Annotated in this window: 54 protein-coding genes; 18 read left to right on the plus strand and 36 right to left on the minus strand. The window is 28.3% G+C overall.

From position 1 onward, the window contains the following. Positions 1 to 410: 410 nt before the first annotated feature. Positions 411 to 1,433 (plus strand): M56 family metallopeptidase, encoded by a 1,023-nt coding sequence (locus IC219_RS02190; protein ID WP_227483101.1) that lies wholly within the window; start codon positions 411 to 413, stop codon positions 1,431 to 1,433. Between the two features lie 198 nt (positions 1,434 to 1,631). Next, on the plus strand, positions 1,632 to 1,979 hold the full coding sequence (locus tag IC219_RS02195) for a cupin domain-containing protein (RefSeq protein ID WP_227436116.1): 348 nt from the start codon (positions 1,632 to 1,634) through the stop codon (positions 1,977 to 1,979). Between the two features lie 130 nt (positions 1,980 to 2,109). Here IC219_RS02195 and IC219_RS02200 read toward each other — a convergent pair whose 3' ends face one another. Beyond that, positions 2,110 to 3,159, minus strand: a complete 1,050-nt coding sequence (locus tag IC219_RS02200) for an ABC transporter substrate-binding protein (protein ID WP_227836236.1) — start codon at positions 3,157 to 3,159, stop codon at positions 2,110 to 2,112. A gap of 380 nt (positions 3,160 to 3,539) precedes the next feature. Here IC219_RS02200 and IC219_RS02205 point away from each other — a divergent pair, with 380 nt between their 5' ends. The 5 genes from IC219_RS02205 (at position 3,540) to IC219_RS02225 (ending at position 9,767) form a co-directional block, all read left to right on the plus strand. Then, positions 3,540 to 4,274 (plus strand): class I SAM-dependent methyltransferase, encoded by a 735-nt coding sequence (locus tag IC219_RS02205; protein WP_227437328.1) that lies wholly within the window; start codon positions 3,540 to 3,542, stop codon positions 4,272 to 4,274. 515 nt (positions 4,275 to 4,789) lie between these two features. Then, positions 4,790 to 5,476 (plus strand): response regulator transcription factor, encoded by a 687-nt coding sequence (locus tag IC219_RS02210; RefSeq protein WP_227830543.1) that lies wholly within the window; start codon positions 4,790 to 4,792, stop codon positions 5,474 to 5,476. After that, a complete protein-coding gene (locus IC219_RS02215; protein WP_227437332.1) occupies positions 5,463 to 6,452 on the plus strand; it encodes a sensor histidine kinase in 990 nt (329 codons plus the stop codon). The genes IC219_RS02210 and IC219_RS02215 overlap by 14 nt, the downstream gene beginning before the upstream one ends. An 82-nt stretch (positions 6,453 to 6,534) precedes the next feature. Continuing rightward, positions 6,535 to 7,212 carry an ABC transporter ATP-binding protein gene (locus IC219_RS02220; RefSeq protein WP_227437334.1) on the plus strand — a complete coding sequence of 226 codons (678 nt, stop codon included), beginning with the start codon at positions 6,535 to 6,537 and terminating at the stop codon, positions 7,210 to 7,212. A gap of 8 nt (positions 7,213 to 7,220) precedes the next feature. After that, complete coding sequence (locus IC219_RS02225; RefSeq protein ID WP_227830544.1) at positions 7,221 to 9,767, plus strand: FtsX-like permease family protein; 2,547 nt, start codon at positions 7,221 to 7,223, stop codon at positions 9,765 to 9,767. Positions 9,768 to 9,997: 230 nt separating this feature from the next. Here the strand turns inward: IC219_RS02225 and IC219_RS02230 are convergent, their stop codons facing one another. Then, a complete protein-coding gene (locus IC219_RS02230) occupies positions 9,998 to 10,486 on the minus strand; it encodes a prolyl-tRNA synthetase associated domain-containing protein (protein WP_255612871.1) in 489 nt (162 codons plus the stop codon). 438 nt (positions 10,487 to 10,924) lie between these two features. Here IC219_RS02230 and IC219_RS02235 point away from each other — a divergent pair, with 438 nt between their 5' ends. The 3 genes from IC219_RS02235 (at position 10,925) to IC219_RS02245 (ending at position 12,582) form a co-directional block, all read left to right on the plus strand. Further along, positions 10,925 to 11,308, plus strand: coding sequence for a PBECR2 nuclease fold domain-containing protein (locus IC219_RS02235; RefSeq protein ID WP_227830545.1), 384 nt, complete (start codon positions 10,925 to 10,927; stop codon positions 11,306 to 11,308). Positions 11,309 to 11,842: 534 nt separating this feature from the next. After that, the gene (locus IC219_RS02240) at positions 11,843 to 12,226 is read left to right on the plus strand and encodes a YtxH domain-containing protein (protein WP_227482660.1); all 384 of its coding nucleotides are present in this window, start codon (positions 11,843 to 11,845) and stop codon (positions 12,224 to 12,226) included. Between the two features lie 2 nt (positions 12,227 to 12,228). Then, complete coding sequence (locus IC219_RS02245; protein WP_227435212.1) at positions 12,229 to 12,582, plus strand: hypothetical protein; 354 nt, start codon at positions 12,229 to 12,231, stop codon at positions 12,580 to 12,582. A 160-nt stretch (positions 12,583 to 12,742) separates the two neighbouring features. Here the strand turns inward: IC219_RS02245 and IC219_RS02250 are convergent, their stop codons facing one another. The 6 genes from IC219_RS02250 to IC219_RS02270 all read right to left on the minus strand — a co-directional run bounded on the left by IC219_RS02250 (position 12,743) and on the right by IC219_RS02270 (position 17,600). Then, on the minus strand, positions 12,743 to 13,525 hold the full coding sequence (locus IC219_RS02250; RefSeq protein ID WP_227830546.1) for an N-acetylmuramoyl-L-alanine amidase: 783 nt from the start codon (positions 13,523 to 13,525) through the stop codon (positions 12,743 to 12,745). 132 nt (positions 13,526 to 13,657) lie between these two features. Continuing rightward, on the minus strand, positions 13,658 to 14,101 hold the full coding sequence (locus tag IC219_RS02255; RefSeq protein ID WP_227435208.1) for a deoxycytidylate deaminase: 444 nt from the start codon (positions 14,099 to 14,101) through the stop codon (positions 13,658 to 13,660). A 221-nt stretch (positions 14,102 to 14,322) separates the two neighbouring features. After that, on the minus strand, positions 14,323 to 14,457 hold the full coding sequence (locus tag IC219_RS21610) for a hypothetical protein (RefSeq protein ID WP_009889851.1): 135 nt from the start codon (positions 14,455 to 14,457) through the stop codon (positions 14,323 to 14,325). Between the two features lie 549 nt (positions 14,458 to 15,006). After that, positions 15,007 to 15,807 (minus strand): ABC transporter permease, encoded by an 801-nt coding sequence (locus tag IC219_RS02260; protein ID WP_227435206.1) that lies wholly within the window; start codon positions 15,805 to 15,807, stop codon positions 15,007 to 15,009. Next, complete coding sequence (locus IC219_RS02265) at positions 15,797 to 15,985, minus strand: sulfonate/nitrate/taurine transporter ATP-binding protein (protein ID WP_074014355.1); 189 nt, start codon at positions 15,983 to 15,985, stop codon at positions 15,797 to 15,799. Before IC219_RS02265 ends, IC219_RS02260 begins: the two co-directional genes overlap by 11 nt. Beyond that, positions 15,957 to 17,600, minus strand: coding sequence for a recombinase family protein (locus tag IC219_RS02270; RefSeq protein WP_227853309.1), 1,644 nt, complete (start codon positions 17,598 to 17,600; stop codon positions 15,957 to 15,959). The genes IC219_RS02265 and IC219_RS02270 overlap by 29 nt, the downstream gene beginning before the upstream one ends. Before the next feature lie 341 nt (positions 17,601 to 17,941). Here IC219_RS02270 and IC219_RS02275 point away from each other — a divergent pair, with 341 nt between their 5' ends. Beyond that, the gene (locus IC219_RS02275; protein WP_227437652.1) at positions 17,942 to 18,118 is read left to right on the plus strand and encodes a hypothetical protein; all 177 of its coding nucleotides are present in this window, start codon (positions 17,942 to 17,944) and stop codon (positions 18,116 to 18,118) included. A gap of 178 nt (positions 18,119 to 18,296) precedes the next feature. Here the strand turns inward: IC219_RS02275 and IC219_RS02280 are convergent, their stop codons facing one another. Together IC219_RS02280 and IC219_RS02285 are read right to left on the minus strand one after the other, a co-directional pair. Continuing rightward, entirely contained in the window at positions 18,297 to 19,895 is a 1,599-nt protein-coding gene (locus tag IC219_RS02280) for a peptide chain release factor 3 (protein ID WP_227437655.1), read from the minus strand. A gap of 345 nt (positions 19,896 to 20,240) precedes the next feature. Then, positions 20,241 to 21,926, minus strand: a complete 1,686-nt coding sequence (locus IC219_RS02285) for a recombinase family protein (protein ID WP_227830549.1) — start codon at positions 21,924 to 21,926, stop codon at positions 20,241 to 20,243. 341 nt (positions 21,927 to 22,267) lie between these two features. Between IC219_RS02285 and IC219_RS02290 the strand changes: the two genes are divergently transcribed. Next, positions 22,268 to 22,444, plus strand: coding sequence for a hypothetical protein (locus IC219_RS02290; protein WP_227437652.1), 177 nt, complete (start codon positions 22,268 to 22,270; stop codon positions 22,442 to 22,444). 178 nt (positions 22,445 to 22,622) lie between these two features. Here the strand turns inward: IC219_RS02290 and IC219_RS02295 are convergent, their stop codons facing one another. Both IC219_RS02295 and IC219_RS02300 read right to left on the minus strand, forming a co-directional pair. Next, positions 22,623 to 24,221: a peptide chain release factor 3 gene (locus IC219_RS02295; protein ID WP_227437655.1), complete on the minus strand. Its 1,599-nt coding sequence runs from the start codon at positions 24,219 to 24,221 to the stop codon at positions 22,623 to 22,625. A 380-nt stretch (positions 24,222 to 24,601) separates the two neighbouring features. Continuing rightward, entirely contained in the window at positions 24,602 to 25,201 is a 600-nt protein-coding gene (locus IC219_RS02300; RefSeq protein ID WP_227482658.1) for an ABC transporter ATP-binding protein, read from the minus strand. Positions 25,202 to 25,370: 169 nt separating this feature from the next. Between IC219_RS02300 and IC219_RS02305 the strand changes: the two genes are divergently transcribed. Both IC219_RS02305 and IC219_RS02310 read left to right on the plus strand, forming a co-directional pair. After that, on the plus strand, positions 25,371 to 26,729 hold the full coding sequence (locus tag IC219_RS02305; protein WP_227435203.1) for a hypothetical protein: 1,359 nt from the start codon (positions 25,371 to 25,373) through the stop codon (positions 26,727 to 26,729). After that, complete coding sequence (locus IC219_RS02310; RefSeq protein WP_227435201.1) at positions 26,722 to 27,354, plus strand: OmpA family protein; 633 nt, start codon at positions 26,722 to 26,724, stop codon at positions 27,352 to 27,354. The genes IC219_RS02305 and IC219_RS02310 overlap by 8 nt, the downstream gene beginning before the upstream one ends. A 361-nt stretch (positions 27,355 to 27,715) precedes the next feature. Here IC219_RS02310 and IC219_RS02315 read toward each other — a convergent pair whose 3' ends face one another. After that, a complete protein-coding gene (locus tag IC219_RS02315; protein ID WP_227830550.1) occupies positions 27,716 to 29,122 on the minus strand; it encodes a sensor domain-containing diguanylate cyclase in 1,407 nt (468 codons plus the stop codon). A gap of 449 nt (positions 29,123 to 29,571) precedes the next feature. On the opposite strand from IC219_RS02315, the gene IC219_RS02320 reads away from it, so the two are divergent. Next, entirely contained in the window at positions 29,572 to 30,735 is a 1,164-nt protein-coding gene (locus IC219_RS02320; protein ID WP_227823933.1) for a ComEC/Rec2 family competence protein, read from the plus strand. 164 nt (positions 30,736 to 30,899) lie between these two features. On the opposite strand, the gene lexA is transcribed toward IC219_RS02320, so the two are convergent. From lexA to IC219_RS02370, 10 genes are all read right to left on the minus strand, one after another. Continuing rightward, positions 30,900 to 31,535 (minus strand): transcriptional repressor LexA, encoded by a 636-nt coding sequence (lexA, locus tag IC219_RS02325; RefSeq protein ID WP_227435195.1) that lies wholly within the window; start codon positions 31,533 to 31,535, stop codon positions 30,900 to 30,902. Between the two features lie 102 nt (positions 31,536 to 31,637). Continuing rightward, complete coding sequence (locus tag IC219_RS02330; RefSeq protein WP_227482655.1) at positions 31,638 to 32,765, minus strand: tyrosine-type recombinase/integrase; 1,128 nt, start codon at positions 32,763 to 32,765, stop codon at positions 31,638 to 31,640. Positions 32,766 to 33,093: 328 nt separating this feature from the next. Beyond that, entirely contained in the window at positions 33,094 to 33,939 is an 846-nt protein-coding gene (locus IC219_RS02335) for a hypothetical protein (RefSeq protein WP_227830551.1), read from the minus strand. Positions 33,940 to 33,968: 29 nt separating this feature from the next. After that, positions 33,969 to 34,340 carry an ACT domain-containing protein gene (locus tag IC219_RS02340; protein ID WP_227435185.1) on the minus strand — a complete coding sequence of 124 codons (372 nt, stop codon included), beginning with the start codon at positions 34,338 to 34,340 and terminating at the stop codon, positions 33,969 to 33,971. 153 nt (positions 34,341 to 34,493) lie between these two features. Beyond that, complete coding sequence (locus IC219_RS02345; RefSeq protein ID WP_003424039.1) at positions 34,494 to 34,754, minus strand: stage V sporulation protein S; 261 nt, start codon at positions 34,752 to 34,754, stop codon at positions 34,494 to 34,496. Between the two features lie 188 nt (positions 34,755 to 34,942). Continuing rightward, entirely contained in the window at positions 34,943 to 35,887 is a 945-nt protein-coding gene (locus IC219_RS02350) for an acetyl-CoA carboxylase carboxyltransferase subunit alpha (RefSeq protein ID WP_227435182.1), read from the minus strand. 20 nt (positions 35,888 to 35,907) lie between these two features. Next, entirely contained in the window at positions 35,908 to 36,762 is an 855-nt protein-coding gene (gene accD / locus IC219_RS02355; protein WP_227435179.1) for an acetyl-CoA carboxylase, carboxyltransferase subunit beta, read from the minus strand. A gap of 14 nt (positions 36,763 to 36,776) precedes the next feature. After that, positions 36,777 to 38,138, minus strand: a complete 1,362-nt coding sequence (accC, locus tag IC219_RS02360; RefSeq protein ID WP_227435176.1) for an acetyl-CoA carboxylase biotin carboxylase subunit — start codon at positions 38,136 to 38,138, stop codon at positions 36,777 to 36,779. A gap of 15 nt (positions 38,139 to 38,153) precedes the next feature. Next, positions 38,154 to 38,606 carry an acetyl-CoA carboxylase biotin carboxyl carrier protein gene (accB, locus tag IC219_RS02365; protein ID WP_227435173.1) on the minus strand — a complete coding sequence of 151 codons (453 nt, stop codon included), beginning with the start codon at positions 38,604 to 38,606 and terminating at the stop codon, positions 38,154 to 38,156. A 268-nt stretch (positions 38,607 to 38,874) separates the two neighbouring features. Next, a complete protein-coding gene (locus tag IC219_RS02370) occupies positions 38,875 to 39,321 on the minus strand; it encodes a hypothetical protein (RefSeq protein WP_227435171.1) in 447 nt (148 codons plus the stop codon). Between the two features lie 270 nt (positions 39,322 to 39,591). Between IC219_RS02370 and IC219_RS02375 the strand changes: the two genes are divergently transcribed. Beyond that, positions 39,592 to 39,870 (plus strand): hypothetical protein, encoded by a 279-nt coding sequence (locus IC219_RS02375; protein WP_227435168.1) that lies wholly within the window; start codon positions 39,592 to 39,594, stop codon positions 39,868 to 39,870. A gap of 146 nt (positions 39,871 to 40,016) precedes the next feature. On the opposite strand, the gene IC219_RS02380 is transcribed toward IC219_RS02375, so the two are convergent. The 6 genes from IC219_RS02380 to IC219_RS02405 all read right to left on the minus strand — a co-directional run bounded on the left by IC219_RS02380 (position 40,017) and on the right by IC219_RS02405 (position 47,179). Next, positions 40,017 to 40,748 carry a hypothetical protein gene (locus IC219_RS02380; protein WP_227830552.1) on the minus strand — a complete coding sequence of 244 codons (732 nt, stop codon included), beginning with the start codon at positions 40,746 to 40,748 and terminating at the stop codon, positions 40,017 to 40,019. Between the two features lie 148 nt (positions 40,749 to 40,896). After that, positions 40,897 to 41,541 (minus strand): tRNA (guanosine(46)-N7)-methyltransferase TrmB, encoded by a 645-nt coding sequence (gene trmB, locus IC219_RS02385; RefSeq protein WP_227435163.1) that lies wholly within the window; start codon positions 41,539 to 41,541, stop codon positions 40,897 to 40,899. 139 nt (positions 41,542 to 41,680) lie between these two features. Next, on the minus strand, positions 41,681 to 42,001 hold the full coding sequence (locus IC219_RS02390; protein WP_227435162.1) for a Fe-S cluster assembly protein HesB: 321 nt from the start codon (positions 41,999 to 42,001) through the stop codon (positions 41,681 to 41,683). A gap of 343 nt (positions 42,002 to 42,344) precedes the next feature. Further along, the gene (locus tag IC219_RS02395) at positions 42,345 to 43,034 is read right to left on the minus strand and encodes an ABC transporter ATP-binding protein (RefSeq protein WP_227830553.1); all 690 of its coding nucleotides are present in this window, start codon (positions 43,032 to 43,034) and stop codon (positions 42,345 to 42,347) included. 16 nt (positions 43,035 to 43,050) lie between these two features. Further along, positions 43,051 to 45,531 (minus strand): FtsX-like permease family protein, encoded by a 2,481-nt coding sequence (locus IC219_RS02400; protein ID WP_227830554.1) that lies wholly within the window; start codon positions 45,529 to 45,531, stop codon positions 43,051 to 43,053. Between the two features lie 241 nt (positions 45,532 to 45,772). Continuing rightward, positions 45,773 to 47,179 carry a sensor histidine kinase gene (locus tag IC219_RS02405; protein WP_227830555.1) on the minus strand — a complete coding sequence of 469 codons (1,407 nt, stop codon included), beginning with the start codon at positions 47,177 to 47,179 and terminating at the stop codon, positions 45,773 to 45,775. Positions 47,180 to 47,682: 503 nt separating this feature from the next. Here IC219_RS02405 and IC219_RS02410 point away from each other — a divergent pair. Continuing rightward, positions 47,683 to 48,543: a YitT family protein gene (locus tag IC219_RS02410; protein ID WP_227830556.1), complete on the plus strand. Its 861-nt coding sequence runs from the start codon at positions 47,683 to 47,685 to the stop codon at positions 48,541 to 48,543. Between the two features lie 168 nt (positions 48,544 to 48,711). Here the strand turns inward: IC219_RS02410 and IC219_RS02415 are convergent, their stop codons facing one another. After that, complete coding sequence (locus IC219_RS02415; RefSeq protein WP_227435157.1) at positions 48,712 to 49,266, minus strand: GNAT family N-acetyltransferase; 555 nt, start codon at positions 49,264 to 49,266, stop codon at positions 48,712 to 48,714. A 254-nt stretch (positions 49,267 to 49,520) separates the two neighbouring features. Beyond that, on the minus strand, positions 49,521 to 50,408 hold the full coding sequence (locus IC219_RS02420; protein WP_227435156.1) for a LysR family transcriptional regulator: 888 nt from the start codon (positions 50,406 to 50,408) through the stop codon (positions 49,521 to 49,523). A gap of 118 nt (positions 50,409 to 50,526) precedes the next feature. Between IC219_RS02420 and IC219_RS02425 the strand changes: the two genes are divergently transcribed. Further along, positions 50,527 to 51,726: a coenzyme F420-0:L-glutamate ligase gene (locus IC219_RS02425; protein ID WP_227435155.1), complete on the plus strand. Its 1,200-nt coding sequence runs from the start codon at positions 50,527 to 50,529 to the stop codon at positions 51,724 to 51,726. A gap of 139 nt (positions 51,727 to 51,865) precedes the next feature. Here the strand turns inward: IC219_RS02425 and IC219_RS02430 are convergent, their stop codons facing one another. The 5 genes from IC219_RS02430 to IC219_RS02450 form a co-directional block, all read right to left on the minus strand. Beyond that, positions 51,866 to 54,421: an FtsX-like permease family protein gene (locus IC219_RS02430; protein ID WP_227823941.1), complete on the minus strand. Its 2,556-nt coding sequence runs from the start codon at positions 54,419 to 54,421 to the stop codon at positions 51,866 to 51,868. Further along, a complete protein-coding gene (locus IC219_RS02435) occupies positions 54,418 to 55,104 on the minus strand; it encodes an ABC transporter ATP-binding protein (protein ID WP_227435153.1) in 687 nt (228 codons plus the stop codon). The genes IC219_RS02430 and IC219_RS02435 overlap by 4 nt, the downstream gene beginning before the upstream one ends. Positions 55,105 to 55,187: 83 nt before the next feature. Further along, positions 55,188 to 56,096: a sensor histidine kinase gene (locus IC219_RS02440; protein ID WP_227435152.1), complete on the minus strand. Its 909-nt coding sequence runs from the start codon at positions 56,094 to 56,096 to the stop codon at positions 55,188 to 55,190. Between the two features lie 2 nt (positions 56,097 to 56,098). After that, a complete protein-coding gene (locus IC219_RS02445) occupies positions 56,099 to 56,770 on the minus strand; it encodes a response regulator transcription factor (protein ID WP_227435151.1) in 672 nt (223 codons plus the stop codon). Positions 56,771 to 56,915: 145 nt separating this feature from the next. Further along, positions 56,916 to 57,560 carry a TetR/AcrR family transcriptional regulator gene (locus IC219_RS02450; protein ID WP_227830557.1) on the minus strand — a complete coding sequence of 215 codons (645 nt, stop codon included), beginning with the start codon at positions 57,558 to 57,560 and terminating at the stop codon, positions 56,916 to 56,918. Positions 57,561 to 57,671: the final 111 nt, after the last annotated feature.

A 57,671-nucleotide genomic window follows, 5' to 3' on the forward strand; every position in this document is an offset into this window, starting at 1 on the left:
TAAAAAGATGAAAAAATAATAAAAAAAACAAAAAAAATTACTGACATTTCACTGACAAATAAACGATTTATGTTTATACAAGCATTGAAAAAACTATATTATTAAAAAAAGGCATAAAATAATATATTTTATGCCTTTTTTTAATAATATAGTTTTAAGTATAAATTATATTTAATATAATAAATTTTAATTAGCCTAAATAGCTTCGTGATAAACCTGATTTGGTAAGGAGAGAATTAAATAAGTTTATTGGTAAGTATAAGTAACAAAATAATACTGGTAAATTTTACTAATGACAATTATAATTACTTTATACATAAAATTAAATACAAAATACTAATATTGAACTGATTTTTAAAAATTGTTAAATAAACATATTGAAGAATAGATATAATAGGAGAGAAGAGTCTATGAGTTTGATTCTAAGTGATATTTTTAGAACGGTTTTAGTAAGTAATTTATTCCTAATTCTTTTATTAGTATTTAGAATAAGTGTATTTAAAAGATTTAGTAAAAGATTTAATTATTATATCTGGTTTATTGTAGTTATTAAACTCTTGCTACCATTTACATATTATACTTTTACATTTAATACATTGAAATATCAAGATAGTATTAAAAAGATAAACTTAGAAAACTTTAATAATATTTCTATTTCTAAAAGTGGTATTTTAATATTTATTTGGATTATTGGTGCAATAGTATATTTAATTTACAATATTTTGAAATATATAAAACTCAAAAATTTAATTAATGATTTATCTTATGAGATAGATGATAAAGATATAATCAAGCTTTATGAAAATTTATTAAAGGAACTAAAAATAAGTAAAGATATAAAACTTAAATACACTTATGAAGTTGAAACACCTGCATTTTTTGATTCATGTGTTCTTTTGCCACCATGTGAATATACATTAAAAGAACTTGAATGGATATTTAGACATGAACTTATACATTTTAAGAATAAAGACCTTTATATTAAATATTTAGTGTTATTTTTAAAATGTGTTTATTGGTTTAATCCTTTTATGTATATTATGGATAAGATTATAGATTTAGATTGTGAACTTTATTGTGATGAAAGAGTTTTAAAAAATTGTAATATAGAAGAGAAAAAAGAGTATGCTTTAATTATCATAAATATGATGAGAAAAAAATTAAATTATTCAAATAAATTTGTAGCTGGTTTACATCAAAAATCAGATATTCAAAAACGTGTTTATTATATGTTTAGTGAAAAATATAAAGGAAGCACTGTTGTAGTATTGTTTTTATGTTTATTTTCATCAATAATGTATTTAAAATTAGAATTTATCTCTACAAACTTTTTGAATAACTCTATTTCAAATTCAACATATATTGAAAATAGAATCAAAAGTAAACCAACCTATGAAAAAAACATTAGAATAGAAAATCAAGATAATCATTAAATATATGTAATGAAATAATTTCTGTGTTAAAAGGTTAAGATGTAAGTTTAATAAAAACATTAAAAAATTTAATTTATATTAAGGAGTCATAGTTACAAGTAAAAGAATTTTATTCCTATTATGTATAAGGAGAATACTATTTTTTTATATTGGAATAATAATAGTAAATCTATAATATAGAAAAGAGGTATTTATAGTATGCATGAAAATAAAAAGAATCTATTAGATGGAAGCTTAGCTCAATATAATGATGCAGCAGTACCAAAAATACCAGTATTTGCTGGTAATGATATAACTTCAGAAGTTTATTATTTTAAACCTAATCAAGTTCTTAATGCCCATAGACATCCTAATGGTGAACAAATATTTGTGTTCTTAAAAGGAGAAGGGAAAATGAAACTTGGAGAACATGAGTGTGATGTAAAACAAGGTGATACTGTTTTTGTACCAACAGGAGAATGGCATGAAATTACTAATGGAAGCAATGAGGAAATGGTTGCTGTTCAAATTACAAAAATCAATGCTGGAGCAGAATACAGAGGATAGATATATAGGTATCTTTACGATACTTTAATTTCTATTTTTTAATATAAACTTTAATCTCAATTATAAAAAGAGTCTTTTAAAAGACTCTTTTTATAATTTTTGTAAGTTTTTAGTTAAAACTGATGCATATTTATTTTATATTTTTTATTGCATTATTTGCAAATTCAGTATTTACTATGTCTTTGTAAGGGGCTTCTTTGTCTAATTCCTTAGCTTCTTTCATAACATCCATTAGTTTATTTAAACCTTCCTCTTTTAATACAGGGTTTTGAGACCATGCATCTATTGACTTATATCTATCTACAACTGTTACTAAATCTTCTAGAGATATATCTTCAAAGAAAGGTTGCATAGCTTCGGCGATTTCTTTACTAGGAGCTTTTTGAACCCATAATTGACCTCTATAAACAGCATTTGTAAATCTTTGAATTAAATCTTTATTATTTTTCATGTAAGATCTAGTAGTAGAGTAAGCTGTAAATGGTATTTCTCCAGAATCTTTTCCTATAGATGTTACTATATATCCGCTGCCTTCTTTTTCCATGGCAGTTGCTGTAGGTTCAAACGCTGTTGTAAAGTCACCTTCACCACCTGCAAAAGCCCCAGCCATTACTCCAAATTGTACATCAGTTCTTACGTTGACATTGCCTGCTTTTAAATTTTCTCCAATAGTAAGCCCTTTGTCTTTTAGAACATATTCAAAAGTCATTAGTGGAACGCCACCTTTTCTACCACCTAATATTTCTTTTCCTTTTAAATCATTATAGGAGAAATTAGGCATCTTTTCTCTGGCAACTAAAAAACTACCATCTCTTTTAGTTAATTGTGCAAAGTTTACAGCATAATCGTTTTTGTTTTGATTATATACATATATGGAAGCTTCAGGACCCATTAAGCCTACATTTGCTTCACCTGAAATTAAAGCTGCCATAGTTTTATCCGCACCTTGAGTATTTATAAGGTCAACCTTTATTCCTTCATCCTCGAAGAATCCTTTTGTAATAGCAGCATATTGTGGGGCATAAAAAACAGAATGAGTAACTTCTGCAATAGTTACTTTATCTAAGTCTTTAGATGAAGCAGACTTATCATTTTCATCATTAGAGTTAAAATCACATCCAGTTAAGCATATTGTGCTCATAACAATAGAACTTGCAATTGCGATTATTTTTTTAAACATAATAAATACCTCCCATAAGACATCCGAATAATATATAATATTAAATATTTGTTGTAGTTGTTACAAAAATATATACCTATAGAATTTATTTCTACAATAATTTAAAAATAATTTTTATATTTGAATTTTTCAAGTAATCGATTATATTAAATAGATTGTATTGATTATTTGTAAATTAAGATATAAAATTAAAACAGTAATGTTTTTATATAAATTATATAGGCACAAAATTTATTAATAATAGATATTAAATTAATTCATATAAATAATAATTTAATTTTATAAATTTAAAAAATGTTATTGTGTAAAGTAGTGAAGATTTGCATTTTATATTTTGGCAAATATAGTTAAACAAGTACAGTTAAAATGGAGGAAATTAAATGAAACAAAATAAATATGATAATGATGAATTTTTTTGTAAATACAGTGATATGGAACGCTCTAAAAAAGGTCTTGAAGGTGCTGGAGAATGGCATACTCTAAAAAAAATGTTACCTGATTTTGAGGGGAAACGAGTATTAGATTTAGGGTGCGGTTTTGGATGGCACTGTCAATATGCAGTTGAAAATGGTGCAGAGTCTGCTATTGGAATTGATATTTCAGAAAAGATGCTAAAAGAAGCAAGAAATAAAACCAAATTTGATAATATAAAATACATATGTATGCCTATTGAAGATATAGACTTCCCAAAAGATTGCTTTGATGTAGTAATTAGTTCTTTGGCTTTTCATTATATTCAATCATTTGAAGATATATGTAAAAATATAAGCAATTGTCTTTCAAGCGGAGGAGATTTTGTATTTTCAGTTGAACATCCTATATTCACTGCATATGGAGCTCAAGAATGGTACTGTGATAAAGATGGAAACAATTTACACTGGCCAGTAGATAACTATTTTATAGAGGGACTTCGAAAATCAAATTTTTTAGGGGAAGAAGTTATAAAATATCATAAAACATTAACTACTTATCTAAATACTTTAGTTAAAACTGGATTTGAGATATTAGAAATAATCGAACCTCAACCAGAAGAGAAATTATTAAATACGATTCCTGAAATGAAAGATGAATTACGTAGACCTATGATGTTACTTGTTTCTGCAAGGAAAAAGTAATAAAAAATAGTGGAATTTTGATTGCAAGTGATTATGGGATTCTATTGGGTGACACAAGCTATATATTCAAAGAGGGTGAAAGCACTTGTTGCTTTCACCCTCTTTATTACACTATAAACATGTACATTTGACACTGTAAATATAGGTAAGGCATTTATCAAACCTGTATTTACAGGAATATGGTTACTTTCCATAACAATGCAAAATGAGAACTTTCGAAAATTGATTTCATTATGGAGAACTATTTTCAAATGTAAAGATGCTTGTTAAAGCAGTTTTACCCAGACCTCAACTTGTGTATTTCCATCAAAAGAAATATAATATAGCAATGGAGGTGTTACGCGTGAGCTATATAACAACAAAAGAATCCTTGAAAAATTGGGAAATTGCATACATAATAGTGATATGAAATTACTCTGCTGAGCGGGTTAAGTAAACAAAAAAATGAAGAATATGTGATTTGTTTCAGCTGATGGACGATATAGAAATAGTAAAGTAAAGGATGGTGAAAACAAATGAAACGAATATTTTTGGTTGAGGACGATAAAGCAATCGCTAAAAATCTTATGCTTTTGCTGCACTCAGAAGGATTTGAAGTCACTCACGCTCCTACACGAGGTGAAGCTATTGCCATGCTTTCCAGTAATAAATTTGACTTGGCGTTAATTGATATTTCCTTACCTGACGGAAATGGTTTTACAGTTTGCACAGAAATCAAAGAAATGCAAGATGTTCCTGTTATCTTTCTGACAGCTTCAGGCGATGAGGCGAGTGTTGTTACTGGGCTGAATATAGGCGCAGATGACTATATAACAAAGCCTTTTCGTCCACGTGAATTGATTGCGCGAATTGGAACTGCCCTACGAAAAAACGGACGTTCAGAAGCGGCTTTTGAAATCTGTGGGCTTCATGTCGATATGACAAGTGGCGTTGTGAAAAAAAACAGCAATGAGGTTTTTCTTTCAGCTTTAGAGTACCGCTTGTTGTTGGTGTTTATTAATAACCCAAAAAGTATTATCACGAGGAGCAGGCTCCTTGATGAATTATGGGACGCGGCGGGTGAGTTTGTCAATGATAATACATTAACTGTGTACATAAAGCGCTTGAGGGAGAAGATAGAGAGCGACCCAGCAAGCCCACAAATAATTCTGACTGTTCGTGGGACAGGGTATAGATTGGGGGACGATTATGCTTCGAAATAGAGAGTTTAAGCAGTTTGCTATTTTATTCTCTTTAATGGCTGTCACCACTGTAACGCTTGGATTTACAATAAATATGGTGGCTGGAATCCTTTCTATTATTTCTGTTACTGCCTTTGGTTTAGCGTTTTTCTCTTTTACCAAAGCTCGATATAAAAATATTGCACAGATTTCTAATCAAATTGATCTTGTGCTTCATAATGCTGACCATCTGTATATTGGTGAATCGGACGAGGGCGAACTTTCCATTCTGCACAGCGAGATAACAAAAATGACACTATGTATTCGGGAACAAAACGATGCGCTGAAAAAAGAAAAAGAACATCTTGCTGATTCGTTGGCTGACATAGCCCACCAACTCCGCACACCTCTTACATCCGCGAATATTATTCTGTCATTGCTATCAAATAGCTCTGATGAAAATCAACGAAAGGCATTGGTGAGGGAAACAGAGGAATTATTTGTAAAGATGGATTGGTTGATTACTTCCCTATTGAAGTTATCTCGCTTAGACGCAGGTATTGTAGTTTTCCAAAGCGAGCAGATAGATGTGAACAACTTGATATACAACTCACTTCGACCATTTCTAATTCCAATTGAACTGCATAACATTGCTTTACAAATAGATGTGCCTAAAGGAATGATTATTCAGGGTGATTCGGGTTGGCTTTCAGAAGCAATTCAGAATATCCTCAAAAATTGTATGGAAAGTGCAGGCGATAATGGGAAGATTGAGATTGTTTGTGAGGATAATCCGCTATTTACTGAGATTACTATCCATGACAGTGGCACAGGATTTGAAAAAGAAGATTTACCTTATTTGTTTGATAGATTTTATCGTGGTAAAAACGCAGAAGCCACAGGATATGGGATTGGATTGGCACTCTGTAAAATAATTATAACACGACAGGGAGGGACGATTACTGCAAAAAATCACCAAAAAGGTGGCGCGATATTTGTAATTCGTTTCCCAAAGTGACTAATCTCTCACCTGAAAGTCACACAGATGTAAGTTGAAAGTTATATTATATGGTTAAACCATAAGAAAGGAGACTTACATAATGGAGTTCTTAAAAATTGAAAATCTATGCAAGGTCTACGGCAAGGGCGAGAACAAAGTTACCGCACTTGATAATGTTTCGCTTACAATAGAAAAGGGGGAGTTTACTGCAATCATTGGTTCATCTGGCTCAGGAAAATCCACATTACTTCATATCATCGGTGGAGTGGACGTACCAACAAGCGGAAAGGTGTATTTGGACGGTCAGGATGTATATGCCCAAAGCAATGAAAAGCTGGCCATTTTCCGTAGGCGACAAGTCGGACTGATTTACCAATTTCATAACCTTATTCCAACTCTGAATGTTGTGGAAAACATCACTTTACCTATACTGATGGACAAGCGAAAGGTCAATGAGGAACGCTTAAATGACTTGATGGACCTACTTGGGCTAAAAGACCGCAAAACGCATTTACCAAATCAGCTTTCTGGCGGTCAGCAACAGCGTGTTTCCATAGGACGTGCTTTAATGAATGCCCCAGCGGTAATGCTTGCTGATGAACCCACAGGTAGTTTAGACAGCCGAAATGGACATGAAATTATCAATCTATTGAAATTAAGCAATAAAAAATATCGTCAAACCCTTATCATTGTAACGCATGACGAAAATATAGCCCTGCAAGCAGACCGCATTATCTGCATATCAGATGGCAAAGTGACGCGAGATGAAAGGAGGTAGGTATATCCATGAACATTTTCAACAAAGTTGCACTGCAAAACATGAAAAAGAGACGCACACGAACGATTGTAACAGTTATCGGAGTTGTTCTGTCTGCTGCTATGATTACAGCAGTCGCTACACTTGCCATTTCCCTGCAAAACTATATGGTAAATGGTTCGATTGAGAAATATGGTGGTTGGCATGTTGAGTTTTTGGATGTTAATTCCTCTTTCGTACAGAAACAGATAGGAAATGATAAAGTTGCAAATACCGCAACATTTGAAAATATTGGCTATGCAAAGCTTGATGGCAACAAAAACCCAAACAAACCGTATCTTTTTATAGCTGGATTCAGCGAAAAAGCCTTTGATACTTTGCCTATAACTTTGATTTCTGGCAGATTACCTGAAAACAGTGGAGAGATTCTTGTTTCGGGTAAAGTTGCAACAGATGGTGGTGTCAAATTCGCAGTGGGCGACACTATTTCTTTGCCTGTGGGAAACCGTATGAATGGAAATGAGAAGCTTAGTCAGAGTGACCAATATACTGCTGGAAATGAAACTCTTGTTCCACAAGGCGAGAGAAGCTACACAGTTGTTGGTACCTGCCAAAGGCCTGTCTTTGAGGAATCTTCCGCACCAGGATACACATTGATAACCAAAGCGGATGCACAAATCAAGGCTGACAGCCTTAGCCTGTTTGTCACGTTGAAAAATCCACGTAAGGTTCATTCATATACAAACAGTACTGGAGACCATGCTTACGTTTTAAATGATAATGTGTTGCGTTTCATGGGTATTTCCGACAATAACTTGTTCAATATGCTTTTGTACTCAGTTGGTGGTATTGTGGTCGCCATAATCATGCTCGGCTCGATTTTTCTGATATATAATTCGTTTAACATGTCGTTGAACGAACGCACACAGCAGTTTGGAATCCTTTCATCTGTTGGAGCTACAGCAAAGCAGCTACGTAATTCAGTTTTATTTGAAGGTCTTTGCATTGGTGCTGTTGGCATACCAATTGGTGTTGCGGTTGGTATAGTTAGTATTGGACTTGTTATTTCTGTTATCTCCAAAAATTTCGCAAATGTTCTCTACACCAATGTACCTTTGACCTTGACGTTGTCCATCCCAGCAATCGTTGTTGCGGCAGTGGTCAGCATGGTTACCATCTTGATATCGGCTTATATTCCAGCTAGAAAGGCTTCCAGCAAACCAGTGATGGAGTGTATTCGCCAGACGAACGAGGTGAAAATTGAATCCAAAGCAGTAAGGATATCAAAGCTTGCACAGCGTATTTACGGTCTGGAGGGAACTCTGGCGCTGAAGAATTTTAAAAGAAACAAGAAACGCTATCGTAGTATTGTGCTATCGCTTGTTTTAAGTATAGTGCTGTTCATATCGACTAGTGCTTTGGTAGCTGATTTGAAACAGGTTTCAAATCAGGCGTCAGAGGTTACTGACCAGGACATCATTTTTTCCACGCAGGACATGAATGACAGTAAAATGCTACAGCTATACGATAAGCTGAAGACTGCCAATGGTGTGTATGAAGGCTTGTATCAAGAACTTATGACCTATTCATGTGTTGTTAAAGTAAGTGAACTTACAGATGATTACTTGAACTATGAGGGTTCACATTCGCCATCTGAAACGGTTGATATGCCAGTAGATATGCAGTTTCTTGATGACAGTACTTATCTGAATATTATCAAAAGTCTGGGGTTGCCAACAGAAGAGTACACTGGGCAAAATGCAAAAATGATTGCCGTTTCCATGATGGTGGAGGATGACCATACTATTGATATCTTCACAAATTCTTCCATAAATCTTAAACTTACTTCTGAAGCTGATAGCAAGTCGAACACAGTCGATAGGCAAAATGTAAACATTTCATTTGTAAAAGTCGTGCCACCTGATTCTCCACCAGGTGTCAGAAACTCAAAGATGAGGAAAGCCTGCTTCAGGGTGTTGGCACCTTATTCGGTCAAAGATTCGTTTGAGACTCCAAGTATTTCTAAAGGAATTAAAAGCTTGAGTTTTAAATCAAAGAATCCCAATCAGTCAGTTGCAGAAATGGAGAAAATCATCGAGAGCGAAGGGATTACGGCTGAGTATAACCTGTACAATATGTATGGAATGATGGACGAAAACCGTAATTACATCTTTATTGCCAACGTGTTCGCATATACTTTTATAATTATGATCTCGCTGATTGCAGTAGCCAATGTATTCAACACAATTTCCACAAATATCAAGCTACGCCGTCGTGAACTTGCCATGCTTCGCTCTGTGGGAATGTCTGAACGCGATTTTCAGAAGATGATGAATTTTGAGTGTGCCTTTTATGGCATGAGGTCGCTGCTCTTTGGACTTCCTATAGCTGTAATTTCTTCCTGGCTAATTCATAAAGGAATGGTCAAAGATGATATAGATTTTGTACTTCCATGGACCAGTATCGGAATCAGCGTGTTTGTCGTTCTCTTTATAGTGTTCATTACAATGTTGTATGCCATTAGTAAAATAAAAAGAGAAAATATTATTGATGCGCTTAGGGATGATATGACTTAATAGAAAATAAAAGAGATACCTGCGTGATTGAGTTCAAATGATTCACAATTGTCCCAAAAGGCGATTTAAACATTGAAAATACAGAGTTCATCCTATGAAAGTAGTGTGAATTATACTAGGGGTTCTTATGAACCCCCCTTTCTATTTTTTGTATAAAAAAGTGGATGACTCAAATTTTTATTTTGAGGTACCCACTTTATCTATCATTTATTATATGTAAAATAATAAACCTATACTTCTACATAGTATATTTCATTTCCATTTTTTTCTATAATCCTTTTTAAATCTTCAAACTTTAAAAATACAGTGGCAGTATTGTCATTTGGATGTATACCTATTTTATCCATTTTCAATAAATCTTTATCAAATACAATTTTTACAATAGCATCAGTATCATTTAGTATACCAAAAGGTGTTACAGCTCCCTTAGTAAGTTTTAGATATTTTTCAAGTCTTTCTTCAGAAGCGAAACTAAGAGGTTTACTATCAATTTTTTGGCGTATATCCTTTAAATCTGCTTTTTTATCTTTACCTAAGACAACTAAAAAGTGCTCTTTGCCCTTAGAATCACGAAGGAATAAATTTTTTACAACAAACTCCATTTGTAGTGTTTTTAATTGTTCCATTTCATCAATTGTATAGACTGCAGGATGATTTACAATTTCATAAGATATATTTAGTTCATCCAATTTTTTATATATTTCTTGTTGAGCGTTCATAATTTCCTCCTGTTGGTAATTTATTTGATATATAAAAATAATATTATCATAGAACACTTTAAAATAAAACATGCATTATTATTCTATATAAACAAAAGTCTACTATACTTTCTCCATATCTAATCATAAAATCTTTCAACAGCCTTACCTAATTTCATTTCAATTCTTACTATTATAATAATTCAGAATATATATATTTTCAAGTAAAAAATGATATATATAATATAAGCTTAAAAAACTAAAAATTTTCCAAAAATAATTTGAAAATAGAGCCTTAGTTACCATTTATAAATCATATAAAAAGAGGTTATGTAAGGTCAGATATGAAAAAACTATATTATACTATCTTTTCTTTTTCGAATAAACTATACTTTAAATATAGATATTTAATTTTAATAATTTTAGCAATAAATTATCTTAGAAAGGAATGTGCTTTATATGTCTACAGACAAAGTTGTTGGAATCATAGATGAAGAATTAGCTGAACTCGCTGGAATTAAATATACTGGTAAAATTTATGCTTCTTCTGGTGTTATAAAACATATAAAGAAAAAACATAGAGGTCAATTGAGTAAAGACATTTTTAATGATATACTAGAAACTATAAAAACAGTGCTAAAATCTCCTGAGTATATAGGAAGTCATCCTAAAAAACCTGGTAAAAGTGTAGAATTTGTAAAAAAACTTGATGATTATATATTAGTTGCTACAGAACTAGATACAAAAAAGGGATATCTATATGTCTCTTCATTATATGCCATAAAAGAAGCAAAATTAGAAAGTAGAATTAGTAGTGGAAGAGTATTACAATATGATGGTTAACATAATATTATTAATTTTTCCTAAAGCATTGAAAAATATTATCAAATAAGTTATAATATAAATATATATGTAAATATTTATTTATTAGATTTGAGGTTGGAAAAGGCACCCAATACGCTGCTTATAGGGTAGTTAATAGAGATGCAGGATACGCCGCCCTGCCAAATCTAATTAAATTTAAAAGAGAGGATTAATTCCTCTCTTATTGTTTTTAATTAATTTATTTAAAAGGGTTAAAAAATATGGATATATTTAGCACAAAAGAAATAAGATGTTTAAACGCTAATGAAGAATTGTATTTAGAAACTGCATCAAAATTTTTGATATACAGTGAAAGAGTAGGAGACTTATATTAAAGAGTTTTCAGATACTTATATTATAGAATTTTTGGAATGTAGTTTAGAATTCTTATTATATATATAAATACTAGAAAGAACTTTTTATTAGTTTTTAAAAATTTAGTTAGAAACTATATCATTATGGAAAAAAATGTATTATAATATTTAGAAATATTATAATAAGGAGCGATTGGATATGAGCTTATCAAAAAAAATAGAAGATAAAAGAAAAGCTAAACAAAGAGCTGAAAAAGCCAAACAAGCTAAAATTGCAACGGCTGGTGTCGTATTAGGAGCTGTTACTGGTGCAGTTGGAGGAGTATTACTAGCACCTAAATCAGGAAAAGAAACAAGAGAAGATATAAAAGATGCATCTCAACAAATTGCGGATAAAATAAACATGAAAACAGTGGATGTAAAAGGTAAGATGTCTGAGAAATTAGAAGACAGAAAAGGAAATTTCATTGAATCAAAGCAAAAGATAAGAAATTATATAGATAATAAAAAACGTGTTGAAGATTCTAGCGAGGAAGATAAAGTAATAGACATTGTTGAACCAGTAAGTGTCACTGAGGAATAACAATGAATAACACAATAACAATTAATATTAGTATAATATATGTATTATTAGCTATACTTGGGTGTATCGCTTTAATTTATTTAATTATTGTACTTGCTAAATTACATAAGATTTTAAATACTGTTGGAAATGTATTAAATGAAAATACTCAAAATATAAATACAACTTTAAATAATCTTCCTAGTGTTGTAGATAGTTTTGGAGAAGTAGGCGAGAATATGAAAGATGTAACAGAGGCTGTTACTGAAGTTACAGCAGACTTTCTTGTTACTAAAGACAGCGTTAAATCAAATATGGATGTCATAGTTGATATATTAACTATAATTAAAAATATTTTTTCGGATAAAAAATATTAATACGATAAGCTTTAGTATTTCTGTGAATTTAAAACTTTACTAAACTAATTTTACAGAAAATACTTTATAAAGTACAAATAAATAAAGATGTATCTATTGATGAATAAACATAATAAGTAGATACATCTTTTTATTATATATTTATAAAATAATATCTATTTTATAACTTACCTACTTGTCTTAATGCTAATTTTACAGTTTCATATCTATCAGCACCATTTATTATTACATCACCTTTTACAAGATTATTAGCTTCTCCACCTACAACATAAACTTTTTTGCCTAAACCTTGCTTATAGCTAGATGCTTCTACTACTAAAGCATCTTTCAATTGCCAGTATAAAATTTGAGCAGCAACTTTATCAGCATCCCCCTTATAAACTATTACATTTTCATACACTTTATCTCCCCCTTGAGAATTTGATATAGATTTATTTAATATTCCTTCTGCTATTAACTTAGCAACTTTATCTTTATTATTAACATAGTAATCTGTATCTGCTTTGCTATCTACAAAGCATACTTCTATTAGTATAGCTGTTGCGTTAGTGTGATTAAGCCAATAAAGATCTCTAACATCAGATTTTGCACCTCTATTTTTAAATACTGTAGCTAGTTTAGCATTTACCTTTTCTGCATATGCTTTTCCATTATTAGATTTATATATAGTTTCTGTACCTTCTGGGGCTGAAGTTGTAACATTTGCATTAAAATGAATCTGAACAGCTAAATCAGCTTCTTGTTTATTTGCTATAGCACATTGGTCAGCTAAATGATTATTTGATGCATCAACTTTTCCTGTATAAACAGTAGCCCCTCCTAATTTAAGCCATTTAACTATTAAGTCATTCATTATTCTTGTTTCTTTACTTTCGTTTATATATCCTACAGCTCCTGTACCTTTCCCAGTTAAAGTGTGCCCTGGTATTACTACTACTTTCAAATTATACATCTCCTTTATGATTAAATTTAACTTCTATTTAATATATGCACAATTTAAAATTTTGTTTCTTTTTATACTTTAATTATCTAATATAAAATATTTTGTAAAATTATAGAATAATATGTGTAAGTATTAAAATTGCAATTTTGTATATAACACATTGCTTGATTGTAATAATCTCAAGGCATATTCATCCATCCTATATCCAGTTTTATAGTAGATATGTTTAATTCCAGATTGAATTATGGCCTTAGTACAATTTAAACAAGGAAAATGGGTTACATAAATAGAACAATCTTTAACTGATATGCCTTCTTTAGCACAATAGTAAAGGGCATTTTGTTCGGCATGAATGGTTCTAATACAATGACCATCTCTCATCTCATGACCAACTTCACTACAGTGATTATCTCCAGATATACTACCATTGTATCCAGTAGATACGATTCTGTTTTCTGAGTTAACAATTATAGCTCCAACATAAGCTCTGTCACAAGTACCTCTTTCAGCTACTGTCTCACATAATCTCATAAAATACTCTTGCCATGAACATCTATTTTCAAGTTTACTTTCCAAACTAAATACCTCCAAATCTTATCTTTAATATATAAGATTTATACCTCAAAAACAGTATTAAAAACAAATTTGTTTTATAGCTAAAAGTATAAAAGATAAAATAAATTTTAAATTGTTTTTTTAATAATTAAATCTTATTTCATTAAACTTTTTATAAAATTTTCATCATAAAATATGAAAACTGTCTTAATAAAATCAAGACAGTTTTTTATAATCAAAACTTATAACACAAGTTCATATTTTTCTTTAAACTCTTTTACAGCTTCAGGCCATGCCTTTTGTTCTGTAATACCTTTTTCTTTGGCTATTTTAATTGCAATTTCTCTTATCATTGCAGCTCCTTCTAATATTCCCATTTTCAATCTCCCTTCAAGTATCTTTTTGTACAGAATATAAATAGTGCTGAAATTTCTTACATATTACATCTACTACAATATCTATACAACATATAACTTATGAATTCCTTTTATTTTTATGCGCCTTTAACCGACATATAATTATATGCATTAAGCCTTAAAATTATGAATTTGATGATAATTATTTTTTATCTTTTATATACAATTGTGTAAGTTGCAAAATAGGGTAATCAGTATTTTAATTGTTCTATTACTTTATAATATACTCAATAAAAAATAAGATTGTATGATACATCTCCAGATATTATGGAAAGATGAATTGTACTATTGGATTTATGTAATAAAATCAGTAAAAATCTAACTTATTTTACTGATTTTATACACTAAAAACTGTAGGTAAATTTGCTTTATGTTTCTCACAAATATTCCTACAGTTTCACATATTAAAGTTATATAGTTATAATTTTTTAATTGTACAATTCTAGTATTTCTAGAAAACTATCCTATAAATACTAGAATGATTAAAATTTACTAAATAATATTTTTTATTTATCTAGAATTATATATTTTTTCAATAATGTTAACTATAGCATACATTGCCCATGCACAAACAGCTAACACGAATACACCCATCATTACTAAATCTAACTTAAATACTTGACTGCCATAAACTATCAAGTATCCTATTCCATATCTTGATACTAAAAATTCTCCTACTATAACACCTACCCAAGCCATACCAATATTAATCTTAGTTAAGTTTATTAAATTTCCTGTATTTGCGGGTAATATAAGTTTAAATAGGATTTGTGATTTGCTAGCTCCAAAACTCTTTAACATCTTAATTTTTTCTTCATCTATATTCATAAAGTAATTATAGGCTGAAAGTATGGTAACAACAACGGAAATAGTTACAGCTGTTACTACAATTCCTTCTATTCCAGCACCAACCCAAACTATAATTATAGGAGCCAAAGCAGTCTTAGGAAGAGCATTTAAAACTACCAAAAATGGGTCTAATATTTTTGATAATTTTTCTGACCACCAAAGAGCAATAGCTACTAAAATACCTAAAACAGTTCCTATAACAAGACCAAGAACTGTTTCATATACAGATACTCCAATGTGTTTAAATAGTTGGCCACTAGATGCATATTGAATAAACAAATTGTAAATATCACTTGGTTTGCTGAATAGAAAAGTATTTATAACATTTAAATCAGCTAAAATCTCCCAAATTATAATAAAGCCAATTAAAATTAATAGTTGATAAAATAATACATTTCTTTTTTCTCTTTTTACACCTTTAATATAGTTTATATATCCTTCAGATCTTTTATTAAGCCTCATGTGTATCTAGCTCCTTCCATAAGATGTCGAAATACTTTTGAAAATCGGGAACTTTACGTGTTTTGAGAGGCGTTTTTGTTCCATCCATATTAAGTTCAATATCATAAATATTTTTTATAGTAGCTGGTCTTTTAGATAGTATTGCAACTTTATCTGATATGCTTATTGCTTCTGCCATCGCTACAAAAGTGCGACCTATCAGACAACGAAACTAAGTCATCTATGTCAACACCCATATAAACAATGCTAAGAGTGTTGCTAGAACTATCCCAAACTATAGAATCAATAATAGTAGACAACAATAACTTCTTATTATCCAAATTAGCATCATCAACCATATTGTTAAACTTTTCTAAATTACTAACAACAATATCTAAATTAGCACTGGCATTTTTAATATCAGCATTGTTATCTTCTAAGTTTCTAACCTTAACTTTTAATTCTTCAATTTCACTATTTAAACTTTCAATCTGAGAGATAATATAATTAGAAGCAACACTACCAGTATTTTTAGCAAGTTCTATAACTAAATTACTGATGATTTTTTCTTTATCCTTAATAAAATTCCTAAATAAATTAATCTCACTATTAATACTATTTGATGCATTATCAACTTTAATCTTATTTTCATGAAAAGCATCTATAATAGATTCTACATTACAATTTTTAATTCTTTCAATAACAATAGCTTCAACTAAAGGTCCTTTAAGATTTTTACAATTACAAGCATCAACACCAAGATTCTTTTTAGTACCACATACATAATAATACTTTAATTCTTTATCAGTTCGTTTGCCTTTATAAGTAATTCTCATATTAGAACCACACTTAGAACATTTTAAAATTCCTGATAATAAAGCAACTTTACCAGTAGCAATTCTTGGACTCTTATCACGATTAGCATCAAGTAAACCTTGAACTTCAAGCCAAGTAGTAGAATCTATAATTCCTTTATGTTTAGCAATAGCTGCGATAGGTGTAGATGTATTTTTAGCATAAGTAAGTATTCCACATTCATTATCAGGAGTACCGATAACTTCCATATTATTATTTCTAAGATATTCTACAACAACATCATTAGCTTTTACATAAACAGGACTTCTAAGTATACCAGATAATGAACTAGGGTCAAATTTACCACCACGAGGACCTTTTATTCCATTGTGATAAACATATTTGTATAATTGAGATAAAGATCTAAGTTCTAGATACTTAGCATAAACTATTTTAACAACTTCCATCTCATCATCACTAACTTCTAACTGATACATACTTCTTTCTTTTAGGTTTTCATCTAAGTATTTGATTTTTTTACTGCTAAATCCATGAGGTGTTTTACCACCTAGCCATCTCCCAGTACGAGCAAGTTCATACATATTATCTTTTATACGTTCAGCTATTGTTTCTCTTTCAAGCTGTGCAAATACACTAGATATAAACATCATAGCTCTTCCCATTGGAGTAGAAGTGTCAAATTGCTCTTTGATAGATATAAAAGATATATCTAGTTTATTTAATTTTTCTATTAGAGTAGAGAAGTCAGATACATTTCTTGATATTCTATCCAATCTATAACACACAAGATAATCAAATTTGTTTGCTTTTGCATCTTGCATCATTTTTTTAAACTGAGGTCTATCTATATTACCACCACTAAAGCCTTCATCTTCATATATTAAAAAATCTTTTATACCAACAGATTTAGCATAGTCCATACATAGTTGTATTTGATTTTCTATAGATTCACCTTTGCCCGTAAATTTTGATTTTCTTGAATAAATTGCAGCCTTCATAAGTTTAACCCCCTTAAACTTTGGTATAAATTGACTTGAATAAGTAATATTCTGGTATTCAATTTCATATCACAAAAGAGTAGATGTATTTATCAGTTCACCCCTTATAGTAGTATTTTCAATACGTATAGGTATTAATAGTGTTTTATTATTTACTTATATATAAATATATGATGTAAAGAATACATTAAATGTTAATAATACATTTTTATTGCATCATATGAAAAAATATTGATTTCGTTTTCATAGAGAAAATTTGAGACTTAATTAGTTGTGTCAAGACAAGTCTATAACCTCATAGATTAATATAATAACTCAATTAAGGCATAGGGGGGTTATATATGGATATAAAAGTTGTGGAGATTTTTCCTACAAATCCACTGGAACTAAAAAAAATAGAATCAGCTAAAGCTATATGGTTTGTAAATGCATTAAGAAAAAAGTATCCTGAGGAAGTTTTAGATAAAGCCTTTAAGATACTAGAAGAAGATTTAGAAAAAAGTGAAGCTAAAGCTTAAAATTTTGATAAGGTATACATATGATATAAGAGAGGAAAAACAAATGAGAAAATATTTGGATTCACATATATTTTATGAGACTAATGGCATTAAAAGAGAAGAGTGGTTAGAAAAAAGAAAATCGGAAATCTCCCCCCTACGTTTAAAAATAGACGTAGGGGGCATTAATATTTATTTTTTATAAAGAAGTTTCTCTTAAAACTAAATTTTCATTTCTTTCAATTAGATGTCTAATAGACCATTCATTTTGAAATAACAATACTGGATTGCTATTTTTATCTTCAACTAGTATTGTATCCATTGGTATTGAAAGCTTATCCGATTTGAAAGTATCAGGTTCAATCCAACGTATGTGACGATAAGGTAGTGTATTCATTATCATATCAACACCATATTCTTGTTTTAGACGATATTCTAAAACTTCAAATTGAAGAACTCCAACGACTCCTACAATAAGTTCTTCCATACCAAAATTAGGTTGTTTGTATATCTGTATAGTACCTTCTTCTGATAATTGTGTAAGACCTTTTAAGAACTGTTTTCTTTTAAGAGCATTCTTTGTAGATACTCTTACAAAATGTTCAGGAGCAAATTGTGGTATACCAGTGTATTGTAAATTTGATTTTTTTTCACTTAATGTATCACCAATATTAAATATTCCTGGATCATGTATCCCTATAATGTCCCCTGGATAAGCTGAATCTATTATAACACGGTCTTGGGCTACAAACTGTTGAGGTTGTGAAAGTTTAACCTTTTTATTTCTTTGTACATGAGTTACTGTCATACCTTTTTCAAATTTACCAGAGCAAATTCTTAAAAATGCAATTCTATCTCTATGAGATTTATCCATATTAGCTTGAATTTTAAATATAAATCCTGAGAAGCTATTAGAATTAGGGTCAATATCACCTAAATTACTGCTACGAGGATTTGGTGGAGGTGTTATTTCTAAGAACGATTCTAAAAATGGTTCTACACCAAAGTTGGTAAGGGCACTTCCGAAGAACACAGGCGTCAATTCACCATTTAATACTCCGTCTAAATTAAAATTATCTCCAGCAATATCTAAAAGTTCAATATCCTCTAGTAGTTTTTCATGAAGAGCATCACCTAATAAAGTATTAAATTTTTCATCAGATATATCTCCAGTTGTAGATTTAGCAATAGATTGTCCATGGTTACCATCATCAAATAGTTCAACTTGATTTTTATGACGGTTAAACACACCTTTGAACTCTTTACCAGAACCAATTGGCCAGTTTACTGGACAAGAGCGAATTCCTAGAACATTTTCAATATCTTCAAGTAGTTCAAAGGGATCCTTTCCTTGACGGTCCATTTTATTTATAAAAGTGAAAATTGGTATTCCTCTCATTTTACAAACTTGGAATAATTTCTTTGTCTGATCCTCGACACCTTTAGCAGAGTCAATAACCATTACTGCACAGTCTGCTGCCATAAGAGTCCTATAAGTGTCCTCACTAAAATCTTGATGCCCTGGAGTATCAAGAATATTTATACAAAAGTTGTTATATTCAAATTGAAGAACACTTGATGCAACAGATATACCTCTTTGTTTTTCAATTTCCATCCAGTCAGATACTGCATGTTTTTGAGATCTTCTTGATTTAACTGATCCTGCTTCACGAATGGCACCACCATATAATAGAAACTTTTCAGTTAATGTAGTTTTTCCTGCATCGGGATGGGAAATGATTGCAAAGGTTCTTCTTCTTTTAACTTCATCAATCAAGCTTAAATTTTGTTCTGTCATTTTTTATCATCCTTTATTTTAATTTTACGATTATCCAAATATAAAAAATTATATTTATTAATAGTTTTAAAATGAACATAATTTTCCATATGCTATAAAAAACTACAATCCTATTAATATTATAACTTTATTGCAAAACTGTCAATATGAAAACCTTATGAAAATAGCTTTACTATCTTACTGTATAGCACAAACCCCTTTTTAAGATTAAAAGGACTTTTTTATAATTCCTAGCTCGTTAGAAGCAATAGCACCCTCAACTATTCTACATTTCATACATATTAAGATTGACTATAACAACTTCATATTTATGAGTATTATCATGAAAAATATCTGAGTTAGAATCTAAATGGATGGATTTAAATAAAATAGATTAATTCCTAAAGTTGCACTTTTATAGAAAGTGCATCTGCCATCGCTACAAAAGTGCGACCTATCAGACAACGAAACTAAGTCATCTATGTCAACACCCATATAAACAATGCTAAGAGTGTTGCTAGAACTATCCCAAACTATAGAATCAATAATAGTAGACAACAATAACTTCTTATTATCCAAATTAGCATCATCAACCATATTGTTAAACTTTTCTAAATTACTAACAACAATATCTAAATTAGCACTGGCATTTTTAATATCAGCATTGTTATCTTCTAAGTTTCTAACCTTAACTTTTAATTCTTCAATTTCACTATTTAAACTTTCAATCTGAGAGATAATATAATTAGAAGCAACACTACCAGTATTTTTAGCAAGTTCTATAACTAAATTACTGATGATTTTTTCTTTATCCTTAATAAAATTCCTAAATAAATTAATCTCACTATTAATACTATTTGATGCATTATCAACTTTAATCTTATTTTCATGAAAAGCATCTATAATAGATTCTACATTACAATTTTTAATTCTTTCAATAACAATAGCTTCAACTAAAGGTCCTTTAAGATTTTTACAATTACAAGCATCAACACCAAGATTCTTTTTAGTACCACATACATAATAATACTTTAATTCTTTATCAGTTCGTTTGCCTTTATAAGTAATTCTCATATTAGAACCACACTTAGAACATTTTAAAATTCCTGATAATAAAGCAACTTTACCAGTAGCAATTCTTGGACTCTTATCACGATTAGCATCAAGTAAACCTTGAACTTCAAGCCAAGTAGTAGAATCTATAATTCCTTTATGTTTAGCAATAGCTGCGATAGGTGTAGATGTATTTTTAGCATAAGTAAGTATTCCACATTCATTATCAGGAGTACCGATAACTTCCATATTATTATTTCTAAGATATTCTACAACAACATCATTAGCTTTTACATAAACAGGACTTCTAAGTATACCAGATAATGAACTAGGGTCAAATTTACCACCACGAGGACCTTTTATTCCATTGTGATAAACATATTTGTATAATTGAGATAAAGATCTAAGTTCTAGATACTTAGCATAAACTATTTTAACAACTTCCATCTCATCATCACTAACTTCTAACTGATACATACTTCTTTCTTTTAGGTTTTCATCTAAGTATTTGATTTTTTTACTGCTAAATCCATGAGGTGTTTTACCACCTAGCCATCTCCCAGTACGAGCAAGTTCATACATATTATCTTTTATACGTTCAGCTATTGTTTCTCTTTCAAGCTGTGCAAATACACTAGATATAAACATCATAGCTCTTCCCATTGGAGTAGAAGTGTCAAATTGCTCTTTGATAGATATAAAAGATATATCTAGTTTATTTAATTTTTCTATTAGAGTAGAGAAGTCAGATACATTTCTTGATATTCTATCCAATCTATAACACACAAGATAATCAAATTTGTTTGCTTTTGCATCTTGCATCATTTTTTTAAACTGAGGTCTATCTATATTACCACCACTAAAGCCTTCATCTTCATATATTAAAAAATCTTTTATACCAACAGATTTAGCATAGTCCATACATAGTTGTATTTGATTTTCTATAGATTCACCTTTGCCCGTAAATTTTGATTTTCTTGAATAAATTGCAGCCTTCATAAGTTTAACCCCCTTAAACTTTGGTATAAATTGACTTGAATAAGTAATATTCTGGTATTCAATTTCATATCACAAAAGAGTAGATGTATTTATCAGTTCACCCCTTATAGTAGTATTTTCAATACGTATAGGTATTAATAGTGTTTTATTATTTACTTATATATAAATATATGATGTAAAGAATACATTAAATGTTAATAATACATTTTTATTGCATCATATGAAAAAATATTGATTTCGTTTTCATAGAGAAAATTTGAGACTTAATTAGTTGTGTCAAGACAAGTCTATAACCTCATAGATTAATATAATAACTCAATTAAGGCATAGGGGGGTTATATATGGATATAAAAGTTGTGGAGATTTTTCCTACAAATCCACTGGAACTAAAAAAAATAGAATCAGCTAAAGCTATATGGTTTGTAAATGCATTAAGAAAAAAGTATCCTGAGGAAGTTTTAGATAAAGCCTTTAAGATACTAGAAGAAGATTTAGAAAAAAGTGAAGCTAAAGCTTAAAATTTTGATAAGGTATACATATGATATAAGAGAGGAAAAACAAATGAGAAAATATTTGGATTCACATATATTTTATGAGACTAATGGCATTAAAAGAGAAGAGTGGTTAGAAAAAAGAAAATCGGAAATCTCCCCCCTACGTTTAAAAATAGACGTAGGGGGCATTAATATTTATTTTTTATAAAGAAGTTTCTCTTAAAACTAAATTTTCATTTCTTTCAATTAGATGTCTAATAGACCATTCATTTTGAAATAACAATACTGGATTGCTATTTTTATCTTCAACTAGTATTGTATCCATTGGTATTGAAAGCTTATCCGATTTGAAAGTATCAGGTTCAATCCAACGTATGTGACGATAAGGTAGTGTATTCATTATCATATCAACACCATATTCTTGTTTTAGACGATATTCTAAAACTTCAAATTGAAGAACTCCAACGACTCCTACAATAAGTTCTTCCATACCAAAATTAGGTTGTTTGTATATCTGTATAGTACCTTCTTCTGATAATTGTGTAAGACCTTTTAAGAACTGTTTTCTTTTAAGAGCATTCTTTGTAGATACTCTTACAAAATGTTCAGGAGCAAATTGTGGTATACCAGTGTATTGTAAATTTGATTTTTTTTCACTTAATGTATCACCAATATTAAATATTCCTGGATCATGTATCCCTATAATGTCCCCTGGATAAGCTGAATCTATTATAACACGGTCTTGGGCTACAAACTGTTGAGGTTGTGAAAGTTTAACCTTTTTATTTCTTTGTACATGAGTTACTGTCATACCTTTTTCAAATTTACCAGAGCAAATTCTTAAAAATGCAATTCTATCTCTATGAGATTTATCCATATTAGCTTGAATTTTAAATATAAATCCTGAGAAGCTATTAGAATTAGGGTCAATATCACCTAAATTACTGCTACGAGGATTTGGTGGAGGTGTTATTTCTAAGAACGATTCTAAAAATGGTTCTACACCAAAGTTGGTAAGGGCACTTCCGAAGAACACAGGCGTCAATTCACCATTTAATACTCCGTCTAAATTAAAATTATCTCCAGCAATATCTAAAAGTTCAATATCCTCTAGTAGTTTTTCATGAAGAGCATCACCTAATAAAGTATTAAATTTTTCATCAGATATATCTCCAGTTGTAGATTTAGCAATAGATTGTCCATGGTTACCATCATCAAATAGTTCAACTTGATTTTTATGACGGTTAAACACACCTTTGAACTCTTTACCAGAACCAATTGGCCAGTTTACTGGACAAGAGCGAATTCCTAGAACATTTTCAATATCTTCAAGTAGTTCAAAGGGATCCTTTCCTTGACGGTCCATTTTATTTATAAAAGTGAAAATTGGTATTCCTCTCATTTTACAAACTTGGAATAATTTCTTTGTCTGATCCTCGACACCTTTAGCAGAGTCAATAACCATTACTGCACAGTCTGCTGCCATAAGAGTCCTATAAGTGTCCTCACTAAAATCTTGATGCCCTGGAGTATCAAGAATATTTATACAAAAGTTGTTATATTCAAATTGAAGAACACTTGATGCAACAGATATACCTCTTTGTTTTTCAATTTCCATCCAGTCAGATACTGCATGTTTTTGAGATCTTCTTGATTTAACTGATCCTGCTTCACGAATGGCACCACCATATAATAGAAACTTTTCAGTTAATGTAGTTTTTCCTGCATCGGGATGGGAAATGATTGCAAAGGTTCTTCTTCTTTTAACTTCATCAATCAAGCTTAAATTTTGTTCTGTCATTTTTTATCATCCTTTATTTTAATTTTACGATTATCCAAATATAAAAAATTATATTTATTAATAGTTTTAAAATGAACATAATTTTCCATATGCTATAAAAAACTACAATCCTATTAATATTATAACTTTATTGCAAAACTGTCAATATGAAAACCTTATGAAAATAGCTTTACTATCTTACTGTATAGCACAAACCCCTTTTTAAGATTAAAAGGACTTTTTTATAATTCCTAGCTCGTTAGAAGCAATAGCACCCTCAACTATTCTACATTTCATACATATTAAGATTGACTATAACAACTTCATATTTATGAGTATTATCATGAAAAATATCTGAGTTAGAATCTAAATGGATGGATTTAAATAAAATAGATTAATTCCTAAAGTTGCACTTTTATAGAAAGTGCATCACCAATATCATGTGTAACTAAAATAGTAGACTTATTTTCATTTTTAATAATACTATAAACATCATCACAAACCAACAGTCTAGTTTGATAGTCAAGAGCTGAAAAAGGTTCATCTAAAAGTAAAACATCTGGATTTACAGAAAGTGTTCTAATAAGAGCAACTCTTTGTCTCATACCACCAGATAATTCTTTAGGATACATACTTCTGAAATCCCATAGTCCATAAGTCTTTAAAAGCTCTTCAACTCTATCTAAAGATTTTTTATCTTTTTTACCTTGAATTTCCAAACCAATAGTTATATTATCCATTATATTTCTCCATTCAAGCAGATTGTCTTTTTGAAACATATATCCAATATTTCCAGTAATCTTTACATCACCACTAGTTGGTTTTAAAAGATTAGTAAGAATATTTAAAATTGTAGATTTTCCGCTTCCAGAAGGACCGAGTAATGTTAGTATTTCACCTTCTTTTAAATTAAAATTGACATCCTTTAATACTTCAAGCTCGCCTTCCTTAGTGTAGAAGTTCATATTGATATTTTTAACTTCTACTATGTTGTCATTCATTATGCCACCCCCTATAACTTTTAGCTCGTATATATTATGTTATTAACATTACAACCTATTTGTACCATTTTTCATAAATATAATATAAATATTTTGTTTATTTACGTATTTTCTTAGTAACTTGTACGTATAAATTATAGATAAATAAATTATAAGGTAGGGGATAAAATTGAGTAACATAATAACTAATTTGATAGAGTCAATATTTACTAATCCAATAACTATATTATTTTTACTTGCAATAACTGTGTATTCTATTTTTAAAATTATGGAAAACAACAAGTTGTATTTGTTTGTAAGTTCAAAACTAGAAGAAATCAACCAAGACTATAAAACGAGTGTATTTTATAGCAAAATAAGGAATGATTACTATACATATAGTAAAGAAAATCCTTATGCTGATGTAAATATAACTTCGTTTGTAGAAGAAGTTGTATCAGATTTAAAATATAATAACTTACCGATATTAGAAAAAATTAGGAGCATAAAAAATTCATCTTCAATAAGTATATTACTTGGAGTTTTAGGTACATTTGTTGGGCTTTCTACAATGCTTTTATGTGTTGATACTAAAGATATTATAAATTCACTTCCTTCGACTATTAGTAGCATGCAAACTGCATTTACAACTAGTATATTTGGAGTGGTGTTTTCTCTAATTATAGGCTATTTTACAAAGATAAAAGACTGTGAACATGTTTTGATACAAATAATGTTAAAAGCTGAGAATCTACTGACTTCTGAGGTAACTCATATTAAATCAGAAAGAATGGATTTAAAAGTAGAGGAGGTAAAAAATACAATAAAACAAATAAGCAAGTCTATAGAAGCTATTGAAAAATTTGATAAAATATCTAAAGACTTAAATGATTTTAATGACGAATTTATTAGTGGAATAGAAGCTTTAAAAAGTCTTTTAGAAGGCTCTCAAAGTTCTATTAAGACATTTGACCAAAGTGTAAGAAAATTAGATAAACAGTTTAATATTTTAAATGTAAAATTTGTAAAACTGTTTGATAAGTATGATAATCAAGATAATATAAATAAGGAAATTTTATTTGATATAAAAGAATCCTCAAAAAATATATATAATTCCACTGAAAGCCAACATAAAATTAAAGATTATATAAGAAATATAAATGCAGGATTTGCTTTATATGAAAGAAGTGCTCAAGATTTGTTAACTAAATTAATGACTCATGAAAACAAAATATCTCAAAATCAAAAAATTCTTTTAGACGAAAAATATACTCTAGACGATTCAATTAAGAATCTTTCAAGTATTATTGAGAACTTTTCTAATGACTTACAAGCCAAACTAGATATAATGTTTGAGAACTCTTTAGACATTCAAGATAAGCTAGATGTTATGTTTAATAACTCCTTCATGCAAGACGAAGTTCCTCTTGATAGTGAAGACTTATTTGAAAGTAATATTGATAGTATATTTAATCCTTTAAGTGAAGAAATTTATGAGATAGAAAAGAAAGAAATAAAGGTCATAGGTGAGGATGAGTTAAATGAATAATAAATATAGAAGAACTGTTAACAGAGAATTTGAAAAGAGTAGTTTCTGGCCAACATTTACAGATTTATTATCCACTGTGTTGATGGTTGTAATTCTTATATTATTTAGTTCAGAAAGTATCTCAGGTTCAGTTGAACAGGATTTAGCTAAAAATGTGAATGCTTCTGTTGAAGATACCTTTAAAAAAAGTGGTATACCTGTGAAAGTGGATAAGGCTAATGGTCAAGTAACTTTTGGTGAAAGGACAATGTTTGATGTAGATAGTGATGTCTTGAAACCAGAGGCTAAAGAGATGTTAAAAATGTTTGTTCCAAAGTACATAGAAACTATTTATAAAGATTATGGCGACTATATATCTAAAATAGTTATAGAAGGCCATACAGACGATGTAGGAAGCTATATCTATAACTTAGATTTATCACAAAGAAGGGCATATAGCGTTGCTAAATTTATAGTAGGAGATGAAATAGGTAATTATAAATATAAAGATAAGGTAACTAAACATATTATTGCAATAGGTAGGTCAAAAGCTGAACTCTTAAAAAACGGAGATAATAGTGTAAATAGAGATGCATCTAGAAGAGTAGAGCTAAAATATGAAATAAATATTAATCAAAATAAATAGTTAAAAAATTATAAAAAAAAAGAAGGCAGTTGGTGTGAGCTTTAAGCCTTCTTTAAGGAAAAAGTTTATTTATTTTTGTTGATATTTAATATATTATAGTTTTTGGAAGAATTTTGCAATATTTTAAACATAAATGGGCGTTTAAAATGCATAACTGGGTACTACTGATGTAAAATAATTCATTTTATATAATATAAAACTTATAAGGTATCAATTTTCTATGTTATTGCTTTATAAATTATTATTTAAATATTATGTAAAAAAACATCGTAAAAACTCATATCATGTTACAATTAATTAGTAAAAGGGTAATAACTAGAATTAGTTATTACCCTTTTACTGCTGATTAAAAAATTTAGATTTAATCATTTTTTATTAACTGGTAGCCAAAACATATTCCTGAACCGCCAGCTTTTTTAATTTGATACATTGCCTGATCTGCTTTATTAATTAATTCTTCAGCATTATTTCCATCTTCTGGATAGCAAGCTATACCAACACTAGTATTACAATATATAGAACCATTTTTTAAATTCCATGGGTTTTTAAACCTTTCATGTATAAAACTTACTAAATTACGTATGTTATTTTTTGTAATGTCACCACCAATTACAGCAACAAATTCATCTCCACCATTTCTATAAACTGAATTTTTAAGAAGTGGAATTGATGAGAAGAATTCCCCCAATTTTATAAGAAACTCGTCACCAGCATCATGCCCATAATTATCATTAATTACTTTAAAACCATCAATATCGAAAAAGATTACATACCCTTGCTCATCTTCTTTAGCATTGTCAATTCTATTTTTACATTCTTCAATAAGCATTCTTCGGTTTGGAAGACCTGTTAATACATCATAATTTGCCATATATTCAATTAATTCTTCATTCTTTTTATTATCAGTTATATCTGCACTACTAACAAGATGAGCAAGACGACCATCAATCCATCTGAAAGCTGTACTAAATACTCTAAACCATGCTCCATCAAAAGGTCTTTGATAATTCCAGGTATGTACTCCTGTAATGTTGCCGTTTTCATCAATAAGATTTTCTTGTGGGCAAAACTCACAATGAGATGTCTGCCCAGGGAAAAGAACCTGCCAGCATTTCTGACCCAAAAATTGAGATATCCCACCATAAGGTTCAGCCATTGACTTGTTTACATATATAATATCATATGTATAAAAATCAATGACATAAATATCTATGCCTGTATTATTTATTATGCTTTCAAGTGCAGTCTGTGTGAAGAAAACTTTATTTCTATGTATTCTTACACTTAAATACTTTTCAAGTAGTGAAAGGACAATACATAGTGTATTAAGTTCAGAATCAGAAAAATCTATTTTCCTAGATGTAGTATTTAAAAATAAAATAAAGCCATAATTATTAAAATTCTCATCTATCACAGATATTCCAATCAAAGATTCTGCATGAAAAATATTCATAAAATCAATCTCACATGGTTTATAATTTTTATTTTTATTTAAATAAATTATTTTCTGATGAGCTAATTGCTTTTGAAAATCCGATTCAATTTCATATGCATTGAAACTATTACATAATTTTATGTCACTCAAACTGTAATTCTCAATTAAATTAAAATGATTATATTGGTCTACTTCATATACTAGAGCACATTCAAACGAAAAACTATTACATATAAGTTCAAGCGATTTAGTGACTTTTTTTGTATCTATTTGTTTTCCAATAATTATATCAGCTAATGCTAGAATGAGTGTATAATGTGAATTATCTTTCATTTTTACCTCCTGAGTAAAAATTCTGTCAATAACTCATCCTTTAGCTAGGTTTGAAATGGGAATTTCTTTCCTCAAATATAGGTTATGATAGTTAAACTGACAGTTATCAAAATCTAGAAATATATTTTTATATTACTAAGAATAGCTTATTTAGCTATTTTCTCTTGGTTAATACATATATTATAGTATATTTTTCCAATGGATTAAAGCTTAAAAATCCTTTATTTTGTAATTTATCATCATTACTATTATATTAAATATTATTACTTAAAAATATATAAAAAGTTAATAAATTATATTATTAAAATAAAAAAAGTTGAGATATTATTGTTTTATTATTAATACAAGATAAATTAACTGTATAGGATAAATATTGATATCAAATGGCTAATTATGATAGAATAAGTCGGTAGATGACATAAAGTATTGTGAAAATGGAGGAGTAAGTTATGATAGAAGGTAATATAAAAAACAAAAGAAATTGTAAAATTAAAGCTTTGGTATTTTTATTGATAATTTCTATATCTATTTATTTAACTGGATGTAGTAGTGCAACAGACAGTGAAAATAATCAATCAAATAACCAAGAAACTTTATCTAGTAGTATATCAAATGATAAAAATATAAAAATTCATTTTATTAATACTGGAAATAGTGATGCAATATTAATTCAAGAGGGCAAAACTTTTACGTTGATAGATGGGGGAGATAACGATGATGAGAATTTAATGGTAGACTACCTAAATAATCAAGGGGTAAAAGATATTAAGTATCTTATAGCTACTCATTCTCATGCAGACCATCTAGGGGGACTTGATTCTGTTGTAAAAAATTTCAATATAGAAAATGTTTTTGTATCAAATGGTTCAGCAGAAACAAAGAGTTACAGAGATTTTATAAATGCTTTAGCAAATAAGGATTTATCTCCAAGTGTACCTCTTGAAAATAAAAAGTTTTATCTTGAAGACTCCTATTTTGAAGTTCTAAATACAAATGGAGGAGATACTACTAATGAACAATCACTAGTACTTGCATATACTAATGGTAACGATAAAGCCTTATTTACAGGTGATGCTGAGGAAGGTACAGAAAAAGAAATACTATCAAAACTTGGAGAAGTAGACCTTTTAAAAGTAGCTCATCATGGTTCTCGTAGTAGTTCATCTCAGGCTTTTTTAAATAAAGTAAACCCTGAATATGCAGTAATTTTAGTTGGGAAAGGTAATTCATATGGTCATCCACATGAGGAAACAATGAACAAATTAAAAAAGATGGGTGTAAAAGTACATAGAAGTGACGAATGTTCAGATATAGTATTTGAATCTACAGGTGATGGAGTTTTTACAAGCTGTAAAGATGGAAGTTACAAAAAGGGTGTTAGAGAAGATGGAAACTACGAAAATTTAAATAACAATACAGACAAAAATGAATCCTTAAATAAGGAACAAAATGTATCAAATTCGTCAAAAACAGTGTATTTTACTCCAAAAGGGAAGAGTTATCACTCAACTAAAAATTGTAGTGGGCTTTCAAGAAGTAAAAAAATATTATCAGGTACAATTGCAGAAAGTAAGAAAAATGACCCATGTGATATATGTTATGGAAAGCAATAGTTAAAATATCAATAGCTAAAGTATGAGAAATAATAAATAAAAAGCATTAAATATTATAAAAAAGTAAATGCATATAAAAATAAGCTATTCCAAACAGATAAAATAAAGAAATTAAGATATATTTTATCTATTAAATAGCTTATTTTTTTGATATTCTTTAATAGTTATTTTATAACTCTAAATACACCAGTTACAATACCTACAATTTCAACTTCTGAGTCTTTAAGCATAATTGGTTCCATAAAATCATTTTCTGGTTGAAGTCTTATAGAGTTTCCTTCTTTAAAGAATCTCTTGACCGTCGCAGATTCACCATTTATAAGTGCAACCACTATCTGAGAATTTAAGGCTGTATTTTTTTTGTCTACTACAACGTAATCTTCATCTAAAATTCCTGCATTAATCATACTTTCGCCTTTTACTTTTAATACAAAATTATTACTGCCCTTTACTAAACTGGCAGGGAATGGAATATATTCCTCTATGTTTTGTTGAGCTAAAATGGGTTCTCCAGCTGTTATTTGACCTACTAAAGGAAGTTCTATTATTTCCTGGTTAGCTCCAGAAACATCATTGACTTTACTACGCTCTAAAACTTCAATAGCTCTTGGTTTAGTAGGGTCTTTTCTTATGTATCCCAGTTTTTCAAGTTTATTTAGATGAGAGTGCACAGTTGAAGTAGATCGTAACCCTACAGCAGTACATATTTCTCTTACAGCAGGTGGATAGCCTTTTAATATGATTTGAGATTTTATAAATTCCAGTATTAAAACTTGCTTTTCAGTTAGATCTAAATACATAACATCACTCATTTCCAAACATATTTTGTTTTTATTTCCATACATTTATATTTTTAATTATAACATAATCCATTTATATCTGCAAACATTTGTTCCTGATTTTTAATCATCTTCAATCCATTCAAAATTCTTAACTATATCACGTTTTACATTTTTTTTATGTGCGGCATAAAGTTGAGTAGTCGTGACATTATCATGGTCGAGTAAATTTTGAACATCATATATAGAAAATCCTGTTTGAATCAGAGAAGTTGCAGCAGTTGCTCTTAATTTATGAGGGCTATATCCATTATCTCTAGTTGTATCTAATGGAATAGAGGTATATTTTTTTACAAGTGTTCTTATAGCTTTTGCTGTAATCCTCTTATTTTGAAGAGATAAGAACAATGCATCTTTAACTTCATCATCTAGTAAGTCATCTCTTGTTCTCTCATTTTGTAAATAATCTTTTATTACATGTTCACAAGTATGATTTATAGGCATTAAGACTTCTTTTCCACGTTTTCTATATATTTTAAATTCACCTCTTGAAAAATTAAAAGAGGAGATATTAAGTTCTCTGAGTTCATTTAATCTAAGCCCATATGTAACAAATAGAGCTAATATAGCCTTATCACGTAATCTAGTTTTTTTCCAATAAACTTTTTCTTTTTCAGTAAGACCTTCACCTGTTTCTACTGACTCTAACATTTTTGCAACTTCATCTATTTCAAGACGCTTGATAGCATCTGGTTGTGGTTTAGGTAGCTTTATTGGATTAAATCCATCAGTTATGTTACTATCTATTTGAGAATTTCTATATAAAAATTTAAATAGAGTAGAGATGGATGATTTTTTTCTTGCCAGAGCTCTATTGTTATTTTCAAAAATCAATGTATTTTTCTCTGTATTTTTATAATATCTACTGCAATAATCACCTAAAAATAAGTTTATATCTCTTGATTTTATCATGTTAAAATCACTTTCTGTAATGTCCTTTATACAATCTGCACTTGTTAATTCCTTTGTCTCAATCATGTATAAACAGAAAAACTTTATATCTTCTAAATAAGCAAGTCGTGTAGAGACAGCAACAGAACCTTTTAGATATATAAAATAATCTTTCATAAATGCAGGAAGTTTATTTTCCAAAAGTAGACATTTTTCTATAAGTTCGTTTTCTTTGATGACAATATTATCAGGTTTATCAGATTTATTATGTACTTTTATAATTTTCTTATCATTATTCAAATTTAAACCTCCTAAAATTAAAATATGAATATTTGTAAGTTATTTTTATTAATAACAATGTAGCTATGTTAGCATAAATATTTAATTTAATCAATTAATGTATTTTTTAAGAGATTAGTAGTGCTCTAATTGGTTTTTGCACTAACTATTCCCTAAATCCACATTTAAAGACTAGTTGAATTCAAATGCTCTTTTTAAATTTCTCAATATATACTTAATAAGTATTTACTAAAATATATTGAGAAATTTTATGTTTTATTAAACTCTCTTTCAATTTTGAATTTTACTATCTTTTCAATGAAAGTAAAATAGTATAAGATTTAATATCTTAATTAAAATTTTTAAATGGACTTACCAAACTAAAAATATAAGATATTATGAGAGTTACTATTGAAAAAATAACACCTATTGTCATAAAAAAACTTATAAATATATTGTACTTCACTATTAAATTAGAAATATTTAAGCTATTAAGCCCAAATAAGTATATAATTAAACTAATTGCAAATATAATTATAACTATAAAACTCAAACCCTTTAAACTGCTTTTTAAATCGGCACTACTAAGTGACATATGAGTGGAAATTGAATACATTAAAAACATAAATATAAAATATCTTAATGAATATATATCAGGCGTTAACAATATTATTTTTACAAAATTAAAAATATCATCTAAAATAATCTGTGTAAAACCTGCTATATTAAAGTTATTAATCATACTTACATATAACCTTAAATCTATGCTTTGTATTATTTTAATATAGCTATCTGGTAATAGTATTCTAAAAAGTAAAATAATTATCATTGTTCCACCTATAATTGGAGCGATTCCTATAAAGAAATTTCCTATACTCTGATAAATATTATCTTTTTTATAGCTATGATTTACATATCCTAATACTCCATCATTTTTACTTTCAATTGGTCTAAAGAATTTTACTGAATTTATTTTATGCATAAAAATCAAACACATTATTAAATGACTCAATTCATGTACAAAAGTTCCTATAGCTCCAGTTACAATGACACCAGTTTTTCCAAAAGATAAAAAGATATATTTATTATTTAAATTTTCTATAATACTAAAAATCAATCCAAATACAATAAATATTCCTATAAAACAAAAGATATTTATTATACTTATTTTAAAAATCTCAACTATATGAATCATAAACTATGACCTCGCATTTAAGTATTCAACTACTCTATCTCATATCCATTACAGTTTAAAATTTTACAAGCATTTTTTATATCTTTTTCTTTGATTAAAATATAATCTGTATCATATGTAGAAATTGCAAATATACTTATTTTATTATCAGCTAATAACCCACTTATCTTAGATAAAATTCCTATAAGTGAAAAATCTAAAGGGCCTAAGATTTTAAGTATTCTCCATTCTTTTTCTGACTTAATATCAGAAGGAATATTGTTATTTGAACATACAATGCTCAATTCATCATCAGTTTTAGTTATAGAGTAAAATTTTTCTGTATCTATCCATGTTGGTATTTTACTGTTATTATTTAATCTACATACTGCATACTCTTCTAAAAATAGTTTTAATTTCATAATATACATCTCCTTCAAACTTATTTGTTTAATTAAGATTATACATTAAAATTTATATAAAATAAAATATATCGAAGTAAAAAAGGTTCACTACAGGACATCATTTCCATAGTCAACCTTTAAAACTTGATTAAATTCTAACAAAAAGATATATTATCTAGGTTCAATTATAAGTTTGATGGCAGTTTTCTTATCACCTTCGATTTCTATATCAGTAAATGCGGGAATACACACTAAGTCCATTCCACTAGGTGCAACAAATCCTCTTGCTATTGCAATTGATTTTATTGCTTGATTTAGAGCTCCAGCTCCTATAGCTTGTATTTCTGCAATACCTCGCTCTCTCAGTACTCCAGCCAAAGCTCCAGCTACAGAATTAGGATTAGATTTTGATGAAACTTTTAGTACTTCCATTTCAACATCTCCTTGTTAATTTGTTAAAGTATCCATTACCTAAAGTACTAAATCACAATTGCCATTTACTAATTACAATCATCATTTAAAGTATACTTTTATAAAAATATACTTCTATAATAGATTTAAGAAAACCTTTATTTTTTAAAACCATTTTATAATGAAAAATCTACAAATTTCTTTATATTCTATAAGCATTTTCCAATATTTCTAAATTTATTATACCTTTGAGACATTATTTCTTCTTTAGGCATATCTTTATAATGATTTAATCTTTCTAAAATATAAGACTTCATTTCCTTTGAAACAGCTTCTACATCTTTTTGTGCACCACCAAGAGGTTCTTTTATAATCTTATCTATTATTTTTAAATCATATAAATCATTACTTGTAAGTTTCATAACATCACAAGCTTCCTTTGCTTTAGATGAATCTTTAAATAAGATACTCGAAAGACCTTCAGGTGAAATTACAGAATAAACCGAGTGTTCTAACATACACACATCATTGCCTACTCCAATTCCTAAAGCTCCTCCACTACCACCTTCACCAATTACAAAGGTAATTACTGGAACAGAAAGTTTACTCATTTCAAGTAAGTTTCTTGCAATAGCTTCTCCTTGTCCTCTTTCTTCTGCCTCTAGGCCACAAAATGCTCCTGATGTATCAATAAATGTCACTATCGGTCTGTCAAATTTTTCAGCTTGCTTCATAAGTCTTAACGCTTTTCTATATCCTTCTGGATGAGGCATACCAAAGTTTCTTTTTATATTTTCTTTAGTATCTCTTCCCTTTTGGTGACCAACTATAGTAACATTGAATTTTCCTATTTGCCCTATTCCTCCAACTATAGAAGGGTCATCTTTATAAAGCCTATCTCCATGAAGCTCTAAAAAATTAGAACAAATATGTTCTATGTATTCCAAAGTTGTAGGTCTTTTTATATCTCTACTTAACACTACCTTTTCATATGGTGATAGATGTGAAAAGGCATCTTCTCTAAGCTTTGCTAATTTTTCATTAAGGGAATTTATTTTATCACTTAAATCTATGTTATTTGCCTCAGAAATAGCTATTAATTGTTTGATATCATTTTCCAAGACTTTTATTTTATCATTATTATTTTCAATCAAAACAGTTCCTCCTTTATGCCCTATTTCTTGTGCATAGCAAGAATTTGATACAATACTTCCTTCATTTTTCTTCTATCTACTATCATGTCAATAAAACCTTTTTCAAGTAAAAACTCAGAAGTTTGAAATCCTTCAGGAAGTTTTTGATTTATTGTTTGTTCTATTACTCTTGGTCCTGCAAAACCGATTAATGTATTTGGTTCAGAAATTATAATATCTCCAAGCATAGCAAAACTAGCAGTTACGCCTCCAGTAGTAGGGTCAGTTAAAACTGATATATATGGTAATGACTTTTCTTCAAGCTTAGCAAGTGCCTGAGAAGTCTTTGCCATTTGCATAAGAGATACCATACCTTCTTGCATTCTAGCTCCTCCTGAAGCAGAACAAATAATTATAGGTAAATTGTTTTTGGCAGCATATTCTATTGAGTAAGTTATTTTTTCTCCAACAATAGAACCCATGCTTCCCATCATAAAATCAGGATTCATTACACAAATAACTGTTTTAATTCCATTTAATCTTCCATAACCTGTGACAACAGCTTCTGACTCATTCGTTTTTTCCTTATAAGAGTCTACTTTTTCTTTATATTTAGGAAAGTTTAATGGATTTTGAAATTCTATATCAGAATTAAATTCCATAAAAGTCCCTTTATCAATCAATAAATTTATTCTATTTCGAACTCTTAAACCATAATGTCTTGAGCATTTTGGACATACAAATGAATTTTCTTCTATGTCTTTTCTAAATACATGACTATTACATCCTTTGCAATAAGTCCAAAATTTATCATCTACACTATTCTTTTTAAAGTTGTCATCTAAAGAAATCGTAACATACTTAGATTCTTTTGATGATAAAAATTTTTTTATCATAATCTATTTACTCCTTATAATGTAGCAAATTCTTTCTTCATAAAGACATCTTCTATAAATTTGGTATGATGAGTATCTTTTCTAAACTCTTCACTTGTTACAAGTGCCTTTTGGAATTCTACATTTGTATTAATACCTTCTACAATAATTTCATCTAGAGCTCTATAAATTCTATTTATACATTCTTCTCTAGTCTCAGCCCAACATATTAATTTACCTATCATAGAATCATATAAAGGTGGTATAGTATATCCTGTATATACAAAAGTATCAAATCTAACGCCAAAACCTCCAGGTAAATTTAATGACTCTATTTTACCTGGTGATGGAGCAAAATTATTTGATGAATCTTCAGCATTTATTCTACACTCAATAGCATGACCTCTAAAAACAACATCTTCTTGTTTAAAAGGTATTTCTTCTCCATTAGCTATAGATATTTGAAGTTTTATAAGGTCAAGATTTGTTACCATCTCTGTGACTGGATGTTCAACTTGTATTCTTGTATTCATCTCTATAAAATAAAAGTTTTTATCTTTATCAACTATAAATTCAATAGTACCAGCACCAATATAACCTACACCTTTTACTATATCCACTGCAATTTTATGAAGATTTATTCTTTCTTCATCTGAAAGGTATGGACTTAAAGACTCTTCTATTACTTTTTGATTTCTTCTTTGCATAGAACAATCTCTATCACCTAAATGTATTGCATTTGAATGTTTATCACCAAATACTTGTACTTCTATATGTCTAGGATTTTCTATGAATTTTTCCATATATAAATCGCTATTAGAAAATGCTGCTAAAGCTTCTGAACTTGCCATATCAAAATTTGAAAAAAGCTCTTCTTCCTTTCTAACGATTCTCATACCTTTTCCACCGCCTCCACTTGAGGCTTTTATCATAACAGGATAGCCAATTTCTCTTGCAACTTCTAAAGCTTCTTCCTTAGTTTTTAAAACAGACTCTGAACCAGGAACAACAGGGATATTTAATTCCATCATAGTTTCTCTCGCTCTAGATTTATCTCCCATCAAAATCATTTGTTCTCTTGTTGGACCTATAAAAATAATATTATTCTCTTCACATTGTTTTGCAAATTCAGGGTTTTCTGATAAAAAGCCAAAACCTGGATGAATAGCATCACATTTTAATTTAAGAGCAAGGTATATAATATTTTCTATGTTATTATAACTCTTGCTTATATTGTTTGGCCCTATGCAAATAGATTCATCAGCTATATATCTATGAAAACAATCTTTATCTATTTCAGAATAGATAGCGACAGTTTTTATGCCTAGTTCTTTACACGTTCTGATGATTCTAACTGCTATATCACCTCTATTTGCAACTAGTATTTTTTTTATCAACTTAAATACCTCCTACTACAATGGTTTTATCTTAAATAAAGGTTGATTATATTCTACTAGTTCTTCATTATCAACTAATACTTCAATTATTTCACCTTTAATTTCACTTGTTATTTCATTCATTAGCTTCATTGCTTCTAATATACATAAAGTGTCACCTTCTTCAACTACATCGCCAACCTTGACAAAACCTTCTGCATCTGGACTTGGAGAATCATAGAATGTCCCCATCAAAGGAGCTACTACTATTGATAAATTCTCATTAGATACTACAGGTTCCTCGTTTACAAATGGCTTTTCTAAAGAAAGATCTACTACCGATTCTTGTTGTACACTTAAAACAGGTGAGCTTGTAACTTCAGTTTTTTTAGATGCTTCTAATTTAAAATCACTACTTTCAAGCTTTACATATTCTAAGTTAGTTGAGTCTATGACCTTTAATAATTCCTTAATTTCATTGATGTTCATGTTGTTACCCCCTTGTATTATTACCTGGTGCTAATATTATATCACAAAAAGCAAATTTATAAAAGAAAAAGTGCTGACTATAGAATCAACACATTCAGATATATTTTAATTTTAAATTAACAACCAGTAAATTCTTTTGTTTTAATTTTCCATTATTAATATAAATTATAAGTATAAAATGAATAAAATTCAATATATTTTGCAAAATACAATAAAATACAAATTAATACCTCGGGAATTTTTAAGACAAATACCAAAATTATGCAATTTAGACTTCGCTTTCTTTCATATTAGTATCATTTTCTTTGTTTTTATATAGTATATCTTTTAATTTAGTGATTAAAATACTACTATATAAGTTAAAAGTCATTAAAATTGCAGGAATTATAAAATAAAATCTAGCACCAATAAATCCAAAAACTACTGTAACAAGTATCAATCGTTTATTTAAAGTAAAAAATGGTATATCAAAAATACTTTTATCAGATGTATCTGGAGTATAAGAACGTATAATTCCAAAAACCAACGTTAGCATACAAAGTGGAAGTAATACATAGCTTGAAATTATTCCTAAAAATCCTATACTTTCAAAGTAACTGCTAGCACTATTTGTATAAACAAACATATATCCATTTAAATAAGCACATATACATGATATAATACCAAAAGTTCCTCCTAAGGATTGAGTGTACCAATTAAAAAATTTAGATTCCATATACCTCGCCTCCTAAAACTGTATATATAATGATATGCATTTAAATAATGAAATATATCTTTATACACTCATGAACAAAATTTTATTAATTTTAATAATTTATATTTAAGAAATGCAAAGTATAGTGTAGTATATATTAATGTAGATAAAGTTTTATAGAACTTAATTAAATTATCTCATATGGATTTAGTACAAGTTTAAAAGGTTATATTAGGGTTTTATATTTGATTAAGCTGAAAAATTTATTATAAATGAAGGGATGTTTTCGCTTTGGTAGATACATTAGAGTTTGGTCTTAAAGTTTTATTTTTTATATTATCGATAATTTGGATGGGAAAAATAATGATTTTAAGAACTGATAAGCAAATAGTAATTAATCCTTTGCTTATTGGTATATCTGCAGTACTTGTGATGTTGCATACCTCACAAAGTAATATTGAGTTTTTTGGACTAGATGTTCAGTATATAAGAATAGTTTTGTATATAGTATATTCATTGATAATTTTAATAGGAATATGGTCTACTAACAAAAGAAATGGGATTTTTTAGATAATCTATTTATAGATATCTAAAGGTTGCTAGTAACAAAACATTAATATTAGTGCCTTGTTACTAGCAACCTTTGTTTTGATTTAATATTAAAATTAAAAATATAATAATTAAATAAGTTGTATAAATATACACTTTATTTTATGTTATTTTACATTTACAGTGATTAAAACTTCTTGAGATGTATTTAAATCATCTTTGTCATTTAGTATAACTTTCACTACTGCTTGCCCTTTATTATTACCCTTAACAATCATATCTTTACATGAAAGTATACTCTTATCACTTACAGATACCACAAAGTTTAAATCTTTCGGAAGGCTATTAGTTACTTCCCAGTATTTGTAATAACTATCAATTTTCTTTGTAACTATTTTTCTCAAATCAATACTCTCGCCTTTTGATATGTCAATATTATGGTATTTAGAATCTAATTTATATTGATTATCTTTTGTATCAATAAAATTCAAATCACAATTTACATCTACACCATTATTTGAAAGAGAATTAACTGTATTATCATTAATTAAATAATTATTTGCAAGATTAATTGAGTCCATATCTTTTAGACCTAGTATTTCTCTAGGAAGTTCCTTTATGTTATTGTTCCAAAAAATAAAATTGTCTATGTTTTCAAGATATGATATACCTTTTAAATTTGAAATATTTTCTCCAGTTGCATAAAATTCACCATCCAAAGCCTTTATATTACTTATAGTCATTTCATCTGGATTTACATATCGCTTTACAACTGCTCTCAGGTTAGCATCAGGAAAAATATCTTTAAGTTGGTTTTCACTTAAAATCTTATCGTTTGAATTTATTGGATTTAAAGCCGTCGCAGAAATAAGAAATGGTATTAAATTAGCTAAATTCATAGCACCCTCCCACATAAAACAAAATTTTTTACATAGTAAATTAATTTCTATGAGAGGGCTCTGTTTCCTTGTTATATATGCCTACTTTCGTACACTTTATTAATATAAATTAGAATAAATTTCTACTATTAAACTTATAAACATATTACTAGTTACGTTTTTTAGCTTCACATCTAAATATTCGCATTCCTTGTGACATAAATTTATCCTCATACTCTGTTGTAACATTATTTTTATACTCACTACTGCTTAAATCAAGAGAAATGTTCTTTAAGAGCCAATTATTTGCAGCAATTTCATTTAAACTAAACTCGAATAATTTTTCATTATCTGTTTTGAAATGAATTTCTCCATTATCTTCTAAAATATTATTATACATCTCTAAAAATCCAGAATGAGTAAGTCTTCTTTTACTCCATCTATTTTTTGGCCATGGGTCACAAAAATTTATATAAATCCTAGATAATTCTTTAGATTCAAAATAATTTAGAATATCACTTACATCAGCCCATAAAAATAATATATTATTTAAATTAGAAACATCAGCTTTTTCAACAGCCTTTAAAAGTACTTCTTCCTTTAATTCCATAGCAATATAGTTTATATCAGGATTTTGCTTGGCCAAGGTTGTAATAAATTGACCTTTTCCAGTTCCAAATTCAACATGTATTGGATTATCATTTCCAAATTTTATACTCCATTTGCCCTTTAACTTGTCTATATCTTCTCTTAAGACATATTCTGTATAACTTAAAAGTTTTTCATCTGCACCTTTTTTTCGTCTTCTTCTCACAATAAATTCTCCTTACATATAAAAATTAGTAAAATACATTTTTTATTATACATTATCTTACTTAAAAATAAAAAGAACTCTCTTAGAATAGAAAATTATTTCTATCAAAGAGAGTTCTCAATATACTAAAAAATCAATTCTAGTGGCACCCTGAACAACCAGAGCATCCTCCTCCACCTTGATCTTTCATATTTTCTGGAATTACTCTAAATCCAAATCCTGTATCTTCTATAATTATATCTCCATATTGACTATATTCATCAGAGCTCATCACAAATTGTAATTCTCCGACTTCATAAGTTAAGTCATCTTCTTTTTTCTCATCTAAAGCTAATCCAAAAGAAGGACCTCCACAACCAACACCTGCAAAGTATACTCTTACATTGTTAGGTTTATCTTGATTGTCTTTTAAGATACTTTTTAAAGTATCAATAGCTGTTTCTGGTAAAGTAATTTTCATCAAATCATTCCCTTTCAAGTATTTTATTAAAACAATATCTATTATATACCCATATAACGTATATAATCAATTAGTTTTTGTATATTTTGCCAAAACTTCTACCAATTATTACTTAGACTTTTAAATATTTTATTGTCTTAAATAAATACCCTAATAATATGTTTAATAAACAATAAATAAAATAATTTACATAGAGTATAATTTTTTATTCATTGTCTTAATATTATAACACATTTAACATATTCTAATTCATATATATAAAAATTATACAATCTAAAAAGACTTGAAATCTTTAAGAATATTTAAAATTATTATGTAAAAATTACCAAAATATATCTATTAATTATTCTGCTATTACACCATCTAGAACTGTAATAATACGATTACTACTTCCAGCAGCTTCAGGTGAATGAGTCACCATAATTATTGTTTGACCACCTTCTTGATTTATTTTACGGAGTAATTGCATTATTTCTGCTCCTGTCTTACTGTCTAAGTTTCCAGTAGGTTCATCAGCAAATAAAATCTCTGGTTTTCCTATTAATGCACGTGCTATTGCAACACGTTGTTGTTGACCACCTGACAACTTACGTGGAATATGTTTACGTTTATCTGATAATCCAACAATTTCCAAAATATCGTTTAATTGATTTTTGTAATCATTCATTTTTTTCCCATCTAGTAATAGAGGTAGCATAATATTTTCTTCAACATTTAAATTAGGTATTAAATTATAAAATTGGAATACAAACCCTATATTTCTACGACGTATTATACTCATCTTATCGTCATTGAAATGTGATATATCTGTTCCATTCATATATACTTTTCCACTTGTTGGAGTATCTAGCCCACCTAAAATATATAAAAGAGTACTCTTGCCAGAACCAGATTGTCCCATAATAGAAACGAACTCACCTTTCATCACCTGTAAAGATATATCTTTTAAAACTTTAGTAGTTGTATTATCAACTTTAAATTCTTTAATAATATTTTTTGCTTCTATTGCTATACTTTTATAGCTTGCTTTCATGTGTTATCCTCCATTTTTATTCAAATTTAATTTCTTCTACTAATTTCATTTTCTTTCCTTTTATAATTGGTACTACTGAACCGATTAATGTTACCGTAATACCTAACATTCCAACAAAAATGAATGTTTTAAAATCTAAATCTGGTGTCATTGAAATCTTTGGTCCTGCAACTATGAAAATCGTCTGAATTTCTAATATAGATATTAATACTCCAATAAAAGCACCAAATAAACCTGATGTAAATCCTTCAATTAAAGTCATTTTAATATTCTGTTTATCACTTTGTCCTACAGATTTATACATAGCTATAGAACGTCGCTTTTGAATATAGTTTATCAATAGATTATTAATTATACCTACTGTAGCAAGCAGTAAAATAAAATAGGTCATATTATTCATAGGAGATAAAAAGCTATTTATAGTATTTAAAGAGTCATTGTTGAATTCCTCAACAGTACGACTCCAATTAGATGTATCTCCAAATAAATCTCTTATCTGAATCATAATCACATCTGGATTGACTGCTGTGTAAGCTAAAAATCCATATGTAGTTTTATCGAAATCACTAACTGCATAACGAGATGGTATAACAGCTTCTACATCATTTGCGCGAGATTTAAAACTTCCAACTATTGTGTAAAAAACCTTTTTATCACCATCAGATACAATTATTTTATCCCCTACAGAGAAACTTGTTTTTTTAAGTGTATCTTCATTTAAAATAATAGAGCGTTCTTTTTCAAAAGATTTAATTGCTACTTCCTTCATATGAGAATTAGTATAATTTATTGCAAACATAGAACTATATGATTTTATATTATCAGTTGCTTCTACTCTTGAAAATTTTATACTGTCACAAGATATTTCATTGTTCATAACATAGATAGGTAAAACTTTTTTAATTCCATCCATGTGTTTAACATTTTCAATAAATTCTTGATTCATATTTCCATCTGCGAATCCCTGTAACTTGGCATCACGAAATACATCGCCTATATATGTCTTGACAAAACTTCCTACAACACTTATTGCAATTACAGCAGAAATACTTATAAATAGTAATGTAATGTTTTGTGTGATATTTTTATTATTCTTCATATTTCTGGCAGCTAATTTACCTTCATTTCCTAAAATCTTTTCATAAATAAATTCAAATACTGTAGACATAGTATCAGTAAAAATAGGAATTAGAATAATGGTAGATACAATTAGTCCTAATAACGAAAATCCTCCAGTTAAATACAAAGTATTTTCAGTTGTTATCCTTGGAAGTAGAATAGATAAAAAAAGTACTATAAAACCTATACAAAATATAGTACGATTTGAAATATTCTTTTCTTCCGCCGTTCCCAAAACAACATCTTTTATTGATAACTTACTAGTCTTTTTTATAGGTATATATGAACTAAGTAAAGAAACAATTATCGCTACTACAAAAGAAGAAATAATTACTATTGGAGATATTACTGTTGGAATTGATATACCTTGTTCAAGAGAATTACCAAGACCATGAAGCATAAAATTTAAAACAACTATACCAATCGGAATTCCAAGTAACCCTCCAATACTTCCATATAATATACTTTCAAATAGTAAAATATTAGTTACTGTTTTTTTATTAGCACCAATACTTCGAAATGTTCCAATGATTGGAAGACGCTCTAATGTAATTACCTTGTAACTACTATATATAATAAAAATACTCATAGTTAATGCAAAAAAACTTATTAGGAAAAATGGCATTGTTTTCTGTCTAGCATCTGCAATTATCTGAGTTTCATTTACAGTATTTGATACTTTATATTCTTTAGTTGAAATTTTTTCTGATAATTCATTTATCAAATTTTCTGTTGTTATGTCGTTTTTCGGCTCTATCAAAATTTTTGTATATCCACTTTCTTTATTTAAAATTTTGGATAGTGTGTCTTTAGGTATTAATGCATTTACCCCTCTTGTATGTCTCAAAAAGACTGTGTCATATGCAGCAATATTAGCCACTTCAAAAGTGTAAGGCTTACTATAAATTTGTAAAGTGATTAAATCACCTTTTTTAATTTTATATTTTGATGTGAAACGGTCTGGAAGAATAATTTTATCACCAGAAAAATCAGTGATATTATTTCCATTTACCAATCGTGGTTTATTAATTTTGTTTAGTTGTGGTAAATCTGCTGCTATAATATCGAATGATTCATAATATCCATCTTCATGATAAACAGCAGAGCTTTCTAATATTCCGACTTTTGATTTTATGGAATGTAAATCTGGTATATCTTCTAAACTAATTAATTTATTTGAACCTGTACCTTGAACAGCTATTGTTGCAGTCCCAGCCATACCTCTTGCCATTTTTCTCTGTGCACTTTCATAAGACAATCCAATTGAAAAGGAAACGAAAAGTAAAACTGTTGATAAAATTACGGATAGCAACATAACTGCTGTTCTTATTTTTCGTTCTTTAATATTTGTTAGGATATATTTTAATATAATTTTCAAATTTACACCTACTTTCTTGATTTAATGTAACTCTAAAGTTTCTTAATGCTAATTAATACTCCGTAAATAGAGTCAGATAAAAAAGCTTTTACTTATGTAATGATAATCATAGAATTTTTTATTTTCATTAAATTTCCTCCTAAAATTAAGTCTCCTCCTAAATAATAAAAGGTTGATAACTACCATATAAATATGATAATTTATCAACCTTAATATATCTTTTATTTAACCTTATTTAACCTTAATTGATAGGAAAGGAAATATGAAATGTAGTTCCTAAAGATAAAATACTCTCAACCGAGATAGTTCCTCTATGAAGCTCAATAATTTGCTTTGTTATTGCCAATCCCAAACCAGTTCCTTCTGTTTTTTGTTCTGTATTAGTGCCACGATAATAACGATTAAATAAATTTGATACTTCCTCCTCTGTCATTCCTTTCCCATTATCTAAAACAGTTATATTAATTTTATCATATATCATTACATTCAAAGAAACTTTGGTATCTTGGCTTCCATGCATAAAAGCATTAATAATCAGATTACTAAATGCACGCTTTAGAAGTGTAGAATCAAAAGTAAATTTAATATTGTCAATGTTACTGTCAAATTCAATTGTATTAGTTCCATATTCTGGATAGTTCAAAATATCAATAGCTAACTCTTTCAAAAACCTTATCAAGTTGCTATTTTGCTTATTCAACGGAATGATACCATTTTCTAATTGATATGTTAACTTTAAATCGCTAATAAGTGTATTTGTATATTCTATATTCTTAAGCATGATAGAAGCGTATTTCTGTACTTGTTCATATGAAAGAATATTATCAGTGTCTACAAGTATCTCTGCATATCCTTTTATTGGCGAAAGGGGAGTTTTTAAATCGTGAGTTATATTTGAAATCCATTCTTCTCGTATAATATCTGTTTTCTTTTTCATTTCATCACTGATATGAATTTCTTCATTAAGAGTATTCAAACTATCATAGACATCAGCAAAAGCTCCTTTCGCTTTGGTTGGAAGATATGTTCTCTTTGCAATATCACTAACAGAAGACGTGATTCGTGAAATAAATTTTGTTACCCAATATCCATAGGCAATTCCAGAAATTAAAACTATTAAAAATATAATACCTATTATTGAAAGCACAATAGGTTTTCCACCTATAAATTTAGTCCCATCAAAAAACATTGTTACTTTAGAAATATTAAGTGGAAAGTGTATAATATAAATAAATTCATCCTCATTATTTTTAATAGTACTCAAGTATACAGTATCAGCATTTGAAGTATCTTTCTTGGCTAATTCCAATAACTCAGAATTAGAATAATGATTTTTATGATTTTTTGGTTCTGAAAATCCATAAACTCTATTTCCATAACTATCTAAGATTTGTATCCATAATTGATTTTCCCGAAGTTTTTCCAAACCAGATTGTTTTATTTGTGGTTTATTATCTATAAATATAATTTGCTCAGTAAAACTTTCCATAAAATTTTGAGGCCAGTCACTACGTATGCTTTTTCCATTTGGATGCTGAACATTAATAAGTGATAAGAAAATTCCTATTGCAGTTAAAGCCAGGCAGAAAAGCACTAAGAAAAAAATAATGTACGAGTAAAGTATTGTCCTGTATCCAGACTTACGCATTTAATCAACTCTTTTCCAAAACTTATATATTTGTGTTTTTTAACTATTTTTAAGGTAAATCTTATTAAATATGATACTATCTTAAATTATATGTGTATAGTTTTATATTATCAAGTTATCTGTTATTTAATAAAGCACTGTAACAATATACAAAACAGTGATGATATATAAAACAGTTTAAAATTACTTATTAAATATTAAACTATCTAAATCTGGATACAAAATAATATGTGTATATTAATGAAAATAGAAAAGCATATCATAGAACCACTTTTATAGGGGATACTTTAATAAAAGAATTAAAAATTATAACATATAAAAAATTTCCACTAAAAAATAATCGTGTTAGAAGAATGACAGAAAATCATGTATTTTGGAAATATTTCACAAATATTAAGAATAATAAAACACTTGAAATTGCTTATGTCAAGAAATTTTATATAATATAAACTGGTCAAATATGTTATAATATTAAATTGTGACAAGTTCATGGAGGTGTTTATATGAAAAAACAAAAGTCGCCAATTTTACTTGAAATGCTTGGGTTATTTTTTGGTTGTATATCAATGAGTATTGGTATAAATATGTTTTTAAAACCACATACAATTGCTCCTGGAGGGCTTAGTGGTCTATCTTTAGTGTTAAATAAAGTTACAGGGCTTCCAGTATCAGCTATCATGTTAATCATAGGTGTTCCATTAGTAATACTTGCTTTCAGAATTATGGGTACAAAAAATTCATTAAAAACGTTATTTGGGACAATAGTATTCTCTGCTATAGTCCAATTGACAGACCCACTATCAAAATTGAGATTAACTGATGACTTACTACTATCAGCTATTGCAGGAGGAATTTTAGTTGGGATAGGTTTAGGAATAATGTTTAAATCAGATGCTTCTACTGGAGGAACAGATTTAATTGCACTTATACTTAGTAAAAAGTTTCCAGGGATAAAAGCTACAAAATTTATGTCTTGTTTAGATGGAATGGTCGTTATATCTTCTGGTATAGTAAATCGTAGTATAGAAACAGGCCTTTACTCTGGGATAGCACTTTGTGTCTTAATAAAAATAGCAGATATGATAATGGAAGGATTTGATCATTCAAAAGCATTTTTTATTATTTCTGAAGAACCTGAAAGTTTAAGACAAGCCATAACAAAAGAACTTGATAGAGGTCTTACTATTCTTGATGGTAAAGGTGGTTACACTAGAGAAAACAAGGAAGTACTACTTGTTGTAGTTTCTAAAAAGCAAGAACTTTATCTTAAGAGATTAGTTAAAAAGACTGACCCTACTGCATTTGTTATTGTTACAGATGTACATGAGGTTCTTGGAGAAGGATTTAAAAACTTAGAAAATTAATAAGTTGTTTTATAACTTTGTTTATATAGTTTTTAATAACTTATAGATGCCAAAATCATATCATATTAAAGTGTGAGTATATTAATTAATATACTAAACCTTTTTAGTAGATATAATATGATTTTGGCATTGTTTTTATCTAACATTTATTAGAACACTAAATACTCATTATTTTTTCAATTCATACTGATAACATGGGACATTTTTTATTGTGCTTCCAGTATGAATTTTTTTGATATATTTTCCTACACATTTAAAACCCAATAAATCTAATGATTTTGTAGAATTCGCATTTTCCTCATAGGTTATCGCAATGATTTTATTTAGATTTAGTTCTCTAAATCCATATTGTATTACTCTTTTAGTTATCTCAGTAGCAAAGTCATGACCCCAGTAATTGGGATTAATACATACCCCAATTTCAGCTTCCAATGCCTTTGGATTTATATTATTAAACCCCATATTCCCAATAACTTTATTATCTCTTTTGTACACTATTGCAAAGTGACCTATTTTTCCTTTTTTATATGGATTTAAAAAAAATGATTTTATAAATTTTCTTGTGTCTTCTAAAGACTTATGCTCATTAAATGGTAAATGTTTTACTACTACTTTATTTTTATAACAATCAAAAAAATCCTCAGTATCATTTAATGATGCAGGTCTTAGTATGCAGTTTCTAGTTTCTAAGGTTTTCATTTGAGGATATTCAGAATCAGACATTTCTAATCCCCCTTTATACATTAATCTAATATACTGTTCATATTTAAAATACGATATTAATTATATAAATGTGCTCAAATTAACCTTATTTCTAATTTAATAAAAATTAGCTTATTATAAATCTCTCAAATCTACAACATTATTAGTAATAATAGAAGTTCTCTACTAGTTCTATTTATTGTAAGATACATGTATATGTAGGTACTTTTTAATTTATTTTTATTAAACTTATTTTAGAAATGCCAAATATAAACTTACATATTATTAGATATCATACTTAAAAACTCTTTTGTTGCTAGTGATAAAGAGATATTTTTCAAATGGCAATAACCTATACTTCTCTTAGGTATTGGCTCTTTTATGTCTAATTTGAATAATTTTCCACTATTTAAGTAATCTATGCTAAATTCTTCTATAACACAAGATACTCCAAGATTTATATATGCAAATTCTAAAAGTAATTCATGAGAGCCTAATTCTATATCTGGGTTTAGTTTTATACCTTTTGATAAAAAATATTCATTTACATAAAGCCTTGAATTTGCTTTATTTTCTAACATTATCAAAGGTAACAAATTTAATTCTTCTAAAGATATTTGCTTTCCTTTGTATTCTATGTAATCATTTGCACATACAAATATGTCATGTATCTCAATACATTCAACGATATTTAATGTTTCATCTTCTATTGGCATATTTATGATTGCTATATCAATATTACCATCTTTAAGTAAGGATATAAGTTCTCTACTAGTTCTATTTATTGTAGATACATGTATATGTGGGTATTTCTTATGAAAAATTTCCAAATACTTTAATAGAAAAAAACGTGCTGCTGTATCTCCTACTCCAATTTTTAATGAACCATATTCCAATTTTTTAAATTTATTTATTCTATCTTCACCTGATGCGATTAAGTTTAATGCAGTAGCAACATGTTCACTTAAAATTTTCCCTTCTGGAGTTAACTTTACACCTTTATTATTTCTATAAAATAATATAGTATCTAATTGTTCTTCTAATTGTTTAATTGATTGGCTTACAGCTGGCTGTGACATAAATAATTCTTTGGCAGCAACAGAAAAGCTCTTATGACTTACAACTGCATTGAAAACTTTATATAATTCAAGTTTTACGTTCATACATAACTACTCCTTATATCAAATATTAGTATTATTTATTTTACTTATGATTATATTTGAATTATAATATACATGGTACTAATATGACAATATTAATTCTTTAGGAGGATTTTAAATAATGGATAGATTAGTTGGAACTGTTTCAAGAGGTGTTAGAGCACCTATTATAAGACAAGGAGATGACTTAGTTAAAATAGTTGTTGATTCTGTCTTAAATGCATCAAAGAGTGAAAACTTTGAAGTTAGAGACAAAGATGTAATTGCTGTTACAGAAGCTGTTGTTGCTAGAGCACAAGGAAACTATGCTCATGTTGACAATATAGCGAAAGATGTAAAAGATAAATTTGGAGATGATACTGTTGGTGTTATATTTCCAATTTTAAGTAGAAATCGTTTTGCAATATGTCTAAAGGGTATTGCAAAAGGATGTAGAAAAGTTGTATTAATGTTAAGCTACCCTTCTGATGAGGTTGGAAATCACTTGATAAGTATTGATGAACTTGATGACAAAGGAATAAACCCTTGGTCAGATGTGTTAACAGAAGAAAAATATAGAGAACTATTTGGATATAATAAACATACATTTACTGGTGTTGATTATGTTGATTATTATAAAAATTTAATTAAAGAGTGTGGTGCAGAAGTAGAAATAGTTTTTGCTAACAACCCAAAAACTATACTTAATTACACAACAAGTGTTTTAACTTGTGATATACATACAAGACAAAGAACAAAGAGAATTTTAAATCAAAATGGTGCTAAAAAGGTATATTCTCTTGATGATATAATGACATCAAGTGTAGATGGTAGTGGGTATAATGACCAATATGGACTTTTAGGTTCAAACAAAGCTACAGAAGAAACTGTAAAATTATTCCCTATAAATTGTGATGAAGTTGTAAATAAAATTCAAAGCAATATAAAAGAAATTACAGGTAAAAATGTAGAGGTAATGGTTTATGGAGATGGAGCGTTCAAAGACCCTGTAGGGAAAATATGGGAGCTAGCTGACCCAGTAGTTTCTCCTGCTTATACAAAAGGCTTAGAAGGTACTCCAAATGAGGTGAAATTAAAATATTTAGCTGATAATGATTTTGCTGACTTATCTGGAGATGAGTTAAAAGAAGCAATTTCAAAATACATAGTTGAAAAAGATAATAAATCTGATGATTTAACAGGAAATATGGTTTCTCAAGGTACTACTCCAAGAAGACTTACAGACCTTATAGGTTCTTTAGCAGATTTAACTTCTGGAAGTGGAGATAAAGGTACTCCTATTATTTACATACAAGGTTATTTTGATAACTATACAAAATAATATATTTTAAAGCATTTTATGTAATTTATTTAGATTAAAAACTAATATAGACCTCTTAATTGACATAACTTTACTGTATATCAATTAAGAGGTTATTTAATATTTACATAGTTTAATTTATTAATCTTTATTAAGAATTTTAATCTCTATTTATTTCTGAAATAATATCACTCTTTAATATTTGTTTTACTGGAATGATAACTGCAACAATACTAATAGTAATATTTAAAATAATCATACCCACATATAGAGACATATTTATATTGAAAACTGGATTTATATATAAATATACGCGTTTTACTATAAAATAAATCATAGATTGCCCAATAATACTTCCAATTACCATTATAATACTTGCATATAGTCCATATAAAAAACCTTCCCTCATCATCATAATCAAAAACTTATTATCTGTGATTCCCATAGCTCTTAAAATTCCAAATTCATGTCTTCGTGAAAAAACTAAATAACTCACTGTATTGATAATATGAAACAAACTTATGCTTAGAAGTACAAATACGATACCATATATAAACAATAATTTCTGGTTTAAATAAATATTATTTTTTTCAATAGCAATAGTATAATCTGTCACAATACATCGTTTTATATTATGTATAACATTTTTTATTTCTTTAGCTACTTCCATGCTATTGCTTTCTTTCGTCTTTTTTATACTGGCCATATTGTAATTTATGATATTAAAATTACTTTCCATTTGTTCATTTGTCATAACTATATCCATGCCATAATCGCCAATAAAGTATATATTATTTGCCATTACACGTTTTACAGTAGCAGCAACTACAAATTCTTTTACTGTATAATCATTTTTATCTTCTTCTTTAAACTTAATAGTCTCATCAGTAGGTTTCATTGTTTTTGGCACTTTAACTTTGATAGTATCTCCTGGCTTTATGTCAACTGCACCATATATACCAGTACCATCCATAGGAAGTCTAACAATCACTTTATTATTTTTAACCATGTCAGAATTATCAATTTTTCCATCAATAATATAAGGATTTAATCCTTTTAACATGTTAGCATTATATCCATAGATATTTGTCTTTAAAAGGTATCCCCCATCACTTTGTTTAGTGCAAATTCCATTGAAAAAATTCTTTATTCTGTAATCTTTTTCAAGAGGTTTAAAGAAATTTTTCCAAAGTAATTGTTCATCTCTAATGTGTATACCGCCAAAAAAATACCTTACTGGGTGAATACTTGATACACCTTCTACTTCGTTTAGTCTTGAAATTTTATCTTTTGGTATTCCTATATCAAAATCAGTTGTTTGCATAGCTATTTGATAATCAGAATTTAAACCATCATCAGCCTTCATTGTAAGCTCGTTATTATTTCTAGTAAGTTGTATAGAATAGCTAGAACATAGAAAAATAATTCCCCCAAGTGCTAATGAACACAAAATCCCTATAAACATTCCTTTTTTTTGAGTCATATATTTATGAGATAATACTGCTGTCATGTTAGAAAACTTTATACTTTTTATCTCTCTATTCTGTTTACTAATAACTTCAAAATTTTTCATTGACTCAATACTAGAATATTTGCTTAGCTTATATACAACTCGTACAGTGATTAAAATTAACAATAATGCTAAAAACAAAAATCCTAAGTAAATAGATTTTTCACTTATAAAAAATGACCCTGGAATAATATCACTACCTAAGAATATATGAGGAAATTGTTGATGTATTGTTGAAGCTACTCCTATGCCTAAAATACATCCTATAGGAAAACCTATGATGAAAAGTAAAAATAATTCTAAAAACAAGAGTAGTAAAAGTTGCTTATTATTAGCACCTAACACTTCTAAAGCGCCATATTGTGATATTCTTTGAAGTATCGAAACATGGAAAATACTATATATTGCTGCTGCACTAAATATTCCAATAATCAAAACAATTGCATTTGTATTTAATTTTAAAGAATTTAAAAATTGAAATACACTATATCTTTCAAAAGTTATTGGAGGTTTTACACCAAATTCACTTGATAAATTCCAGTTTACATAGGAACTTTTTTTCGATATACTAAATTCTCTCATAAATCTAGCACTTTGTTTTTTTATATTTTTATTTTCATCAAATTTTACATAAACCATATAATTACCATTTTCTTCAGAAAATGTAGAACTATCTACAAAACCCTCTAAAGCAGTTTCTGGATTTAAAATATCAGATAAAATCCCACATAACTTATAAGTTTTTCCGTCTAATTTTATCTCTGTTCCAATTTTTTCTTTTATATTTAAATTATTTAATGAATAGGTATCAAGTGCTATTTCTCCTTCTTTGCTAGGAAGCTTTCCTTTCAATAATTTTCTACCTGTCATATCTAAATAAGATGAATCCACATTTAAAAAATTCATAATGAAAGGTTCATCTATAGAACCTTTAGTATTTGTGATACCAAGTCTATTTACAGTGTATTCATTTGATTTTTTGTTTTTCTTAATTTTTTGTAGTTGTTTATTATCTACCTTAAAATAAAAATGATAATCTCCATTATCCGCTCTTATTTTCTCAATTTTACTTTTATTTGCACTATTTACTAAAGAACCAATTCCTGTCAATAAGGCTACCGATAGTACGATGCTTAAGATTATAGATATAGATTGTTTTTTATAATGTTTAATATATTGAATTGCAAACTTCATTAAAGATATCATAGTATTTCACCACCATTATTTACTACAATTCCATCTTCAATATGTATGATAGAATCGCATATTTGTGCTATATTTTCATTATGTGTTACCATAAGTATTGTTTGGTGAAATTTTGCACTACTTTCTTTTAGTAAACATACTACTTCCATTGTAGTCTTACTATCGAGATTTCCTGTTGGTTCATCAGCTAGTATAAGTGCAGGTTTATTTGCTAAGGCTCTAGCAATTGCTACTCTCTGTTGTTGTCCACCAGAAAGTTCACTTGGAAATTTTAGACGTTTGTCCCAAATACCTAATGTATTCATTAACATTTCAATATAGCTATGATCTACATAATTTCCTTTATCCAATGTAACAGGAAGAGCAATATTATCATAGACATTTAATACTGGTATTAAACTGTAATTTTGAAATATAAAACCTATATTCCTTCTTCTAAATACAGTCAAATCCTTTTTTCTTAATTTAGATATGTTTTTACCCTTAATTATTACATCTCCTGATGATGGGCTATCCAACCCACCTATAATGTTTAATAATGTACTTTTACCAGACCCAGAAGTTCCAACTATAGCAGTAAATGTAGCTTTTTCAATTTCTATGCTTACCCCATTTAGTGCATTGACCTTGTTTTCATATTCTCCATAATGTTTTACTAAATGATTCGTCACTAATATACTCATTTTATTTCTCCTTTCAACATAACTTAAAATATAAGTTCTTATAAGATATTGTAAGTGACGATAATTACACCCATCCTACAAAGTTAATTTAAACTCTTACAATTTTGTAAGAAGATACTAAAACAACTTCCACTTCCTAATTTGGATTCTACTATAATATTCCCTTTTTCTTTTTCTAAAATTAATCTTGTAAGATAAAGACCAATTCCTGTACCATTTTGATTTTCAACATTTTTACCTCTATAAAATCGTTTAAAAATATTGTTCAATTCTTTACCATCAATGCCTATTCCTTCATCTTTGATTATAATTTTAGTATATAGTTCCATTTTTTCTACAGAAATAGTAATCATACTATTTGATGGTGAATATTTTATTGCATTTTCTAAGACATTTACAATTGCCTCTATAGTCCATTTTTTATTATGAAATAACTTTATATCTGAAAATATTTCTAAATTTATTTTTATGTTTTTAGATTCTGCTTTATTAAAAACAGTACTAATACTTTGAACAATAGTGTCTTTAATTAGTAGTTCTTCTGCTTCAAATTTGATAACCCCATCTTCTAATTTAGTCATCTTAAATAGAGACTCTAATAACCAGTCAATTTTAAAAGTTTGATTTTTCATTTTTTGTAAAAATTCTACTTTTTTTGATGTAGGAAGATTACTATTTTCTAAAAGTTCACAGTAAATGGTAATATTTGAAAGTGGTGTTTTTAATTGATGTGACATATTTGAAATTAAACTTTTAATTGCTTCCTTTTCTGATTTTGACTGCTCTACTTCTATCTCTATCATATCTTTAACTTTTTTTACTTGGTAAGAAATTTTTGATATTCTTGTATCTTTTGTATCTGGATAAGAAATTTCTTTACCTTCCAATAATTGATTTAGCATTAGACTTAATTCGTCACATGTATTTTGACTTTTTTTAATAGTTATTATAGCTATAATTATCATACATATTGCAACAAATAATAGTAACATATTTATTCCACCTCATTCCATAGATAGCCCATTCCATAAGCTGTTTTTATATACTTTGGATTAGATGGATTATCCTCTACCTTCATTCTAAGTCTTCTTATATTTACAGATATAATATTCTCATCAACATAATTTTCTTCACTATCCCATATATGATGTAAAATTTGTTCCTTCAATAATATTTGTCCTTTATTCTCAATTAAATAATTAATAAGCTTATATTCTACAGCACTAAGTTCCAAATCTACTTCATTTTTATACACCTTTAATAACTTTTGGTCTAATCTTATACCATTAGAATACAGCACTTTATTATTTGATTTTTTTCTTATTGCTACTTTAACCCTCGCTTTTAATACAGACAAAGAAAACGGCTTTGTGATATAATCATCTAAACCTATTTCTAATCCTGTTACCTCATCAATCTCTGAATCTCTTGCAGTAAGCATTATAATTGGAATATCTGACATTTCTCGTATTTGCTTACATATATCAAATCCATTTCCGTCTGGAAGGTTACAATCTAAAATTATAAAATCTATATTTTTATTATTAAATATATGTAAGCCCTCTTGTTTTGTATAAGCTTTTAAAACATTAAATCCTTCACTTTCAAAAGCATAAAAAAGACCTTCATTTAAGTTTGTATCATCTTCAATAATTAATAAATTCAATTTTCTACTCCTTTTATTTTTAAACTTTTAAAATAGTATTTCTTCTTATCTTTTGTTAAAAATATATTGATACACCTATTTTACTAAAAAAACTGTAATTAAATTTGTTTTTTCTCAAATCTAGTTACAGTTTTTTATTTATAGACTATTCACCTTTAGAACATTCTCTATAAAAGGCTTTAATTGATTTTAAATCATTATCAGTTATAATATGTACACCACTTGCACTTAATAAATTAGCAAGACACTCAATACGTTTGAAATGTTTTTCTGTACTCTCATTAAACAATACTGGGTCTAACCAAATATTTATTAATATTATAAATACTTCAGACATTTCGTTTGGATAATCAGTTTTAAAAATGCCTTCTTCAACACCTTGTTTTATTAAGCAAGATAGTAAAGGGGTCATTTCAAGCGTAGATGCTCTTATACTCTTTATAAATAAGATAGGTTTTTTTTGGAGGCACATATAATCAATCAATTTTTTCCTTATTTCTGAACTAGATATGTGTAAGATAAATTCAGACACTTTTTCTCTAATCGTAAAGTTAGGATTATTTAATATTAACTTTAAATTTTCCATCTCTACTTTTAAATTACTTGATATAATCTCTTCGAACAGGAGTTCTTTATCTTTAAAATGGTAGTATACAGATTCTTTAGATATATCAAGAGTATCCACAATTTGTTGCATAGTTACATCATCATAGTCATTTTCTTCGAATATTTTCCACGCAACGTCTAATATCTGACTTCTCATCTTGTCAGAATGTTTATTTCTTGACATATAAATTCACTTCTTTCTTTATCAATTTATATTAATTGTCCATACATTTATTATAATAAGATTTTTTACAGTATGTCAATACACACCATTTAAAGACAACAAATCGTATTT

The organism is Clostridioides sp. ES-W-0018-02, from assembly GCF_020658175.1.
Classification (GTDB): Bacteria; Bacillota; Clostridia; order Peptostreptococcales; family Peptostreptococcaceae; genus Clostridioides.

Excerpts from the sequence above, each read along its gene's own strand:
- IC219_RS02190 (WP_227483101.1), top strand. The coding sequence starts at position 411 with ATGAGTTTGATTCTAAGTGATATTTTTAGAACGGTTTTAGTAAGTAAT.
- IC219_RS02195 (WP_227436116.1), top strand. The coding sequence starts at position 1,632 with ATGCATGAAAATAAAAAGAATCTATTAGATGGAAGCTTAGCTCAATAT.
- IC219_RS02200 (WP_227836236.1), bottom strand. The coding sequence starts at position 3,159 with ATGTTTAAAAAAATAATCGCAATTGCAAGTTCTATTGTTATGAGCACA.
- IC219_RS02205 (WP_227437328.1), top strand. The coding sequence starts at position 3,540 with ATGAAACAAAATAAATATGATAATGATGAATTTTTTTGTAAATACAGT.
- IC219_RS02210 (WP_227830543.1), top strand. The coding sequence starts at position 4,790 with ATGAAACGAATATTTTTGGTTGAGGACGATAAAGCAATCGCTAAAAAT.
- IC219_RS02215 (WP_227437332.1), top strand. The coding sequence starts at position 5,463 with ATGCTTCGAAATAGAGAGTTTAAGCAGTTTGCTATTTTATTCTCTTTA.
- IC219_RS02220 (WP_227437334.1), top strand. The coding sequence starts at position 6,535 with ATGGAGTTCTTAAAAATTGAAAATCTATGCAAGGTCTACGGCAAGGGC.
- IC219_RS02225 (WP_227830544.1), top strand. The coding sequence starts at position 7,221 with ATGAACATTTTCAACAAAGTTGCACTGCAAAACATGAAAAAGAGACGC.
- IC219_RS02230 (WP_255612871.1), bottom strand. The coding sequence starts at position 10,486 with ATGAACGCTCAACAAGAAATATATAAAAAATTGGATGAACTAAATATA.
- IC219_RS02235 (WP_227830545.1), top strand. The coding sequence starts at position 10,925 with ATGTCTACAGACAAAGTTGTTGGAATCATAGATGAAGAATTAGCTGAA.
- IC219_RS02240 (WP_227482660.1), top strand. The coding sequence starts at position 11,843 with ATGAGCTTATCAAAAAAAATAGAAGATAAAAGAAAAGCTAAACAAAGA.
- IC219_RS02245 (WP_227435212.1), top strand. The coding sequence starts at position 12,229 with ATGAATAACACAATAACAATTAATATTAGTATAATATATGTATTATTA.
- IC219_RS21610 (WP_009889851.1), bottom strand. The coding sequence starts at position 14,457 with ATGGGAATATTAGAAGGAGCTGCAATGATAAGAGAAATTGCAATTAAA.
- IC219_RS02260 (WP_227435206.1), bottom strand. The coding sequence starts at position 15,807 with ATGAGGCTTAATAAAAGATCTGAAGGATATATAAACTATATTAAAGGT.
- IC219_RS02265 (WP_074014355.1), bottom strand. The coding sequence starts at position 15,985 with ATGGCAGAAGCAATAAGCATATCAGATAAAGTTGCAATACTATCTAAA.
- IC219_RS02270 (WP_227853309.1), bottom strand. The coding sequence starts at position 17,600 with ATGAAGGCTGCAATTTATTCAAGAAAATCAAAATTTACGGGCAAAGGT.
- IC219_RS02275 (WP_227437652.1), top strand. The coding sequence starts at position 17,942 with ATGGATATAAAAGTTGTGGAGATTTTTCCTACAAATCCACTGGAACTA.
- IC219_RS02280 (WP_227437655.1), bottom strand. The coding sequence starts at position 19,895 with ATGACAGAACAAAATTTAAGCTTGATTGATGAAGTTAAAAGAAGAAGA.
- IC219_RS02285 (WP_227830549.1), bottom strand. The coding sequence starts at position 21,926 with ATGAAGGCTGCAATTTATTCAAGAAAATCAAAATTTACGGGCAAAGGT.
- IC219_RS02290 (WP_227437652.1), top strand. The coding sequence starts at position 22,268 with ATGGATATAAAAGTTGTGGAGATTTTTCCTACAAATCCACTGGAACTA.
- IC219_RS02295 (WP_227437655.1), bottom strand. The coding sequence starts at position 24,221 with ATGACAGAACAAAATTTAAGCTTGATTGATGAAGTTAAAAGAAGAAGA.
- IC219_RS02300 (WP_227482658.1), bottom strand. The coding sequence starts at position 25,201 with ATGAATGACAACATAGTAGAAGTTAAAAATATCAATATGAACTTCTAC.
- IC219_RS02310 (WP_227435201.1), top strand. The coding sequence starts at position 26,722 with ATGAATAATAAATATAGAAGAACTGTTAACAGAGAATTTGAAAAGAGT.
- IC219_RS02315 (WP_227830550.1), bottom strand. The coding sequence starts at position 29,122 with ATGAAAGATAATTCACATTATACACTCATTCTAGCATTAGCTGATATA.
- IC219_RS02320 (WP_227823933.1), top strand. The coding sequence starts at position 29,572 with ATGATAGAAGGTAATATAAAAAACAAAAGAAATTGTAAAATTAAAGCT.
- lexA (WP_227435195.1), bottom strand. The coding sequence starts at position 31,535 with ATGTATTTAGATCTAACTGAAAAGCAAGTTTTAATACTGGAATTTATA.
- IC219_RS02335 (WP_227830551.1), bottom strand. The coding sequence starts at position 33,939 with ATGATTCATATAGTTGAGATTTTTAAAATAAGTATAATAAATATCTTT.
- IC219_RS02340 (WP_227435185.1), bottom strand. The coding sequence starts at position 34,340 with ATGAAATTAAAACTATTTTTAGAAGAGTATGCAGTATGTAGATTAAAT.
- IC219_RS02345 (WP_003424039.1), bottom strand. The coding sequence starts at position 34,754 with ATGGAAGTACTAAAAGTTTCATCAAAATCTAATCCTAATTCTGTAGCT.
- accD (WP_227435179.1), bottom strand. The coding sequence starts at position 36,762 with ATGATAAAAAAATTTTTATCATCAAAAGAATCTAAGTATGTTACGATT.
- accB (WP_227435173.1), bottom strand. The coding sequence starts at position 38,606 with ATGAACATCAATGAAATTAAGGAATTATTAAAGGTCATAGACTCAACT.
- IC219_RS02370 (WP_227435171.1), bottom strand. The coding sequence starts at position 39,321 with ATGGAATCTAAATTTTTTAATTGGTACACTCAATCCTTAGGAGGAACT.
- IC219_RS02380 (WP_227830552.1), bottom strand. The coding sequence starts at position 40,748 with ATGAATTTAGCTAATTTAATACCATTTCTTATTTCTGCGACGGCTTTA.
- IC219_RS02390 (WP_227435162.1), bottom strand. The coding sequence starts at position 42,001 with ATGAAAATTACTTTACCAGAAACAGCTATTGATACTTTAAAAAGTATC.
- IC219_RS02395 (WP_227830553.1), bottom strand. The coding sequence starts at position 43,034 with ATGAAAGCAAGCTATAAAAGTATAGCAATAGAAGCAAAAAATATTATT.
- IC219_RS02405 (WP_227830555.1), bottom strand. The coding sequence starts at position 47,179 with ATGCGTAAGTCTGGATACAGGACAATACTTTACTCGTACATTATTTTT.
- IC219_RS02410 (WP_227830556.1), top strand. The coding sequence starts at position 47,683 with ATGAAAAAACAAAAGTCGCCAATTTTACTTGAAATGCTTGGGTTATTT.
- IC219_RS02415 (WP_227435157.1), bottom strand. The coding sequence starts at position 49,266 with ATGTCTGATTCTGAATATCCTCAAATGAAAACCTTAGAAACTAGAAAC.
- IC219_RS02420 (WP_227435156.1), bottom strand. The coding sequence starts at position 50,408 with ATGAACGTAAAACTTGAATTATATAAAGTTTTCAATGCAGTTGTAAGT.
- IC219_RS02425 (WP_227435155.1), top strand. The coding sequence starts at position 50,527 with ATGGATAGATTAGTTGGAACTGTTTCAAGAGGTGTTAGAGCACCTATT.
- IC219_RS02430 (WP_227823941.1), bottom strand. The coding sequence starts at position 54,421 with ATGATATCTTTAATGAAGTTTGCAATTCAATATATTAAACATTATAAA.
- IC219_RS02435 (WP_227435153.1), bottom strand. The coding sequence starts at position 55,104 with ATGAGTATATTAGTGACGAATCATTTAGTAAAACATTATGGAGAATAT.
- IC219_RS02440 (WP_227435152.1), bottom strand. The coding sequence starts at position 56,096 with ATGTTACTATTATTTGTTGCAATATGTATGATAATTATAGCTATAATA.
- IC219_RS02450 (WP_227830557.1), bottom strand. The coding sequence starts at position 57,560 with ATGTCAAGAAATAAACATTCTGACAAGATGAGAAGTCAGATATTAGAC.